Source organism: Sphingomonas sp., from assembly GCF_964263785.1.
Classification (GTDB): domain Bacteria; phylum Pseudomonadota; class Alphaproteobacteria; order Sphingomonadales; family Sphingomonadaceae; genus Sphingomonas.
In genome coordinates, this window is sequence record NZ_CAXVWL010000111.1 from 1 (window position 1) to 50329 (window position 50329).

Below are 50329 nucleotides of genomic sequence, written 5' to 3' on the forward strand. Positions count from 1 at the left end.
GGTGAACACCTCGAACCGTCGCACCCCACTAGAGCCGGCATCGGCATATGACATCAACACGGCTCCAAGCGTCCCGAACAGGACCTGGAGACTCGCCGTTTAGCCCGCCCCGTTCAACGTGGGGCCGAAGCTCCGCTTACGAAAAGCCAGCCCTACGATAACGCCGAAAACCGCTCCAGCAATCAACAGTGTCTCTACGCTCATTGCCAATCCTGCATCCGGTAGCGGAATGTCCGCAAGTGGGCATAAGCCGCCACATCGCTCTGTCCTACAACATCCCAGTTGTTCGAAGAAACCCGCGCTCGGCACCGGCCCGGTGTCCGCTCTTTCTCAGGCGTTTAGAAATGGTAATGCCGACAGCGATCGGCCGCCGCGATTTACCCCGTTAGCGGCAACTTCGACAACTTCGACAACTTCGACCAGCCGTCGCCTATGTTCGACGGTGTGACGTTCGTGTGACTTTCGACTCGTTCAAGAACCGCCTTCCCTTGCCGTAACCAGACCTTAGCCCCGCAACCCCGCCGCCACCCGTGCCTTCGCCTCCACCTCGGCCATCGTGCCGCCGGTGATCCAGCTGCCGCCGACGCAGAGGACCTTGTCGAACGCCAGCCACTCGGGCGTGGTCGCTTCGGTAATGCCGCCGGTGGGGCAGAAGCGGCACTGGTAGAAGGGGGCGGCGAGGGCTTTCAGCGCCTTCAGGCCGCCGCTGGTTTCCGCGGGGAAGAATTTGAATTGGGTCAGGCCCAGGTCGAGGCCGCGCATGATGTCGCCAGCGGTCGCGATGCCGGGGAGGTAGGGCACGCCCGACGATACGATCGCGTCGCTCAGGCGCTGCGACAGGCCGGGGGAGACGATGAATTCGGCGTCGGCCTTCATCACCGCCTCGAACTGGTCGGTGTCGACGACGGTGCCCGCGCCGACGATCGCGCCGGGAACCTTCTTCATCTCGGCGATCGCCTCCAGCGCGGCGGGGGTGCGCAGGGTTACCTCCAGCACGCGCAAGCCGCCCGCGACCAGCGCTTCGGCGAGCGGCTTCGCGGTCGCGGCGTCGTCGATCACCAGCACCGGAATGACCGCGCTGGTCCGCATGATCGTGGCAATATCGGTCATGGATGCTGAGTCCCGGTATGCTCTTGGGCAAAGGCGGCCGCTGCGCCGAACAGGCCGGGTTGCGGGTGAGTGATGAGCTTGACCGGCAGCCCGGCCATCAGCGACTGGAACCGCCCCTTGGCGACGAAGCGGTGGTCGAAGCCCGAGCGTAGCAGTTTGTCCTTAATCCTGAGGCCCAGCCCGCCCGCGATGACGACGCCCGTTGCGCCATGCGCGAGCGCGAGGTCGCCCGCCACTGCGCCGAGCGCCAGGCAGAAGCGGTCGAGCGCCGCCAGCGCGATCGAGTCGGTTCCCTCCAGCGCCTTGGTCCAGATCGTCCGGTCGTCGCGGCTAGGGACCGCGCGGCCTTCGAGCTCGGCAAGCGTTTCGTAGATCGCGACGATGGCCGGCCCAGCGCACAGACGCTCTGTGGAGACGCGGGTGAAGGTCTTGCGCAACCGCTTGACGATCGCGTCCTCAATGGCGTCGAGCGGGGCGTAGTCGACGTGCCCGCCCTCGGTTGACAGGACGTGATAGCGCTCAGGCGTCTTGAACACCTGCGCCACGCCCAGGCCGGTGCCGGGGCCGCATACCGTCGTCACGCCGAGCGCGGGGAGCGGCTCGTCGGGCCCGCAGAGGTGATCGAAGTCCTCGGGCGACAATTGCGCAACGGCATGGCCGACGGCGCCGAAATCGTTGATGATCGTGTAGGTCTCCGCGCCCAGCCGCTCGCCGATCAGCGACGGGCGGATAACCCAGGGATTGTTGGTCAGGCGGATGACGTCGCCGGTGATCGGCGACGCGACCGAAATTGCCGCGGCTTTGGGCAGGGGACCGGCTTGCGCTTCGCCGAACGCCTCCCACGCGGTCTGGAGCGACGCGTGCTCGGCGGTCTTGAGCGTCACCGGCTCGCCGAGCGAAACAACGCGCCCGTCCTCGACCTCCGCGATCGCGAAGCGGGCATGGGTGCCTCCGATATCGACGGCTACGACTTGCATGGGTCTCTCCTACAGCCCCGCCCCGGCCAGCACCGCCGACGCGCCCCGCTCGGCCTCGTCCGCCAATCCGCGGAACATCCCGAACAGCTCGCGCCCCATGCCCGACGCCGGCGGAGGCGCTTCGGCTTGCGGGCGCGCCGCCCATTCCGCCGCGTCGACCAGCGCCTCCAGCGTTCCCGCTACCGCGTCGACGCGGATCAGGTCCCCGTTGCGAATCCTGCCGATCGCGCCACCCAGCAACGCCTCGGGCGAGCAGTGGATGGCGCAGGGTACCTTGCCGCTGGCGCCCGACATGCGGCCATCGGTGACCAGCGCGACCTTGAACCCGCGGTTCTGGAGGACGCCGAGCGGTGGAGTGAGCTTGTGAAGCTCGGGCATGCCGTTGGCGCGCGGGCCCTGGAAGCGGACGACGACGACCACGTCGCGTTCGAGTTCGCCGGCCTTGAAGGCTTCGAGGACGTCGAGCTGGTCGGTGAAGACGCGGGCCGGAGCCTCGACGATCCAGCGGTCGCGTGTCACCGCGGACACCTTGATGCAGGCTCGCCCGATGTTGCCGGCCAGGATGCGCATGCCGCCGTCGGCGGAAAAGGGCGCGGCGACTGGGCGCAGGATCGTGTCGTCGCCGGTTTCGTCCGCTGCGGTCCAGCCGAGCTTGTCGTCCTTGATCGAGGGCGCGTAGCCGTAGGCGGACAGGTCACCGCCAGCGACGGTCCGAATGTCGGCGTGGAGATAGCCGCCGCCGATCAACTCGCGGATGACATAGGGCATGCCCCCCGCGGCCTCGAACGCGTTCACGTCGGCGGACCCGTTGGGGTAGACCCGCGCGATCAGCGGCACCGCGCGGCTGAGGCGGTCGCAATCCTCCCAGTCGATGACGATCCCCGCCGCACGCGCGATTGCGGGGATGTGGAGAAGGTGGTTGGTCGATCCGCCGGTTGCCAGCAGCCCGACCGCGGCATTGACGATCGCCTTCTCGTCGACGAGGTGCCCGAGCGGGCGATAGTCGTTCCCGCGCGCGCCGATCTTCGCCAGCGTGTGGACCGCGGCGCGCGTCAGTTCCTGGCGCAGCTTCGTGCCGGGATTGACGAAGGCGGCACCGGGCATGTGGAGGCCCATCACCTCCATCATCATCTGGTTGGTGTTGGCGGTGCCGTAGAAGGTGCACGTGCCCTTGGTGTGATAGGCCGCGATTTCGGCATCGAGCAGTTCCTCGCGCTCGGCCAGCCCCTCCGCATAGCGTTCGCGCACCGCGGCCTTGGCCTTGTTGGGCAATCCGGTCGGCATCGGGCCGCCGGGGATCAGCACCATCGGCAGGTGACCGAAGCGCAATGCACCCATCAAGAGGCCCGGGACGATCTTGTCGCAGATGCCGAGCAGCGCCGCGCCCTCGAACGTGCCGTGGGAGAGTGCGATGGCGGTGCTGAGCGCGATCGTGTCGCGGCTGAACAGCGACAGCTCCATTCCCGGATAGCCCTGGGTCACGCCGTCGCACATCGCGGGCACGCCGCCAGCGACTTGGCACGTGGCGCCCACCTCGCGCGCCCAGATCTTCATCAGCTCGGGGTACCGGTAATAGACCGCATGCGCCGAGAGCATGTCGTTGTACGCGGTGACGATGCCGATGTTCATTCCCGCGTCTGCCTTCATCGCGTCGCGGTCCTCGTCGGTCCCGGCGTAGGCGTGGGCGAGGTTGGCGCAGCCGAGGTTCGGGCGGCGGATCGTCTGTTCGCCTTCGCGTTCGATCAGCGAGAGGTACGCCGCCCGAGACGCCTTGGAGCGCTCGATGACCCGATCGGTGACCGCGGCGACCTCGGCGTGGATCACATCACGCGCTCCAGTGGATGTCGATCGGCAGTTCGACGTCGGCGAGCACCCGCCCGATCGGATAGGCCGACAGCGGCCCCTGCGCGATCGCCTTCTCGATCACGTCGCGCTTGGCCTGCCCGGTGACCGCGATCATCAGCGCGCGCGCGGTGACAATGCCCTGGCGGCTGAGCGACACCCGCGCGACCGGCGCATCCTTGGGCATCGGATCGGGCATGACGCCCAATGCGCGGCGTTCCTTGGGTCCGTCGAGCGCCTCGTCGAAGTCGGGTCCGGGGAAGATCGACGCGGTGTGGCCGTCGGCGCCCACCCCGAGCAGGCAGAGGTCGAGGGGCCAATGCAGGTCCTGCATCAGCGCATCCGCGGAACGCCCTGCGGCCTTGTAGTCGTCGGTCGCCTTGGGAACGATCGGCATCACCCGCGCGCCCTTAGGCAGGAATATCTTCGCCAGCGCGGTGACGTTCGACAGCGCGTCGCCGAGCGGCACGATGCGCTCGTCGGTCGGGATGATGGTCACCTTCTTCCAGTCGAGCTTGGCCTTAGCCAACTTCTCGTATGCGGGGAACGGGGTCTTGCCGCCTGCCAGCGCCACCACCGCGGAGCCGCGTGCGTCGATCGCGCTTTCGATGACGAATTGCACATCGCCGGCGATGGCCTCGGCCAGTTCGGCGGCATCGTCGTAATCCCACCATTCGATTTCGGTCATGTCGGTCTTTCTTCAAGCCCTCTCCCGCCTTCGCGGGAGAGGCAACGGAGACTTGGCAGCTTGCTGCCCAGTAGAAGTCGGTGAGGGTCTTCTTCTTGGCTCCGGCGCAGGCAGAAGCAAGAAGAAGACCCTCATCCAACCCTCTCCCGCAAAGGCGGAAGAGGGCTAGAAATCAATCGTCCTGCCACGTCACCCCGTCACGCTCGGTCAGTGCGATCGCGGCCGAGGGGCCCCAGGTGCCTGCGGCGTACGATTTCGGCTTCGATCCGTTCGCCGCCCAGCCGGCGCGGATCGCGTCGGTCCAGGCCCATTGCGCCTCCACCTCGTCGCGGCGGACGAACAGGGTCTGGTCGCCCTCGATCAGATCGAGCAACAGCCGCTCGTACGCGATCCGCCGCCGCGATCCCGCGAACTCGGCATCCATGCTGAGATTCAGCGGCACCTCGCGCAGGCGGATGCCGTCGCGATCGAGGCCGGGTTCCTTGGCCATTACCAGCAGCTGGACATATTCCTCTGGTTGGAGGCGGATCACCAGCATGTTGGGCTGCAACCGGCCGCCACGCCCGGTGAACATCGAATGCGGGACCGGCTTGAACTGGATCGCGATCTCCGAGCGGCGCGCGGCCATCCGCTTGCCCGTGCGAATGTAGAATGGCACGCCTTGCCAGCGCCAGTTGTCGACGTGCGCCTTGACCGCGACGAAGGTCTCGACGTTCGAATCCTTGCCGAGCTCTTCGTCGTAGCCCTTGACGATCTCGCCCTTCACCGCACCCGCGACATATTGGCCGATCACCGTCTGCTGCTGCACGTCGTCCGGGGTCATCCGGCGCAGCGCGCGGAACACCTTGGCTTTTTCATCGCGGATCGCGGTCTTGTCGTAGGTCGCGGGCGGCTCCATTGCGATCAGCGCGAGCAGCTGGAGCATGTGGTTGGTGACCATGTCGCGCAGCGCGCCCGCGCCCTCGTAATAGCCGGCGCGATCCTCCAGCCCGACGGTTTCGGAGATGGTGATCTGGACGTTGTCGATGCCTTGCGCGTTCCAGATGGGTTCGAAGAACGAGTTTCCGAAGCGCAAAGCGAGGATGTTTTGGACCGTCTCCTTGCCGAGGTAATGGTCGATGCGGAAGATCCGGTCCTCGGGGAACGCCGAAGCGACGGTGTCGTTGATCTCCTTCGACGAGGCCAGATCGTAGCCGAGCGGCTTCTCCAGACCGATGCGCACCGTCTCGCCCGCCAAGCCGACGGACTGCAGACCCTTCACCGCGGGCTCGAACAGCGACGGCGCGGTGGACAGGAAGATCGCGAGGCCGCCCGACACGTCGCCGACCTTCGCCGCGAGCGCCGCAAAGGTGTCGAGGTTCGACAAATCGGCCGCCTGAAAGACCAGCCGCTCCAGAAAGGTGCCCAGCGCCTCCTCGCCCTTGCGGTCTTCGGGAAGGAACTCGTCCAAGGCCGCCTGGGCAAGCGCGCGGTAGCTGGCGTCGTCGTTGTCCGATCGTGCGGAGGCGACGATCGTCAGCCCCTCAGGCAGCAGCCCGTCGGCATGGAGGCCGTAGAGCGACGGCAGCAGCATGCGCCGTGCGAGATCGCCTGTGGCGCCAAAGAGCAGAAGCTTGCCGACCGGTGTTCGTGCCATCGTATGCTCCGCGTTCAGAAGATGAGGCCGGCGGTGGCTGACAGCCCCGCCATGATATTGAGGTTTTGGACCGCGGCGCCAGCGGCGCCCTTGCCCAGATTATCGAGCGTCGCGACGAGGCGCGCGTGGCCCGACGCCGCATCGCCGCACGCGCGCAGCGTCATGCGATCGGTGCCGGCATTTTCCTCGATGACGACGGCGGCGACATCGCCCTCCGCGACCTTCACCAGCGCCTGTCCGGCATAGGCGTCTCGCAAGATTGTCTCCACGGCGGAAAGCGAGGGGCGGGCGGGCAGCGCCGACAGGTGAAGCGGCACTTCAACGAGCATGCCGCGGTAGGTGTCGGTCACTGCGGGCGCGAAGACGGGGGCGTGGGTGAGCCCGGCCAGCCGCTGCATCTCGGGCAAGTGCTTGTGGCGTCCACCATAAGCGTAAGCGCGGAAGGCAGGCGCATCGGCCTCGCCGAACTCCGCGATCATCGCCTTGCCGCCGCCCGAATAGCCGGATGCGGCATTGACCGTCACCGGCCAGTCCGCGGGCATCAGCCCTGCGCGGACCAGCGGGCGGACCAGCGCCAGGAAGCCGGTGGGGTAGCAGCCGGGATTGGCGACCCGCGGTGCCGTTGCAATCCGATCCGCCTGATCGGGTTCGAGTTCGGGAAAACCGTAGGTCCAGCCCTCTGCGACCCGGTGCGCGCTCGACGCATCCACGACGCGCGTTCGCGGATTGTCGATCAGAGCCACCGCTTCGCGCGCGGCCTCGTCGGGCAGGCACAGGATCACGAAATCGGCATCGTTCAGGGCCTCGCGCCGCGCCGCGGCATCCTTGCGGCGATCCTCGGCGAGTGCCACGACGGCGATGTCGGCACGGCCCGCGAGCCGTTCGCGGATTTCCAGCCCTGTCGTCCCCACGGCACCGTCGATGAAGACCGAGACGCTCATTGCGCCGCCACCAGGTCGTCGGCTGCGAGATACCCGACCAGCCCCGGTCCGGGCGCGATACCCCATGCCAGCGTGCCGGCAAATTCCAGCACCTCGAACCGGTCGCCACGCGCCAACGTCGCAACAACTTCCGAGGTGCGATCGCGTGCCAACCGCAGATCGGCCGGCGCGCTCAGACATCGCACCAGCGGTGCGGCATAATGCGGCGCGAATACGTAAGCAGCGAGGCGCACGTCCGCCAAATCCGGTCGGACGGCATTGACTCGGGGATCGAGCTCCACCGAAGGACCGCTTAGCGCAAAGCCCTCACGCGGCCGCAAAACGGGCGGCAGGGACGTCGCCGTCGCCGATAAACTGCCCGAATTCTTCAAGAAAGTCTGCCCCTTCGGTCGTCTTTGCAACGAAGATGTTGCGCTTGTCGCTATCGTCGCGCTGGCGGCGCAGATAGCCGAGCGCACCCAATCTGTTCAAGGCGCGCGTGACGACGGGTTTAGACACATTGAGTACACGCGCCAGCCCCCGTACCGTGTGTGGCCCGGGTTTAAGATAGACGACGAGGAGCAGCGCCATCTGGCGATTGGTCAGGTCGGGCTCGCCCGAGCGGACGTAATCGACCAGCGCGGTCATCCAGGCGGACAGGGTCTGGGCGTCGGCAGATGCCACGGATTTCGATCCATCGTTCAGCCCGGTAGCGGTACGTGCCGGTGATCGGGCGTCGTTTCGCAGTCATAACGCTGCGGCAACCCACGGGTTTCGCCAACGTTAAGACTTTCCTGAACGAAACGCCGGGAATGGGCCGCGGTTGATCGCCGCGAGCGCCTCGCCTATGTGCCGGGCTTCACGCTTTATCCGGATACCCTTGGCAACATGTTCGCCTTCCTGCTCGTCGTCCACGCCATCATCGCCGCCACGCTGGTCACGGTGATCCTCATGCAGAAGTCGGAAGGCGGCGGGCTGGGCATGGGCGGCAGCCCGTCGGGACTGATGTCGGCGCGCGGCGCGGCGGATTTCCTGACGCGGGCGACCGCGGTGCTCGCGAGCGTGTTCGTGGTGTTCTCGATCGTGCTCGCCTTCTACGCCGCGTCGCGCAGCGGCCCCGCGCCGCTCGACACCTCGCTCGCGCGGACGCCGCCACCGGCAGCGCAGAGCGCACCGGCGCCGGTCGCGCCGGCTCCGGCCGACAACGGCAGCGTTCCGCTCGCTCGCTGAAAACGCGTCGTTTCGTCACATCATCGGCATCCGCGGTTACCCGGACGCTTGTCGTTCGCCCCCATTAGACGCTAGGCGATTGCTCCCATGGCGCGGTACATCTTCATCACCGGCGGCGTGGTTTCGTCGCTGGGCAAAGGCCTTATGGCGGCGTCGCTCGCCGCGCTCTTGCAGGCACGCGGCTACAGCGTGCGCATCCGAAAATTCGATCCGTATCTGAACGTCGATCCGGGGACGATGAGCCCGTATCAGCACGGCGAGGTGTACGTCACCGATGATGGCGCCGAGACCGATCTCGACCTAGGCCATTACGAGCGTTTCACCGGGGTCGCGGCGCACCAGTCCGACAACGTTACCTCGGGCCGCATCTATCAGCAGATCATCCAGCGCGAGCGGCGCGGCGACTATCTTGGCGCGACCGTCCAGGTGATCCCGCACGTCACCGACGCGATCAAGGCGTTCGCGCGCGCCGACACCGAGGGTCTGGATTTCGTGCTGTGCGAGATCGGCGGCACGGTCGGCGATATTGAATCGCTGCCGTTCATCGAGGCGATTCGCCAGCTCAAGAACGAGGTCGGCCGCGGGCAGGCGGTCAGCATCCACGTGACGTTGGTCCCCTACATCGCCGCCGCCGGCGAGTTGAAGACGAAGCCGACCCAGCATTCGGTCCGCGAGCTTGCCGCTCTGGGCGTTGCGCCAGACGTTCTGGTGTGCCGCTGCGAACATCCGCTGCCGCCATCGGATCGCGCCAAGATCGCGCTGTTCTGCAACGTGCCCGCCGCCGCGGTCATCCCGGCGCTCGACGCCAAGAGCATCTACGCGGTGCCGCTGCAGTATCACGCCGAGGGGCTCGATTCGGAAGTGCTGCGCGCGTTCGGGATCGAACCGGGCGCGGCGCCCGACCTTTCGCGGTGGAGCCGGATCGTCGAGCGGCTGACCCATCCGGAAGGTGAGGTGACGATCGGCGTCGTCGGCAAGTATGTCGGGCTGCAGGACGCGTACAAGTCGCTGAACGAGGCACTTGTCCACGGCGGCATCGCCAACAAGGTGCGGGTCAACATCCGCTGGATCGACGCCGAATTGTTCGAAGGCGACGACCAGGCCGAGATCGCCGCGCATCTCGAACCCTGTCATGCGATCCTTGTTCCCGGCGCGTTCGGCGAGCGCGGCGCGGAAGGCAAGATCGCCAGCGTCCGCTTCGCACGCGAGCGGCGGGTGCCATATTTCGGCATCTGTTTCGGCATGCAGATGGCCTGCGTCGAAGGCGCGCGCGACCTTGCGGGTATCGCCGGGGCTTCGTCGACCGAGTTCGGGCCTACGCCCGAGCCGGTCGTCGGGCTCATCACCGAATGGATGGGGCGCGAGGGGCTGGAGAAGCGCGAGGAGCAGGGCGATCTCGGCGGGACGATGCGGCTGGGTGCGTATGACGCGAAGCTGGCGGGCAACAGCGTCGTCGCTTCGATCTATGGCAATACCGACATTTCGGAGCGTCATCGTCATCGTTACGAGGTGAACACCGGCTACCGCGAGGCGCTGGAGCAGGGCGGGCTGGTGTTCAGCGGCATGTCCCCCGACGGCATGTTGCCAGAGATCGTCGAGCGGCCGGATCACCCCTGGTTCGTCGGCGTCCAGTTCCACCCCGAGCTGAAGAGCAAGCCGTTCGACCCGCATCCCTTGTTTGCGAGCTTCGTCGAGGCTGCGGTGAAGCAGAGCCGGCTGGTCTGAGCCTATCACAGGTTAATCATAGATTATTCACCCGCCGCAGATAGTTACGACTCGCAAGGAAGCGGGAGTGTTACGTGTCTGGATGCGTGGGGTGCCGATCGGGCGCCGAGGATTTTGGGCTGGCGATGGCGTTCCAGCCGATCGTCGACTGCGAGATGGGGCGGGTGGTCGCGTATGAGGCGTTGGTTCGCGGAGCCAATGGCGAGGGTGCGGGCGAAGTCCTGAGCCGGGTCACGCCCGAGAACCGTTATGCCTTCGACCAGCAATGCCGGGTCGCCGCGATCGAGCAGGCGGTGGCCGCGGGGATCGTCGAGACCGGCGCGATGCTGTCGATCAATTTCCTCCCCAATGCGGTCTACTCGCCGCTCGCGTGCATTCAACTGACGCTCAAGACCGCGCGCGCGACCGGCTTTCCCACCGACCGCCTGATCTTCGAATTTACCGAAAACGAGCGGATGAGCGACACCGGGCATGTCGCGAACATCATCGATGCGTACCGCAAGATGGGGTTCGCGACCGCGCTCGACGATTTCGGCGCCGGGCATGCCGGGCTCGGGCTGCTGGCGCAGTTGCAGACCGACGTGGTCAAGCTGGACATGGAGCTGATCCGCGGCATCGACTCCAGCATGCCGCGGCGGATGATCGTCGACGGCGTGGTGCGGATGCTGGACACCATGGACATCACGATCATCGCCGAGGGGATCGAGACCGAGGGTGAATATGCCGCGCTCCGTGCCCTGGGCGTTCGCTATTTTCAGGGCTATTACTTCGCCCGACCGGCCTTGCGCGCCTTGCCAGGCGTTCCGCTCGCAGCCGTGACGGACCCGTTTCGCGCGGTCGCCTGACACGCGAAAAGCGCCCGGACCGTGTCGATCCGGGCGCCCCTCAGGCACCTTTCGGGGAGTTGTCGAAAGACGCCGAGCTCGATTACGCCGCCTGCTGCGCGGCGTCGATGTCGACCGCGGCGAGCGGCGCACCCGTCTTGATCGCGATCGTCTTCGGCTTCATCGCCTCGGGCACTTCGCGGACCAGTTCGATCACCAGCAGGCCGTCGTTCAGCCGCGCATCCTCGACGAACACGAAGTCGGCGAGCTCGAAGCGGCGCTCGAAGCTGCGGTTGGCGATGCCAAGGTGAAGGAAGTTCGGGTTGGTCCCGGTATCGTCCTTGCGGCCGGTGACGAGCAGCAGGTTCTGCTGCGCCGTGACGTCGATCTCATCGCGGCCGAACCCGGCCACCGCCAGCGTGATGCGATAGCGGTCGTCGGCGACGCGTTCGAGGTTGAAGGGGGGATAGTTCTCCGCCGACGCGCGCTGAGCGTTGGTTTCGAGCATGTCGAAGAGCCGGTCGAAGCCGATAGTCGAGCGGCGATAGGGGGTCAGGTCGAGTCGCATGGGTTCAAGTCCTCATCTGAGCGAGTTGATCATGTCGGTGCCCGGGATGTCCCGCGACACCGCCGCGGCCCCGAAGGCACCGCGTGGACAGGAGATAGGCGAGCGTACCCGGTCTTCAAGACCCTCGGCACCGTCCTCCGACAGGTCGGAAGGTGAGGCTAAGGTGAGGCCAACACGCATGTTCCGCGCGGCCGATACCGGTACTTGGACGCGCGCCTGTGCTGTGCCACGGACAGGCTGGAATACGGTTCAAAGAGCGTCCGCGACCCTGTTCACAGATCGTGCGTGTAGGACAGCACTTATCTACCGGGTCACGCCGCCGCCTTCGCCAGCCCCTTGGACAATTGCAGCGCGCCGTTCAGCCGCGCCTTGGCATCGCCCCAGGCGCGGGTGACGACCAGCTTGCCGTCGGGGCGCAGCTTGGCGATGTCTTTCAGACGCTCGACATAGGCCAGCACGCCTTCGATGTTGGGCGGCCGGTTGTCGTGGAAGGCGACGAGGACGCCCTTCTGGCCGACGTCGATCTTCGACACGCAAGCCTTGCGGGCGTTCAGCTTGATCTCGATGACGCGGATGAGGTTGTCGGTGGCGTCGGGCAGGGGGCCGAAGCGGTCGATCATCTCGGCGGCGAACGCCTCGATGTCGCGGCTCTCCTCCAGTTCGTTGAGGCGGCGGTAGAGGCCCATGCGCAGATCGAGATCGGGGACGTACTCCTCCGGTATCAGGATCGGCGCATCGACGGTGATCTGCGGCGAGAAGTCCTCGCGACGCTTGGCCGCGAGCCCCCCGGCCTTGGCGTCGAGGATCGCCTCCTCCAGCATCGACTGGTAGAGTTCGAAGCCGACTTCCTTGATGTGCCCCGATTGTTCGTCGCCGAGCAAATTGCCCGCGCCGCGGATGTCGAGGTCGTGGCTGGCGAGCTGGAAGCCCGCGCCGAGCGAATCGAGGTCGGACAGAACCTTCAGGCGCTTGGCCGCCGCTTCGGTCATCTGCCGCTCTGGCGGCGTAACCATGTAGCTGTAGGCGCGCGTCTTCGACCGACCGACCCGGCCGCGAAGCTGATAGAGCTGCGCCAGGCCGAAGCGGTCAGCGCGGTTGACGATCATCGTGTTGGCCGACGCGATGTCGATGCCGCTCTCGATGATTGTAGTCGATACCAGCACCTCGAACTTGCGGTCGTAGAATGCGCTCATCCGCTCCTCGACCTCGGTGGGCGCCATCTGCCCGTGCGCGACTACGTAGCGGATTTCGGGCACTTCGCGGGTGAGGAACTCCTCGACGTCAGGCAGGTCGGCGACGCGCGGGGTGACAAAGAAGCTTTGGCCGCCGCGGTAATGTTCGCGCAGCAGAGCCTCGCGCAGCACCACCGGGTCCCATGGCATCACGTAGGTGCGCACCGCCAGGCGATCGACCGGCGGGGTCTGGATCACCGACAGCTCGCGGATGCCGCTCATCGCCATCTGGAGGGTGCGCGGGATCGGGGTGGCAGTGAGCGTCAGCATGTGGACGTCGGCGCGTAGGGCCTTGAGCCGTTCCTTGTGGGTGACGCCGAACCGCTGCTCTTCGTCGACGATCACGAGGCCGAGTCGCTTGAAATCTATCGATTTCGCCAAGAGCGCGTGAGTGCCGATCACGACGTCGATGGTGCCCGCCGCCAGGCCTTCCTTGGTCGCCTTCGCCTCGGACGCGGTGACGAGGCGCGACAGGCGACCCATCTGCATCGGAAAGCCTTCGAAGCGCGCGGTGAAATTGTTGTAATGCTGGCGCGCGAGCAGCGTCGTCGGGCAGACCACCGCGACCTGCTTGCCCGCCATCGCCGCAACGAAGGCGGCACGCAGCGCGACTTCAGTCTTGCCGAAGCCGACGTCGCCGACGATGAGGCGGTCCATCGGCTTGCCCGCGCCGAGATCGCCCAGGACGTCGCCGATCGCGCGGTCCTGATCGTCGGTCTCCTCATAGGGGAAACGGTCGACAAAGCTGGGGTAGCCGCTGGCATCGGGCTCCATGACGTCGCCGGCGTGGAGCGCGCGCTCGGCGGCGGTCGCGATCAGGTCGCCCGCGATCTCGCGGATGCGCTCCTTCATCTTCGACTTGCGCCGCTGCCATGCCTCCCCGCCGAGGCGGTCGAGAGACGCGCCTTCTTCCCCCGAGCCGTAGCGCGAGAGGACGTCGATATTCTCGACCGGCACGTAGAGCTTGTCGCCGCCCGCGTAGGATAGCGCGACGCAGTCGTGCGGGCTCTTGCCGACGGGGATCGAGGTCAGCCCCTCGTAGCGACCGATGCCGTGTTCGGTGTGGACGACGAGGTCGCCCGGCGAGAGGGACGCGAGTTCGGCGAGGAAGGCGTCGGCGGACTTCTTGCGCTTGTTGCGGCGGACCAGGCGGTCGCCGAGCATGTCCTGTTCGGTGAGGACGGCGACGCCGGGGGCGTTGAAGCCGTGATCGAGGGGGAGGACAACGAGTGCGACGCCCGATACCGCGCCGCCCAGTGCCTCCTGCCACGTCTCGGCGGCGCGCGCGCCGGTGAGCCCGTGATCCTTGAGCAGCCCGCTCAGCCGTTCGCGAGATCCGGTCGAATAGCTGGCCAGCACGGGCTTGCGGCCCTGCTTGCGGAGCGCCGCGACGTGGTCGACGACCGCTTCGTAGACGTTGGTGCCGCCCGATCGTTCGGGGCCGAAATCGCGTGGGCCGTCGACGCCGAAATCGAGGACGGTCGCGCTTTCGGGTTCGTGGAAAGGGGTGGCGGTGTGGGCGCGCGCGACGGCGGTCTCCCATTCGCTCGCGTTCAGATAGAGCGCCTTGGCGGGGAGCGGGCGATAGCTGCCGGGCTGTGCGGCCTCGGCGCGTTTGCGGTTCTCGTAATAGTCGGCGATCGCCTCGAACCGGCCTTCTGCTCCGGCTGCGACTCCTGCGTCGCGGACGATGATGCTGTCGCCGAGGTGGTCGAACAGGGTGGCGAGCTTGTCCTCGAACAGCGGCAGCCAATGCTCCATCCCGGCCTGGCGGCGGCCTTCGGACACCGCCTGGTAGAGCGGATCGCCGGTCGCGGTGGCGCCAAAGGTCTCGCGGTAGCGGGTGCGAAAGCGCTTGATCGACTCCTCGTCGAGCAGCGCTTCCGAGGCTGGCAGCAGGACGAAGCCGTCGAGCCGCCCGGTGGTGCGCTGGTCGGCGGGATCGAAGGTGCGGACGCTCTCCACCTCGTCGCCGAAGAAGTCGAGCCGCAGCGCCTGCTCCTCGCCGCTTGGGAACAGGTCGACCAGGCTGCCGCGGACCGCATATTCGCCCTGATCGTGGACGGTGTCGGTGCGGACGTAGCCGTTCGCCTGGAGAAGTTGCGCCAGGCTGTCACGGTCGATCCGCTCGCCGGGTGCCAGGTGCGCGACGAGCTGGCGGATGCGGAACGAGGTGAGGACTCGCTGGGTCGCGGCGTTGGCGGTGGCGAGGACGAGCTGGGGCTTCGTGCGCTTGGCCTGCAATCGGTACAGCGCGGCGACACGTTCGGCCATGACCCGCAACGTCGGCGAGGCGCGGTCGTAGGGAAGGCAGTCCCAGGCGGGGAATTGCACCACCTCGACGTCGGGCGCGAAGAACGCGACCGTGGAGGCGATCGCGCGCATCTGCGCCTCGTCGGGGGCGAGGAACACTGCGCGGCCGGCCGCGCGCGTGAGGTCGCCGAGCAGCGAGGGCTGGAAGCCGGTGGGGACACCGGCGAGGGTGAGCGCGCGGGTGGCGGTGAGGATCGAGGAGAGTTCGGGCATTCCATCTTCTTCTCCCCTCCCTGCAAGGGAGGGGCTGGGGGTGGGTTCGGCGCGTAAGCGCCGACGTCAACGCTTGAGGCCGGCGTCGAACGCTCGCTGCGCTCGCAAACCACCCCCAGCCCTTCCCTTTCAGGGAGGGGAGCGTCAACGAGCAATAGGCACGAAATCCAGGGTTCGCATCGCGTGCATCGCCGCGCCGTCCCACTGCGGCGGGCACGGCTGCGATCCCATCGCCCAGGCCATGATATCGACGTCCTGTTCCTCCAGCAGCGCCTCGAACCAGTCGACCTGCGCCGCGTCCCAGCTGTCGCAATGCGCGTCGCAGAAGCCGCCGATCATCAAATCGGCCTCCTTGGTGCCGCGGTGCCACGCGCGGAAGCGCAGGCGTTTGAGGCGGGTCGCGTGATCCATGCGGAGCTTCCAATGACGAACGCCCCACGGACGCTGGCGGCGTGCGTGAGGTCTGATATGGCTTCCAGATAGTCATGCGCCCCGATATCCTCAATCCGTTGTTCGCCGATGTCACCGCGCTGAAAGGTGTCGGTGCGGCCCTCGCCAAGCCACTCGAGCGGCTGGGGCTGGCGCGGGTGGTCGACGTGGCGTTTCATCTGCCGACCGGGTGGATCGATCGGACGGCACGCGACGAGCTGTTCGCAAGCGATGTCGGACGGACGATCGCAATCACGCTGACTCCGGTCGATTACCGCACGAGCAGCGGGCGCGGGCCGACGCGGGTGCACGCGACCGATGCGAAGGGCAATTACGTCAGCCTCACCTATTTCGGGGGTAATTCGGGGTGGGTGAAGAAGCTGCTGCCGATCGGCGAACCGCGGCGGGTGTCGGGGCGGCTCGACCAATACGGGCAGGAATTGCAGATCGTCCACCCCGATCTGGGCGAGCCCGACGAAGAGTTCCGCGAGCGCGAGGGCGTCTACGCGCTGTCTGAAGGGTTGACCTCGCGGCGGATGGGGGCGCTCGCGGCGCAGGCGGTGGAGCGCGCGCCGGTGTTGCCGGAGTGGATCGATGCGGGGCTCAAGGCCAAGCGGGAGTGGCCCGATTGGCGCGAGGCGCTGGCGCGGGTGCATGCCGATCCCGCCGATGCGGTGGCGCGCGCTCGGCTGGGGTATGACGAAGTGTTCGCCAACCAGCTTGCGCTGACGCTCGTCCGCCAGTCGACGCGGGCGCGCAGGACGCGGGCGCTGACGGGTGACGGGCGGCTGCGCGACCTGCTCAAGCTGCCGTATTCGCTCACCGGTGCGCAGGCGCGGACGGTGCGCGAAATCGAGGGCGACCTGGCGCAGAGCGCGCCGATGCTACGGCTGCTCCAGGGCGATGTCGGATCGGGCAAGACATTGGTCGCGGCGATGGCGCTGCTGATCGCGGTCGAGGCGGGCGGGCAGGGGGCGATGCTGGCGCCGACCGAGATCCTCGCGCGCCAGCATTACGAGACGCTGCGCACGCTGCTCGCCGGGCTACCCGTCGAGGTCGCGGTGCTGACCGGGCGCGACAAGGGGCGGGTGCGCGAATCGACGCTGATGGCGCTGGCGGCGGGGGAGATCGACATCCTCGTCGGCACGCATGCGGTGTTTCAGGAGGCGGTGACGTACCGCGACCTGGCACTGGCGGTAGTCGACGAGCAGCACCGGTTCGGGGTGGCCGAGCGGATGATGCTCCAGGCTAAGGGCATCCGCCCGCCGCACCTGCTGGCGATGACCGCGACGCCGATTCCGCGCACCCTTACGCTGGCGCAATACGGCGAGATGGATGTCAGTCGTCTCGACGAGATGCCGCCGGGGCGGCAGCCGATCGAGACGCTGGTGATGTCGGAGGACAAGCTCGATGCGGTGGTCGATGCGCTCGGGCGGCATATCAGCGATTCGGGTCAGGCCTATTGGGTGTGTCCGCTGGTCGAGGAGAGCGAGAAGTCCGACCTGGCCGCCGCCGAGATGCGCGCGGAGACGCTGCGGCGGCGGTTCGGGGAGCGCGTCGGGCTGGTCCACGGGCGGATGAAGCCTGCCGAGAAGGATGCGGTGATGGCCGATTTCGCCGCCAACCGCGTCGCGGTGCTGGTCGCGACGACGGTGATCGAGGTCGGGGTCGACGTGCCGAATGCGACGCTGATCGTGATCGAGCATGCGGACCGCTTCGGGCTGGCGCAGCTTCACCAGTTGCGCGGGCGGGTCGGGCGCGGCGGCGGGCAGTCGCGGTGCCTGCTGCTGCGGGGCTCGGCGCTCAGCGAGACGTCGCGCGCGCGTCTCGCGTTGATGCGCGAGACCAACGATGGTTTCCGGATCGCCGAGGAGGACCTGCGCCTGCGCGGCGGTGGCGAGATGCTGGGGACGCGGCAGTCGGGGGAGGCGGCGTTCCGGCTGGTGCCGCCCGACCAGCTGGCCGACCTGCTGCAATGCGCGCAGGACGATGCGCGGCTGTTGGTCGATCGAGACGGTGGGCTGGAGGGACCGCGCGGGCAGGCGGCGCGAATCGCGCTGTACCTGTTCGACCGGGATACGGGGGTTCAGCTGCTGCGATCGGGGTGAACGTCAGCCGCGGGGGAGCGCCTGCAATAGCGCGTGATACTCGCCCAGTCCCAGGCGGCGTTGCAACTGGCAGCCAATCCGGCCACCCAATGCCCAACGGACTTCGGCGGCGACCCGGCCGATTAGGGGCAGCACTACGACGACGCCGTCGCCTGCGGCATAGTCTTCCTCGCAGCGCGCCATGAAGCCGCCGGGGGACACGTTCACCAGCGTCACCGGGCGCTCCACGGCGTCGGTGGTGAGCCGAGTGCGGTACAGCACGGCCTCGCGCGGCGCGCTGCGCTCGTCCGCGGCAAGCGGAGGGGCGGCGTTGGTCATCGGTCGTTCTCTCCAGGGTCCCGCCTGACGAACGACATAGGAAATCACGTCTGGATAAGGTGTTAACGCGGGCTCAGCCGGCGATCACCAATCCGTGCAGCTTCTTGCCCGACGACACGCGCACGTCGCCGCGTACCGCGATGGCATAGCTTTCGTCCGACACCTTCTCGCCGTCCACCCGCGCGCCACCGCCGGCGATCAGCCGCCGTGCCTCGCCCTTCGACTGGGCGAATCCCAGGCCGATCAGTGCATCGACGATGCCGACCTGACCGCCGGTGACCTTGAACCGCGGCAGCGATTCGCCCGCGCCGCCGTCCTCGAAGGTGCGTCTGGCGGTGTCCGCGGCCTGCTCGGCTGCGGCGGCGCCGCGACACATCGCGGTGGCTGCGTTGGCGAGGACGATCTTGGCGGCGTTGATCTCCGCGCCGCCCAGCGACTCGAGGCGCGCGATCTCGTCGAGCGGAACGTCGGTGAACAGCCGCAGGAACCGGCCGACATCGCGGTCGTCGGTGTTGCGCCAGAATTGCCAGTAATCGAAATGCGGCAGCTGATCCTCGTGCAGCCAGACCGCACCGGCCATGGTCTTGCCCATCTTGGCGCCGTCGGCGGTGGTGATGAGCGGGGTGGTCACCCCGAACACCTCGGTGCCGTCCATGCGGCGCGACAGTTCGATGCCGTTGACGATGTTCCCCCATTGATCCGATCCGCCCATCTGCAACCGGCACCCGGCGCGACGCGACAGTTCGAGGAAGTCGTAGGCCTGGAGGATCATGTAGTTGAATTCGAGGAAGCTGAGCGACTGCTCGCGGTCGAGCCGCAGCTTGACCGAATCGAACCCCAGCATCCGGTTAACCGAGAAATGCTGACCGACATCACGCAGGAACGGGATGTATTCGAGCGCGTCGAGCCACTCGGCGTTGTCCAGCATGACCGCGTCGCTGGGACCGTCTCCGAAGGTGAGGAAGCGTTCGAAGATGCGCTTGATCGAGGCGACATTGGCCCGGATGCCGTCCTCCGCCAGCAGCTTGCGCGCCTCGTCCTTAAAGCTGGGGTCGCCGATCTTGCCGGTGCCGCCGCCCATCAGGACGATCGGCTTGTGCCCGGTCTGCTGGAGGCGGCGGAGCAGCATGATCTGGACCAGGCTGCCGACATGGAGCGACGGTGCTGTCGGATCGAAGCCGATGTAGCCGGGGACGATCTGCGTGCTCGCGAGCGAATCGAGCGCGGCCGCGTCGGTCATCTGGTGGACGTAGCCGCGCGTCGTAAGGGTGCGCAGGAGATCGGACTGGTGGGTCATGGCGCAGCGCCTACGATACCCGCGGCAATTCCCGCAAGGGATCGACGGGCGCGCGGCCGCGGCGGAGCTCGAAATGGAGTTCGGGGCGGTCGGCAAAGCCGCTCTCGCCCGACAGGCCGATGGTCTCGCCGCGCCTGACGCTCTGCCCGCGACGGACGAGCAGGCGCGCGGCGTGGCCGTACACGCTGGTCCAGCCGTCGCCGTGCTTGATCATCACCAGCCCGCCGAGCGCGGGCACCCGGTCGCCGACATAGACGACGACGCCGTCGGCCGCGGCGCGGATCGGGGTTTGCAGCGGCACCGCGATCTTGATGCCGTCGCTCCGTTCGCCGCTGGCGCCCGCACCGAAGCGCTTCACGACGCGGCCGTCGACCGGCCAGGCGAATCCGCCCGCCAGCCGCGCGGGGGTGACGACCGGGGTGGTCGCGGGAAGCACCCGCCGCGCGGTGGGCGCGGGCCGAGCCGGCGCGGCGGAGGCGACCTGCGCGGGCTGTGCGCCGGTGAGGATGTCGTCGACGTCGAGGGTGAAGGCGGCGGCGCGTTCGGCGGCGCGGCTGCTGCCGGTGGCGGGGCCGGGGATGGCGAGGCGCTGGCCGACGCGCAGTTTATAGGGCTCCGCGAGCACATTGGCGGTGACGATGCGCGACCATTCGATGCCGTAGGCGCGCGCGATCGCGATGCCGGTCTGCCCTGCGCGAACGAAATGGTAACGGCCGCCGGGGATGCGCAGCCGCTGTCCGCTGCGCACCGCGAACGGCGGATCGAGTGCGTTGGCGCGCGCGATCGCATCGGTGCCTGCGCCGGTACGGTCGGCGATGCGGGTCAGCGTGTCGCCGGGTGCAACGACGTAGCTTCCCTCCGCAACGGTGCGGGCGTCGGCATCGACCGGCCGCGCTTCCCACGCGGGCGGCGGCGCGGAAAGCGCGACGACGGCGGGGCGAGTCTCGCCGCGATCCGCATAGGGGATCGGCCGGGTCGGCCCGGGATAGGAATCGTCGTCCGAGCGCGGCGGATACGCAAACCGCGGGTCACCCCGGTCGCCGGCGTAGGTGTCGCGTGGCGGTGGCCCGCGCTCGGCACGCTGCGGCGCTGCCTCGATGCTCGGGATGCAGGCGGAGAGCGCGAGCACCGCCACCGCCGGTCCGATCCGCCGCATGCCTACACTCCCTTGCCGAACGCCTCGGTCAGCATCGCCAGCCAACGCCGTGCGCCGGGCCGCCATCGTCTTGCAGCACCTGTCCCTCGACTCGCACATCGCTGGCGCCCCCGGTCCGCAGGATGTGCATCAGTGCGGCCCGAGCCGTTCGGCGCCGCCCAGGTACGCGCGCAAAGCATCGGGGACTGCGACCGAGCCGTCCTCCTGCTGGTAGTTCTCGACCACCGCGACCAAAGTCCGCCCGACCGCGAGCGCCGAGCCGTTGAGCGTATGGACGAACCGCGTCGCCTTCTCGCCCGCAGGCCGATAGCGCGCGTTCATCCGCCGGGCCTGGAAGTCGCCGCAGGTGGAGCAGCTCGAAATCTCGCGATATTGCGCCTGGCCGGGGAGCCACACCTCCAGATCGTAGGTGCGCCGCGCGGTGAAGCCCATGTCGCCCGCGCACAGCAGCATGCGGCGGTAGGGGAGGTCGAGCGCTTCCAAGATGCCCTCGGCCTGGGCGGTCATCCGCTCGTGCTCGGCGTCCGACGTGTCCGGCGTGACGATCGAGACCATCTCGACCTTGTCGAACTGGTGCTGGCGGATGAAGCCGCGGGTGTCGCGCCCGGCGGCCCCTGCTTCCGAGCGGAAGCAGGGGGTGAGCGCGGTGAAGCGCAGCGGCAGTTCGTCCTCGGAGAGGATCGATTCGCGGACGATGTTGGTCAGCGACACTTCCGCGGTCGGGATCAGCCAGCGGCCGTCGGTGGTGCGGAACAGGTCCTCGGCGAATTTTGGCAATTGCCCGGTGCCGAACACCGCCTCGTCGCGGACGAGGAGCGGCGGCTGGACAAGCTCGTAGCCGGCGTCGGCTCCGGTGAGCCGGTCGAGCATGAACTGGCCGAGCGCGCGGCTGAACCGGGCCATGGGGCCGCGCAGCAAGGTGAAGCGGGCGCCGGACATGGCCGCGCCGGTGTCGAAGTCGAGGCCGAGTGCGGGGCCGATCGCGTCGTGAGATTTCTCCGAAAACGTAAAATTCGGCAGTAGACCTCGCTTATGCACTTGGACGTTGTCTTGCTCGTTCGATCCTACGGGAACATCCTCAGCCGGTCGGTTAGGCAAGGACGCCAATACTTTACTTAGACTGCCCTCCGTTTCCGAAAGCGCTTGCTCAAACATCGCAAGCTTCTCTTTCGCTGCAGTTACTGACATGGGCAAGAACCGGAGTTTATCTTCAAGTTCTATAAGGTTTCGACTAACCACGATATGCTCTTCAACGCTATCAGCTTCTCGCTGAAGCTTGAACCAATTTTTCTGTAGGGATTTGGCCTCGCCAATCTCTTTCGACGTGTCGTTTCGCTCTTGGCGTATTTGCTCGATTTGGCTGATAGTGGTGCGGCGGAGCTCGTCCAACATAAGGATCGAACGAGATTGCGGTTCAAGCCCCCGGCGGGCGAGAGCTGCATCAAAGGCTTGCGGATCGTCGCGGATCAGACGGATGTCGTGCATGGCTTCGGGCTATGGCGGCGTGCACCGCGGCGAGCAACCCCCGCGGGAGCAGGGCGTTGGAGCTCCGACAGTCACAGGAGAATCCGTCATGCACGTCCCCCAAAACGCTTTCGTCCTGGTCGCCGACGGACGCAAGATGCTGTTCTTCCGCAACGAGGGCGACGCCGCTTATCCGAACCTGAAGGTCGAGGCGGCGGAGGAGCATCCGAACCCCAAGGACGGCGACCAGAAGACCGACGCGGCCGGGCGTTCATCGTCGACCCAGGCCGGATCGCATGCACCCGCGGGCGCATCGGGTGGCGACAACCATGCGGGCGGCGGCGGCGCGGGCTTTGCGCCCCAGCGCGGGACGATGGGCGAGACCGATTATCACCAGCAGGAGGAGGATCGCTTCGCTGCCGAGACCGCCGCGATGCTGAACAAGCGGGCGCTGGCGGGCGACTTCGAATCGCTGATCGTGGTGGCATCGCCCAAGACGCTGGGCGAGCTGCGCAAGCATTACGGCAAGGCGGTCAGCGCGCGGCTGACCGGCGAGCTGGCCAAGGACCTGACCGGGCATCCGGTGCCCGACATCGAGCGCGCGCTGCACGACGCCTGACGCCCGACGTACAAAGGGGCGACACGAAAACGGGCCCGCGCTGCGTGGCGCGGGCCCGTGTCATGCCTGCCTGGTCTTGGGAATCAGGCGACGGACTTCGTGAGGCGCCGGCGCGCGACCAGGGCGGCTGCGGCGGCCCCGAACAGCAGCATCATCGGCGGCGCGGGGACGGGGGCGGGCTGGCCGCCGCTCGATCCGGTGCTGCCGCTCGACGACCCCGAGGACGATCCGCTGCTCGACGACGAGCTGGAGGTCGACGACGATCCGCTGCTGCTGCCCGACGTGCTGCCCGACGCGCCCGACGATCCGTTCGAGCTGGAGCTGCTGCTGGAGCCGTTCGACGACCAGCCGCCCGACGAGCCCCAGCCGCCGCTCGACGACCAGCCCTGGCTGCTCGATCCGTAGCTGCTCGACCCGGTCGATCCGGTCGAGGTGCCCGGCTTGTCGGGCTTGCCCGGTTTGCCGCCGCCGTTCTGGTTCTCGTTCTGGTTCTGGTTTTCGTTCTGATTCTGATTCTGGTTCTGGTTCTGGTTCTGGTTCTGATTCTGGTTTTGGTTCTGGGAGTTCGAATTGGTGTTCGAATTGTCGATGCTGACGACACTGCCGCCGCCGCCACCCCCGCCGAAACCGCCGCCCAGCCCGCCGCCGAAGCCGAAGCCGCCGCCCAGGCCGCCGGTGCCGCCAATGACCACCGGCACGCCGCCGCCGCCGCTGACGAAGCCTTCGCTGCGGGGCAGGGGAACCGGCACCGCCTGGCTGGCGACGGTGACGACCGCTGGCGCGCATTTGGTCGTGGTCGTGGTGACGATCCGGCGGATGCGGGTCGTGCCGACCTGCGCGACCTGTCGCCGCACGACTCGCTTCACCACCGGGCGTACCGCCTGCTTGCTGTAGGCGACCCGCTTCGGGCTTTCGGCGACGTGGACCGCGCCTCCCCCGATCAGGGCACCGCCGCATGCGCACGCGCACAATTTCGCCAAGGCCATCCGCACCGACATCGCGTCACTTTCTCTTCACTGCCGCGGGTAGCGACAGGTCCGGGTCCAAGCCGCCCTCAAGGCCGCTAAACGATCAAAGTGACCAACAAAGTATTAAGTGCAACGGCATTAACCACGATACTCGCGAACGAACCGGCAAATCGGCGCGCGAGCTTTGCCGCCCGCTCCTTAACGTGCCGTTCTGGTACGGGAATGATGGATGTGCTTGCCGGGTTCGATGTTGGGCCGAACCATGCCGATGCTCTTGCCGCGGTGCAACAATCGTGCGCGAGCAAAGAAGAATCTTTCGTGCCGCATCGCTTGTCGCCAGAGGCGCGCACGACTATAGGCGCGGTCACCATCGGGGGTGAGGCCGGCGATGCAGGGGCGATGCCGGCCGTGGGGAGAGTGGCATGGCGACCGTATTCGATCGTATCGACGACACCGGCAGATTCAATCCGCATGCGGCGAACGATGCCGCAGAGGGGGCGGCAGAGGGGACGGACGAGGGCTATTGCCCAGGTGCCGACGAGCCGTTCATGAGCCTGCGCCAGCAGGCCTATTTCCGCCGCAAGCTGATCCAGTGGAAGGATGCGATCCTGCGCGAGGCGCAGGGCACGCTGTCGCAGCTTCAGGTGGATTCGCTACGCGAGGCCGACCTGAACGATCGCGCCTCGAGCGAGACCGACTGGTCGATCGAACTGCGCACCCGCGACCGCCAGCGCAAACTGGTGTCCAAGATCGAGGCGGCGCTGCGCCGAATTGACCAGGGCGAATACGGCTATTGCGACGTGACCGGCGAGCCGATCAGCCTGGCGCGGCTCGAAGCGCGGCCGATCGCGACGATGACGATCGAGGCGCAGGAGCGCCACGAGCGCCACGAGCGGGTGTCGCGCGACGATTGAGGGCGGCACGCGGTTAATCTTTTGGCGAGCCTTTGCGCCTAGCGTTCCGGTCTCAGGTTTCGCGCGCGGTGGGCGTGCGGGTGCGCACAGGGTCGGGCCATGGACAACATCAATCGGGACCGGCTGGCTCCCACCGAAGATGCCGGCGAGGCGCAATCGCGCAACCGCGACAGCTTGTTCCTGCTGGCCCGCATCCGGATCGGCGATGCCACCGCCTGGGCCGATGTGCGGGTGCGCAATCTGTCGCCGGGCGGGCTGATGGCCGAGCTCGAGCAATCGCTGGCGATCGGCTCACCGGTCGAGCTCGAGCTGCGCGGTGTCGGCCGCGTGTCGGGGCGGACGGCTTGGCAGGCGGAAGGCCGCACGGGCATAGCCTTCGACTCCACCATCGACCCGATGAAGGCGCGCAAGCCGGTCGGCACGGGTAAAGGCAGTCCGCCACCGGCCAAAGCTATCGCGCCCAGACGGTGAATCGCGCGAAAGGGCAAGAGCCGTTTGCGCAGGCGGCGGCAAACGGCCCCGCGGGTGTCAGAGGCTGGCGATCTCTTCCTTCAGCTTCAGCTTCTGCTTTTTCAGGTCGGCCAGAACCACCGGGTCCGGCATCGGGCGGTGGGTTTCGTCGGCGATCCGGCGGTCGAGACCGGCATGCTTGGTTTCCAGGGCTGCGTGGTGCGACGTCTGCATAGCGTGATCGGCTCCTGCATTCGGTTGGGGTGGCGATTGAACCACCGGCAGGGGGAAAAGTCTCTCCTGAAATCGCACGGCTGCGACGATCCGACCGGTGGCGGCGACGATTCGGTTTTGTGGGGCGGGTTTGCTAAGGGCTCGATCCGAGCAGATGGGGGACGCGCACTTGGACGGATCGGGCGACACGGCGGCCATCGCGCTGCGGCTCGACATCCTGCGCACCGAGCACCGCGACCTGGACGTCGCGATCGTGGCGCTGGCGAGCGGGACGGTGACCGACCAGCTCCAGTTCGCGCGGCTGAAGAAGCGCAAGTTGCGGCTGCGCGACGAGATCGCGATGCTGGAGGACCAGCTGATCCCCGACATCATCGCCTGACATCGCCCGGTTCCGGGACGGCGCCTGCCGATAGGCGCTGGCGAGCGGGACGGGGTTATGCCAGCGTTGCCCGATGAATGGCAGCGCTCACGAATCACGAATGCAGCGGCGGCTCGTCGACTCGCTCTATGTCGAGGCGATGGTGCTGGCCGACGAAGCGCGTGCCTATTTCGACGAAGCGGGCCGCGCCGAGCGCGAGGCACTCGACCCGCTGACCCGCGTGACGTTTTCTTGCGAATCGCTCAAGGTGACGACGCGGCTGATGCACATCATCGCCTGGCTGCTGACCCAGCGCGCGGTGTCCGCGGGCGAGCTGCGCCCGCGCGACGCGCTCGATCCGTCGCGGCGGCTGGGGGATGCGCCGGTGACCGACGCGCCGGTGCTCGCCGCGCTGCCCGCGCGCGCGCAGGCCATGATCGCCGCCAGCGCCGATCTCCACCGCCGCATCGCGAAGCTCGACCTGGCGCAGGAGCAACCCGCCGACACGCTGCCGAGCCCGGCGCGTTCGATGCAGCAACGGCTGGCGCTGGCGTTCTAGCGGGGCGGATTGAGTATTGAGGGAGTGCGACCAAATGCGTCGAACTCAGGCCGCCAAAACCCGCGCCTTCGCGCGCGCATATTCTTCCGCCATCCGGTCGACCCGCGCCGCGACCGATTCGACCGCGACCACGGCGCCGATGCCCTGGCCCGAGCCCCAGATGTCCTTCCATGCCTTGGGCTTGGCGGAATTGCCGCCGCCGAAGTCCATCGTCTTGAGGTCGCCTTCGGGGAGGTTGTCGGGGTCCATCCCCGCCTGCACGATCGAGGCGCGCAGATAGTTGCCGTGGACGCCGGTGAAGAGGTTGGAATAGACGATGTCCGCGGCCTTTCCATCGACGATGCCCTGCTTGTAGGCCGCGTCGGCGTTGGCTTCGTCGGTCGCGATGAAGGGGGAGCCGATGTAGGCGAAGTCCGCGCCTATCGCTTGGCACCCCAGCACCGCGTCGCCGGTGGCGATCGAGCCCGACAGCGCCAGCGGCCCGTCGAACCATTGCCGGATTTCCTGCACGAGCGCGAAGGGCGACAGCCGCCCGGCATGCCCGCCCGCGCCCGCGGCGACCGCGATCAGGCCGTCGGCGCCCTTTTCCACCGCCTTGCGCGCGAAGCGATCGTCGATGACGTCGTGCATCGTGATGCCGCCCCAGGCGTGGACCGCGGTGTTCAGATCCTCGCGCGCGCCGAGCGAGGTGATGACGATCGGCACCTGCCACTTGGCGCAGACCGCAAGGTCGTGATCGAGCCGGTCGTTCGACTTGTGGACGATCTGGTTGACCGCGAACGGCGCCGCGAGGGCATCGGGATGCGCGCGGTTGTGCGCGGCCAATTCCTCGGTGATCCGGTGCAGCCATTCGTCGAGCAGCGCCGCGGGCCGTGCGTTGAGCGCGGGGAAGGACCCGACGATCCCCGCCTTGCACTGGGCGATCACCAGTTCCGGCCCGGAGATGATGAACAGCGGCGATCCGATAACGGGAAGCCGCAGCTTTGCGAGGATGGCAGGGACGGTCATGTGGGTTTCTTAGCGCAACCGACCTTGCTGTCCAGCGAGGTGTTTTCGCCTGATGCGGCGGCGTGTTGCGAACGATTCTCACGTCCCCGCGCCCTTGCCCGTGCCCGCACCCAAGCCTAAAGCGGCCCCCATCCGTTCGCATCTGCGAGAAGCCTGTTGGTCGACCTGTCGCAATATCTGCCGATCCTGCTGTTCCTGGGCGTGGCGCTGCTGCTGTCGAGCGCGTTCGTGTTCCTGCCGATGGCGGTCGCGCGGCTGACCGGCGCGCACAAGCCGACCGCGGAGAAGCTGAGCGAGTACGAATGCGGCTTTCCCGCGTTCGAGGATCCGCGCAGCCAGTTCGACGTGCGCTTCTATCTTGTCGCGATCCTGTTCATCGTCTTCGATCTGGAAGCGGCGTTCCTATATCCTTGGGCGGTCAGCGTTTTCTCGCTCGGCTGGACCGCCTGGATCAGTATGATGATCTTCATCGGCGAGCTCGCGCTCGGCCTGGTATACGCATGGAAGAAGGGAGCGTTGGATTGGGAGTAGACCTTCACTCCGGTCCGGTCGAGCTCGATCGTTCGGCGGCGGCGACGTCGCTGGTGCCGCCCGATCAGGGGGTCTTCGACAGCCTGAACGGCGAGCTGACCGACAAGGGCTTTCTGGTCACCTCGACCGAGGATTTGTTCACCTGGGCGCGGACGGGCTCGCTGTGGTGGATGACGTTCGGGCTCGCGTGCTGCGCGGTGGAGATGATCCACGTCAACATGCCGCGTTACGATCTGGAGCGCTTCGGCGCGACGCCACGTGCTTCGCCGCGGCAGTCGGACGTGATGATCGTCGCGGGGACCTTGTGCAACAAGATGGCCCCGGCGCTGCGGCGGGTCTACGACCAGATGTCCGAGCCCAAATACGTGATCTCGATGGGGTCGTGCGCCAACGGCGGCGGCTATTATCATTACAGCTATTCGGTGGTGCGCGGGTGCGACCGGATCGTGCCGGTCGACATCTACGTCCCCGGCTGCCCGCCGACCGCCGAGGCTCTGCTGTACGGGATCATGCAGCTGCAGCGGAAGATCCGGCGCTCCGGGAGCATCGAGCGATGAGGGCACCCGCGCCCGCATATGCCGCGGACCTGAACGGCGAGACGATCGAGGTCGCGCGAGCGACGCTCGGAGGTGCGCTGGTCGAGGCTTTCGACCTGGTGGGCGAGGTCTCGTTCCATGTCGAACGCAATGCGATCATCGACGTACTCCGGGCGCTCCGCGATACGCCGGGCCTCGAATACCAGCAGCTGATGGAGATCGCGGGCGTCGACTATCCCGATCGCGGCGCCGAGCGGTTCGAGGTGGTCTATTGCCTCCTGTCGCTGACCCGCAACCACCGGGTCCGCGTCCATGTGCAGACCGACGATGTCCAGCCGGTGCCGTCGGTCACGGGGCTGTGGCCGGTCGCGGGGTGGCTGGAGCGCGAGGTGTACGACATGTACGGCGTGCTGTTCAGCGGCAACGCCGACCTTCGCCGCATCCTGACCGATTACGGCTTTCGCGGGCATCCGCAGCGCAAGGACTTCCCCCTCTCGGGCTTCGTCGAGCTGCGCTATTCCGAGGAGGAGAAGCGGGTCGTCTATCAGCCGGTGCAGTTGGCGCAGGATTTCCGGGTGTTCGACTTCACGTCGCCGTGGGAGGGCGCGGCATATTTGCTGCCGGGCGACGAGAAGGCGGGGATGCCGCAGGAGAAGGGCGCCCAAACGCCGCTGAGCGCGGACGCGATCGTCAAGGTCGATGCGGCGAAGTCGCCAGCGGCTCCGGCCAGGGCGCCGAGCCAGCCGTACGGCAAGACTGCCGAGGGCACGGGTGAGACCGGCGCGGGCAAGAGCGGCCCCGACGGTGGACCCAAGCCCGCCGATCCCGATGTCGTGCCAAGCAAAGGCGGAGGGCAGAACCAGTGACCGATTATGTCGATCAGGTGCTGGAACGCACCGACGCCGAAGACCCCACCGAGGGCGACGTCACCATCCAGAACTACACGATCAACTTCGGGCCTCAGCACCCCGCCGCGCACGGCGTGCTGCGGCTCGTCATGGAGCTCGACGGCGAGATCGTCGAGCGGGTCGATCCGCACGTCGGGCTGCTCCACCGCGGCACCGAGAAGCTGATCGAGCACAAGACGTACATGCAGGCGCTGCCGTATTTCGACCGGCTCGATTACTGCTCGCCCTTGTGCATGGAGCATAGCTTCGTGCTGGCGATCGAGAAGCTGCTCGACATCGAAGTGCCGATCCGCGCGCAATACCTCCGGGTGTTCTTCGCCGAGCTGACGCGTATCTCGAACCACATGCTGAACCTCGGCAGCCACGTCATGGACGTCGGCGCGATGACGCCGAACCTGTGGCTGTTCGAGATCCGCGAGGATTGCTACGGCTTCTTCGAGCGCATGTCGGGTGCGCGGATGCACCACAATTACTTCCGCCCGGGCGGGGTGCATCAGGATGTGCCGCTGAAGCTGCTGACCGACATCGCCGACTGGCTCGACACGCGGCTGCCGCGGCTGTTCGAGGATGCGATCAGCCTCGTTGCGGACAACCGCATTTTCAAGCAGCGCAACGTCGACATCGCGACGGTCAGCCGCGACGACGCGATCGCCTGGGGCTTCTCCGGGCCGATGATCCGCGCGGCGGGCATCCCTTGGGACTTGCGCAAGTCGCAGCCGTACGACGTCTACGCCAAGATGGACTTCGACGTGCCGGTGGGGACGCGCGGCGATTGCTACGACCGGTTCATGGTGCGGGTCGAGGAGGTGCGTCAGTCGGCGCGGATCATGAAGCAGTGCCTGCGCGACATGCCCGAGGGACCGATCGCGTCGCTCGACCGAAAGGTGGTGCCGCCCAAACGCGCCGAGATGAAGCAGTCGATGGAGGCGCTGATCCATCACTTCAAACTCTATACCGAGGGCTTCCACGTCCCCGCGGGCGACGTCTATGTCGCGACCGAAAGCCCCAAGGGCGAGTTCGGCGTGTATCTGGTCGCGGATGGCAGCAACAAGCCTTACCGCTGCAAGATCAGGCCGACCGCGTTCAGTCATCTGCAGGCGTTCGACTTCATGGCGAAGGGGCATATGCTGGCGGATACGACGGCTATTCTGGGCGCGATGGATATCGTGTTCGGGGAGTGTGACCGGTGAGCTATCGGGGCGGTTACGCATCATCAGGCGCGAAGGTGATTGTGCTGCTCGTTTGCGCGGTTTTGATGGTTGGGTTTCTCAGCGGCGTTCTCGGGAGCAGCTTCGGCATTTTCGCTGGCATTCTCAGCTTCTGGGCGCTGGGCGCGATCGCGTTAGCCGGGCTCGTCGGGTATGCGGTGATCCTCTTATTGCGGCGGGTCGGCCAGGATCAGGAAGCTCATCGTGGCTGACGCAGTTCACATCCCCGACGAGGCCGAGACGCGCGCGCGCTGGGGTGGCTTTCACTGGTCCGACGAGAACCAGCGCAAGGCGAACGAGATCCTGTCGCGCTATCCCAAGGGGCGCGAGCAGTCGGCGTCGATCCCGTTCCTCGACCTCGCCCAGCGGCAGGTCGGTGCGGAGACGAACACGCAAGGCTGGCTGCCGGTGCCCGTCATCGAGTTCGTCGCGCGCGCGATCGGCGTGCCGTACATGCGCGTGTACGAGGTCGCGACCTTCTACACGATGTTCAACCTGGCGCCGGTCGGGCGCTTTCACGTCCAGGTATGCGGGACGACGCCGTGCCTGCTGCGCGGCTCCGACGACGTGCTGGCGGCGTGCAAGAACCGCGGGCTGGTGAAGGGCGGGACGACCCCCGACGGCGTGTTCACGCTGAGCGAGGTCGAGTGCCTGGGCGCCTGCGCCAACGCGCCGATGGTCCAGATCAACGACGACAATTACGAGGACCTCGACTACGATCGCATGCTTGGCGTTCTGGACGCGCTGGCGAATGGCGAGCGGCCCGAGCCGGGATCGACGATCGGACGACGGGCGAGCTGCCCAGAAGGCGGGCCGACGTCGCTCAAAGAGATGGTCGACGCCAACCACGATTACCGGGGGGAGTGGTGATGGCTGACGAAAACGAGTTCATCGTCGGGCTTCTCAAGACGATCCAGAGCAACATTGCCGAACTTGGTCGACGTATGGATCGGATGGATGCTCGCTTAACGGCGATCGAAGACCGTATGGAGCGCATCGAGAAGCGGCAAACCGCCATGCAGCACTTTCACCAGCATGTGCTTATCGAATTGACCGGTGTAAACGAACGGCTCGACAACATGACCGCGCAGTTGCTCAGCTTCGACCGACGCATAAGCACACTCGAGGCGCGCGCCTGATGCTCAGCGACAAGGACCGCATCTTCACCAATGTCTACGGATTTCAGTCGTGGAATCTGGACGCGGCGCGTGCGCGAGGAGACTGGGACGACACCAGGGCTCTGATGCTGCGCGGGCAGGACGCGATCATCGACGTCGTCAAGGCGAGCGGCCTGCGCGGGCGCGGCGGGGCGGGGTTTCCGACCGGCACCAAATGGTCGTTCATGCCCAAGGAACCCAAGCCCGACCGGCCGAACTTCCTGGTCATCAACGCCGACGAGTCCGAGCCCGGCAGCTGCAAGGACCGGGAGATCATCCGCCACGATCCGCACAAGCTGATCGAAGGCGCGCTGGTCGCGGGCTTCGCGATGCGCGCGCGGGCGGCCTACATCTACATCCGCGGCGAATATATCCGCGAGGCGGAGGTGCTCTTTGCCGCGGTCGCCGAGGCGTATGACGCGGGGCTGATCGGCAAGAACGCCTGCGGTTCGGGCTACGACTTCGACGTGTTCGTCCACCGCGGCGCGGGCGCGTACATCTGCGGCGAAGAGACCGCGATGCTGGAATCGCTGGAGGGCAAGAAGGGCCAGCCGCGCCTCAAGCCGCCGTTTCCGGCGGGGGCGGGACTGTACGGCTGCCCGACGACGGTCAACAACGTCGAATCGATCGCGGTCGCGCCGACGATCCTGCGGCGTGGGGCGGAGTGGTTCGCGAGCTTCGGCGCGGAGAACAATCGCGGCACCAAGCTCTTCCAGATCAGCGGGCACGTGAACAAGCCGTGCGTGGTCGAGGAGGCGATGAGCATCCCGTTCCGCCAGCTGATCGAGGAACATTGCGGCGGCATTCGCGGTGGCTGGGACAATCTGCTCGCGGTGATCCCGGGCGGGTCGTCGGTGCCGCTAGTTCCCGCGGCCGAGATCATGGACGTGCCGATGGACTTCGACGGGCTGAAGGCGGTCGGCTCGGGTCTCGGCACCGCGGCGGTGATCGTGATGGACAAGTCCACCGACATCGTCCGCGCGATCAGCCGGATCAGCTATTTCTACAAGCACGAGAGCTGCGGCCAGTGCACGCCCTGCCGCGAGGGGACTGGCTGGATGTGGCGCGTCATGGAACGGATGCGCACCGGCGACGCCGAGATCGGCGAAATCGACATGCTCCAGCAGGTGACCAAGCAGGTCGAGGGCCACTCGATCTGCGCGCTTGGCGATGCCGCGGCGTGGCCAATTCAGGGGCTGATCAAGCATTTCCGCCCGGAGATGGAGCGGCGGATCGTCGAGCGTAGCGGCGGCGATCTGGCGCCGATGCAGGAGGCGGCGGAATAATGGGCTTGATCTTTCAACATATCCGCTTGGCAAATGCCGCGCGTGGCGACCTCGAAGAGCTGGATGCAAACGCCTTGGTCGACTCTGGCGCGGCCGACCTCTGCATTCCCGAGCTCGTCGCAAAGCAGCTGCGCTTGGAGAAGGTCGAAGAGCGGATGATCACGGTAGCGGACGGACGCCAGATCGTGGTTGATTATGTCGGGCCGGTGCGCGTGGAAGTTTTCGGCCGCACGGCGTTCACCGGCGCGATGGTGACGGGAAATCAGGTGTTGCTCGGTGCTATTCCAATGGAAGGCATGGACGTGCTCATTGATCCACGACGACAGCAGCTAATCCCAAATCCCGTTCATCCGAACATACCGGGCGCGATGGCGGTTGGCGTGCGGCCCGCCCGCAAGGACGAAGAGTAATGCCCAAGCTCAAAGTCGACGGCATCGAGGTCGAGGTGCCGCAGGGTGCCACCGTGCTCCAGGCGTGCGAGATCGCGGGGAAGGAAATCCCGCGGTTCTGCTATCACGAGCGGCTCAGCATTGCGGGCAATTGCCGGATGTGCCTGGTCGAGGTGAAGCCCGGGCCGCCCAAGCCGCAGGCGTCGTGCGCGCTACCCGCAGCGCACAATCAGGAGGTGTTCACCACCACGCCGATGGTCAAGCATGCGCGCGAGGGGATGATGGAGTTCCTGCTCATCAACCACCCGCTCGACTGCCCGATTTGCGACCAGGGCGGCGAGTGCGACCTGCAGGATCAGTCGATCGCTTATGGTCGCGGCCGCTCGCGCTACGACGAGCCCAAGCGCGCGGTGACCGAGAAGTACATGGGGCCGATCGTCAAGACGATCATGACCCGCTGCATCCAATGCACCCGCTGCATCCGCTTCGCCGAGGAGGTGTCGGGCGTCGAGGAGATCGGCGCGATCTTCCGCGGCGAGAACATGCAGATCACGTCGTATCTGGAAAAGGCGGTGACCAGCGAACTGAGCGGCAACGTCGTCGACCTCTGCCCGGTCGGCGCACTGACATCGAAGCCATACGCGTTCGAGGCTCGGCCTTGGGAGCTGAAAAAGACGCTGACGATCGACGTCATGGATGCGGTCGGCACCAACATTCGGCTCGACAGTCGCGGGCGGCAGGTGCTGCGTTGCGTGCCGCGGATCAACGAGGACGTGAACGAGGTGTGGGCGACCGACAAGCCGCGCCACGCGATCGACGGGCTGGTGCGGCGGCGACTCGACAGGCCGTACATCCGGCGTGGCGGCAAGCTGGTCGCGGCAACCTGGGACGAGGCTTTTGCGGCCATTGCCGCGGTAGACGCGGGCGACAGCGTCGCGGTGGTCGCGGGCGATCTGGTCGACTGCGAGACGATGTACGCGGCCAAGGTGCTGGCGCGATCGATGGGGTCTTCGTTGTTGGAGGGCCGCCAGACCGGGATGGACTACGACACGTCGAGCCTCGCTGCGGTGAATTTCAACACCACCATCGCCGGCGTCGAGCACGCGGACGCGATCCTGCTGGTCGGCACCAATCTGCGCTGGGAAGCGCCGCTGGTGAACACGCGGGTGCGCAAGGCGATCAAGAAGGGTGCGAAGGTTTTCGCGATCGGCGCGGAGACCGACCTGACCTACAAGGTCGATTGGCTCGGCGGCGATCTGTCGCTGATGGGCTCGCTGCCTGACCACGTGAGCGAGGCGTTCGGCAAGGCCGAGCGGCCGGCGGTGATCGTCGGCGGCGGGGCGCTGAAGGGCGGCCACGGCGCTTCGCTCAAGCTGGCGAGCACGCTCAACCTCGTGCGTGATGGCTGGAACGGCTATAATGTGCTGCACATGGCGGCGGCGCGAACGGGCGGGCTGATGCTCGGCTACGCGCAGAAGGGCGGCATTGCGGACGTGACGGGGGCGAAGCTGACCTTCTTCCTTGGCGCGGACGAGGCGGATTATACGCGCTTCGCCGGGTTCAAGGTCTATGTCGGCCACCACGGCGACTTCGGTGCGAGCCATGCCGATGTGGTGCTGCCCGGAGCGGCCTATTCCGAGAAGTCGGGAACTTGGGTCAATCTGGAGGGCCGGGTCCAGCGCGGCGAGCGCGCGGTGTTCCCGCCGGGTGACGCGCGCGAGGATTGGACGATCTTTCGCGCGTTGTCGGAGGTACTGGGCCAAACCTTGCCGTTCGACAGTCTCGCGGGGCTGCGCGAGGCGATGTATGGTGAGGTTCCCGCGTTGCGCCACGAGGGGCTGGTCAGCTTCGACTGGAACCCTCCCTCACTCGATGCGACCGCGAGCGGCACGATCGAGGGCTATCCGATCAAGGACTTCTATCTCACCAACGCGATCTGCCGCGCATCGCCGACGATGCAGCGATGTTCGGCGGAATTGGTCCACGGCGAAGATTTCGCGGAGGCGGCGGAGTGAACCATCCATTCGTCGCCCCAGCGCAGGCTGGGGTCTCGTGCGGCAAGCGCGCGCTCTGTAACTGCAAGACCCCAGCCTTCGCTGGGGTGACGGGTCTGGGGCGATGACCGACTTCTTCAATCATACGCTGGGTTTCAGCTACGGGGCGGCGTGGTTCACCGCGACGATCGTCGGCATCCTCGTCATTGCGTTGCCGCTGATGCTGGCGGTAGCGATGATCATCTATGCCGATCGCAAGATCTGGGCGGCGATGGCGCTCAGGCGCGGGCCCAACGTCGTCGGGCCGTTCGGGCTGCTCCAGTCGTTCGCGGACGGGCTGAAGGTCTTCCTCCAGGAAACGATCATACCGAGCGCCGCGAACCGTGCGCTATTCCTGATCGCGCCGATCATCACCTTCACCGTCGCGCTGATCGTGTGGGCGGTGGTGCCGTTTCAGGCCGGGGTGGTGCTCGCCGACATCAACGTCGGGCTGCTGTACGTGCTCGCGGCGTCGAGCCTCGGGGTGTACGGGATCATCCTGGCGGGGTGGGCTTCGAACTCGAAATACCCCTTCTACTCGGCACTGCGTGCGGCCGCGCAGATGGTGAGCTACGAGGTCGCGATCGGGTTCATCCTGATCTCGGTTGTGATGTGGTCGGGGACGTTCAACCTGTCGGGCATCGTGATGGCGCAGCAGAACACGCTCGGCATCCGCCTCAACGGCTTTGTCGTGAACCCGCTGCTGTTCCCGATGGCGGTGATGTTCTTCATCTCCTCGCTCGCCGAGACGCAGCGCGCGCCGTTCGACCTGACCGAGGCGGAGAGCGAGCTCGTCGCGGGATACCAGACCGAATACAGCTCGATGAGCTTCGCGCTCTACTGGCTGGGCGAATACGCCAACGTCATCTTGATGTGCGTCCTCAACGCGACGCTGTTCTGGGGCGGGTGGCTGCCGCCGGTCGACTGGGCACCGCTGTACGTCGTGCCGGGCATCCTGTGGCTGTTCGCCAAGATGCTGTTCTTCTTCTTCCTGTTCAGCTGGGTGAAGGCGACGGTGCCGCGCTATCGCTACGACCAGTTGATGCGGCTGGGGTGGAAGGTGTTCCTGCCGGTGTCGCTGTTCTGGGTGTTCCTGGTGTCGGGCGTGCTGATGTTCGTGCGGGTGGGCATACCATCGTGATCGGAGTCATGTTCATAGCGTTGGCAGCCGCCGGCGCGATGGAACAGCCTCGACGTCTTTTTCCCGACGAGGGGCAGGACAGAATTTTGATGTGCGTTATGCATCCGAGCGAAGACCGTGACTCGGTAACTACTGCTCGGTTAACAGTGCTTCTACCCGTTATTGAGGAAGGTCACTCTAGACCTATATCGAGCGATATTTTGCTTAGGACACGGGGAGTTTCCCTGCTCGATCCTTCCAACGTGATGGGCGGGCTAAACGCTAGAATGGTGATAAACGCACCGGGTTTGTTTACTATTGCGGTGGGCGACCCTGACCAGGAATTTATCGTACTTGGGGTTGATCCAAAAGTGCCGCAGGGCAACGGCTTCTTCGCGGTGGTAGGGTCAAAGGGCTCCGATAAATGGCTAGGTTCTTGTACGCCAAGAGCGGGAAGCGGCGTACGCGCAGAGTTTGAGGCAATGAAATGAGCCCCGCACAGCTGATAAAATCATTCACGCTCTGGGAGTTCGTGAAGGCGCATGCCCTCACGCTCAAATACTTTTTCAAGCCCAAGGCGACGATCAACTACCCGTACGAGCGTAACCCGGTCAGCCCGCGGTTTCGCGGGGAGCATGCGTTACGGCGCTATCCCAACGGCGAGGAGCGGTGCATCGCGTGCAAGCTGTGCGAGGCGGTGTGTCCTGCGCAGGCGATCACGATCGAGGCCGAGCCGCGCGACGACGGCAGCCGTCGGACCACGCGCTACGACATCGACATGACCAAGTGCATCTATTGCGGTTTGTGTGCAGAGGCGTGCCCGGTCGATGCTGTCGTCGAGGGGCCGAACTACGAATTCTCGACCGAGACGCGCGAGGAGCTGATCTACGACAAGGCCAAGCTGCTCGACAATGGCGACCGCTGGGAAAGCGCGATTGCCGCGAACCTTGCCGCCGATGCGCCATACCGCTAGGCGCGCGGGCATGATTCTGACCAGCATGTACCTCCCCGGAACGGGGAGGGGGACCAGCCGCAGGCTGGTGGAGGGGCAGCCAAGCAGTGCTGTCGCTCGTGGCTGCCCCTCCACCACCGCTTCGCGGCGGTCCCCCTCCCTGTTCCGGGGAGGCACCGTATGGTGATCCAGGCCATCGCCTTCTACCTCTTCGCGGTTGTCGTCATCGTCTCGGCGGCGATGACGATCTCGTCGCGCAATCCGGTGCATTCCGTCATGTGGCTGATCCTGGCGTTCTTCAACGCCGCGGGGCTGATGGTGCTGGTCGGCGCCGAGTTCATCGCGATGCTGCTCGTCATCGTCTATGTCGGTGCGGTCGCGGTGCTGTTCCTGTTCGTGGTTATGATGCTGGACGTCGATTTCGCGACGATGCGCGCGGGCGTGGCGCGATATTTCGGGATCGGTCTGGCGCTCGCTGTGGCGCTGGCGGCGGAAGTGATGGTCGCGATCGGCGCGTGGCGGTTGGGCGGCGTGGCGCTGGCGCGACGGGCGGCACCGATCGACCCGGGGGTGTCCAACATCCGCGCGATCGGCGACCTGCTCTACACGCGCTACCTGTTCATCTTCGAGGCGGCGGGGCTGGTGTTGCTCGTGGCGATGATCGGCGCGATCGTGCTGACCCATCGCGAGCGTAGCGGCTCGCGCTACCAGAACATCCCGCGCCAGAACGCCCGCCGGCCTCAGGATGCGACGCGCAACGTGAACCAGCCTGTCGGGGTGGGTGTCGAGCTATGATCGGCCTCGTCCATTACCTCGTCGTTGCGGCGATCCTGTTCGTGATGGGGGTGCTCGGCATCTTCCTGAACCGCAAGAATCTGATCGTCATCCTGATGGCGATCGAGCTGATCCTGCTCGCGGTGAACATCAATTTCGTCGCCTTCTCGGCCTATCTCAACGACCTGGTCGGTCAGGTGTTCGCGATGTTCGTGCTGACCGTCGCGGCGGGCGAGGCGGCGATCGGGCTGGCGATCCTGGTCATCTATTTCCGCGGGCGCGGCACGATCGCGGTCGACGACGTCAACCGGATGAAGGGGTGATCGGTTGATTCTCGCAATTGTCTTCCTGCCGCTCCTGGCCGCTGCGATCGCGGGGCTGGGCAACAAGGCACTGGGCGTGGTGCCCGCGAAGGTACTGACTACCGCGGCGCTGTTCGCTTCGTGCGCCTTGTCGTGGCCGGTGTTCATCGGCTTCCTGCAGGGCACGAGTGTCGCGCACGTCACCCCGGTGCTCCACTGGATCGCCAGCGGCGACATGGACGTGTCGTGGGCGCTCCGCGTCGACGCGCTAACCGCCGTGATGCTGGTCGTGATCACCAGCGTATCGGCGCTCGTCCATCTCTACTCGTGGGGATACATGGACGAAGATCCCGATCAGCCGCGGTTCTTCGCGTATCTGTCGCTGTTCACCTTCGCGATGCTGATGCTGGTGACCGCAGATAACCTCGTCCAGATGTTCTTCGGCTGGGAAGGCGTCGGCCTCGCCAGCTACCTGCTGATCGGCTTCTGGTTCAGGAAGCCGTCCGCCAACGCGGCGGCGATCAAGGCTTTCGTCGTCAACCGCGTCGGCGACCTTGGGTTCATGCTCGGCATCTTCGGGACGTTCCTGGTGTTCGGCACCGTCTCGATCCCCGCAATCCTCGCCGCCGCGCCCAGCATGGCGGGGTCGACGATCGGCTTCCTGGGTTTTCGCGCCGACACGATGACCGTCCTGTGCCTGCTGCTGTTCGTCGGTGCGATGGGCAAGTCGGCGCAGCTGGGGCTTCACACCTGGCTGCCCGACGCGATGGAGGGGCCGACGCCGGTCTCCGCGCTGATCCACGCCGCGACGATGGTGACCGCGGGTGTGTTCATGGTGTGCCGTCTGTCCCCGATGTTCGAGACGTCACCGGCGGCGCTCCACGTCGTCACCTTCGTCGGCGCGGCGACCTGCCTGTTCGCGGCGACGTGCGGGTTGGTGCAGACCGACATCAAGCGCGTGATCGCCTATTCGACCTGTTCTCAGCTCGGCTACATGTTCTTCGCCGCGGGCGTCGGCGCGTATGGCGCGGCGATGTTCCATTTGTTCACGCACGCGTTCTTCAAGGCGCTGCTGTTCCTTGGCGCAGGCTCGGTGATCCACGCGATGCACCACGAGCAGGACATGCGCTACTACGGAGGCTTGCGTAAAAGCATCCCCGTCACCTTCTGGACGATGATGGCGGGAACGCTCGCGATCACCGGGGTCGGCATCCCGGCGGTATTCGGCAATACGCTGGCGATCGGCTTCGCCGGCTTCCATTCGAAGGACGCGATCATCGAGGCGGGCTGGGCCGCGGGCGAGCCCGGCGTGTGGTTCGTCGGCGTGCTCGTCGCGCTGCTGACCAGTTTCTATTCGTGGCGGCTGATGTTTCTGACCTTCTGGGGCACCCCGCGCTGGGCCGCGTCCGAGCATATCCAGCATGCGCATCATGATGCGCACGGGCACGACGACCACGATGCTCACGACGCGAAGGCGGCCGAGGCGCATCACGGCGATGCGGCACACGAGGCGGCCGGCGGTGAGCCCGACGAGCATGGCCCCGCGCAGCACGACCTGCCCGCAGGGACTGGCGGCTACCATCCGCACGAGAGCCCGCTCTCGATGACGGTGCCGTTGCTGCTGCTGTCGCTCGGCGCGGTCGCGGCGGGGTTCGCGTTTCACGGCTTCTTCATCGAGCCGACCGCGGGCGAAGAGTTCTGGCGCGGCGCGATCGCGTTCCGGGAACATCTGATGCACGCGATGCATGAGGTGCCGCTGCTGATAAAGCTGTCGGCGACGATCGCGATGCTGCTGGGGCTGGGGACGGCCTGGTATGCGTACATCCGAGCGCCGCAATTCCCGAGCGTGCTCGCGGACCACTTCCGCATCCTCTATCGCTTCCTGCTCCACAAATGGTATTTCGACGAACTCTACGAACTGATCTTCGTCCGCCCCGCCTTCGCGATCGGCCGATTGCTGTGGCACCGCGGCGACGAGAAGACGATCGACCGCTTCGGCCCGAACGGCTCGGCCTGGCTGGTCCAGGCGGGTAGTCGAGCGGCGGTGAAGCTCCAGAGCGGATATGTGTACACCTATGCCTTCGTCATGCTGATCGGGCTGACCGCCGCGCTTACCTGGGCGATCTCGCGGTGATGGATTATCCCATTCTGACCCTGATGCTGGGCGTTCCCGCGCTTGCCGCGGTCGCGTGCCTGTTCGTTGATGCGACCAATGCGCGGTGGATGGCGCTGGGTGCGACGCTGGTCGACCTCGTGCTCGGCATCGTCCTGTGGGCGACCTACGACATCGGCGGCGCGCAGTGGCAGTTCGTCGAGCATGGGCCGCGTCTAGGTTTCTTCGCCTGGGACCTCGGCATCGACGGCTTCGCGCTGATGCTGATCATGCTCAGCGTGTTCCTGATGCCGATCTGCATCGGGGCCAGCTGGCGCGCGATCGAGAAGCGGGTGCCGGAGTATATGGCGGCGTTCCTGCTGACCGAGGTGTTGATGATCGGCACCTTCGCGGCGCAGGATCTGTTTCTGTTCTATCTGTTCTTCGAGGCCGGCCTCATTCCGATGTACCTTATCATCGGCATCTGGGGCGGCGCGAACCGCATCTACGCGAGCTACAAGTTCTTCCTGTACACGCTGCTGGGCTCGCTGCTGATGCTGATCGCGATGCTGTACATGGTGGGGCAGGCGGGCACGTCGAGCATTCCGGCGTTGCAGGCGTTCGACTTTCCGGCGCATGCGCAGACATGGCTGTGGCTGGCGTTCTTTGCCTCCTTCGCGGTCAAGATGCCGATGTGGCCAGTCCACACCTGGCTCCCCGACGCGCACGTCCAGGCGCCGACCGCGGGATCGGTGATCCTGGCGGGCGTGCTGCTGAAGCTCGGCGGCTACGGCTTCCTGCGGTTCAGCCTGCCGATGTTCCCGGAGGCGAGCGGGCAGCTGACGTGGCTGATCTTCGCGCTGTCGGCGGTCGCGGTGATCTACACCTCGCTCGTGGCGCTGGTGCAGGCCGACATGAAGAAGCTGATCGCCTATTCGAGCGTGGCGCACATGGCGATCGTCACCATCGGCCTGTTCGCGTTCAACCGGCAGGGCATCGAGGGCGCGATGATCATGATGCTCTCGCATGGCCTGGTTTCGGGCGCGTTGTTCCTGTGCGTCGGCGTCATCTACGATCGGCTGCATACGCGCGAGATCGCGCGCTACGGCGGGCTGGCGATCACGATGCCGCGCTATGCCGTGTTGTTCCTGTTCTTCACGATGGCGTCGATCGGGCTGCCGGGGACCAGCGGCTTCGTCGCCGAATTCCTGTCGCTGATGGGCACGTACCAGGTCTCGACGTGGATCGCGCTGCTATGCACGACCAGCATCATCCTGGGCGCCGCCTACATGCTCTATCTGTATCGCCGCGTCGTGTTCGGCGAGGTGAAATCCGAAGAGGTCCGGGCGATGACCGATGCGAACGCGCGCGAAGTCTGGTTGCTCGCCCCGATCGCGGCGGTCGTGCTGTGGATGGGCGTGTATCCCGAGAGCTTCCTCGCGCCGATGCGCAAGGATGTGGGCGTGCTGCTGTCGCGGATCGACCGCGCCGCGCCGGGCAGCGATTCCCATCCGACCGTCGGACGCGCGCCCGCGCTTCACGTCGCCGCGCCGCAGGAGGCTCACCGATGAGCTACGCCGCCAACCTTGCGATGACGCTCCCGGAACTGATCCTGAGCGTCTCCGCGATCGTCCTGATGCTCGTCGCCGCGTGGGGCGGGCAGGGGTCGACCCGCGCGGTGTCGATCGCCTCGGTGTTCGTGCTGGCGGGCGCGTGCGTCGCGCTCGCCGGGCCGGCGTCCTACGGCGGCGACGCGTTCGACGGGCTGTACCGCGCCGACGCTTTCGCGGCGTTCGCCAAGGTGCTGATCTACATCGCGACGGCGATCTCGTTGATCCTCGCTCCGGGGTTTTTCCAGCGCACCACCGGGGACGACCTCAAGCCCGAATATCCCGTGCTGTTGCTCCTGTCGGCATGCGGCATGGGCATCATGGTGTCGGCCAGCGACATGCTGACGCTTTATGTCGGGCTCGAGCTTCAGAGCCTGGCGGCGTACGTCCTCGCCAGCTTCATGCGTCGTGATCAGCGTTCGGCGGAAGCGGGGCTGAAGTATTTCGTCCTGGGCGCGCTCGCCAGCGGCATCCTGCTCTACGGCATCAGCCTGGTCTACGGCTTCTCGGGCACGACCGGGTTCGACGGCATTGCCGAGGCCTATGCCGGCACGCGCTCGCTGGGCCTCCTGTTCGGGCTGGTGTTCGTATTCGCAGGGTTGGCGTTCAAGATCGCCGCCGTCCCGTTCCATATGTGGACCCCCGACGTCTACGAAGGTGCGCCGACCCCGGTGACCGCCTTCTTCGCCTCGGCGCCGAAGGTCGCGGCGATGGCGCTGGCGGTGCGGGTGGCGGTCGAGGCGATGGGGCCCGCGACGGGACAGTGGCAGCAGATCGTGATTTTCGCCGCGCTCGCCTCGATCATCCTCGGTGCGGTCGGGGCGATCGGGCAGGTCAACGTCAAGCGGCTGCTCGCCTATTCGTCGATCAACAACGTCGGTTTCGCGCTGATCGGGCTCGCAACGGGGACTCAGGCGGGGGTGGCGAGCGTGCTCGTCTACATGACGATCTACATCGCGATGACGCTCGGCAGCTTCCTGGTGGTGCTCCGCATGCGGGACGAGAATGGCCAGCCGGTCGAGACGCTGGACAGCCTGGCGGGGCTGTCGCGCACCCGTCCCGGGCTTGCCGCGGCGATGGCGATGTTCATGTTCAGCCTTGCGGGCATCCCGCCGCTGTTCGGCTTCTACGCCAAGTTCGCGGTGTTCCAGGCGGCGGTCGCGGCGGGGCTGTTTCCGCTCGCTGCGATCGGCATCGCGGCGTCGACGATCGGGGCGTATTATTACCTGCGTGTCGTCAAGACGATGTACTTCGACGATCCCGCGCCTGCGTTCGGGAAGAGCGGCGATGTGGTCGAAGGCGGGGTGCTGGTCGCCGCGGCGGTATTCATTTCGCCACTCGGCTACCTCGCGATCCCGTTGCTGAGCGCCTGGACCGGCGCGGCCGCGAAGGCGCTGTTCTGACGCTGATTCGAACGGTCGCGGAGACAGGGTCGACCAACGCCGACATGCTGGTTGCGGCGAAGGCCGGGGCGGCGGAAGGGACGTGGTTGCGGGCGGAGCGGCAGAGTGCGGGCAGGGGGCGGCTCGGGCGCGCGTGGATGTCGCCTGCGGGCAATCTGTACGCGAGCACGCTGGTGCGGTTGCGCGCGACCGATCCGCAGGCTGCGACGCTGGCGCTGGTGGCGGGGGTGGCGGTCGAAGAGGCCGTTTCCGTGTTCATAGCTGCGGCGAGCGCGCCCGAAGACTTCCTTCGTCACCCCGGACCTGTTCCGGGGTCCAGCGCGCGGCAGGCGACGCGGTCGGAGACTTCATCCGCATCGCCTGCGGAGCCCTGGACCCCGGAACAGGTCCGGGGTGACGGAAGGAATAACGGCGGCGTCACCCTCAAGTGGCCGAACGACCTGCTGCTGAACGGCGAGAAACTCAGCGGCATCCTCCTCGAACGCGCCGACCACGCCGTCATCATCGGCATCGGCGCGAACCTGGCGCACCACCCCGACCTGCCCGACCGCCCCGCGACAAGCCTCGCCGCACACGGCGTCGACGTCACCCCCGCCGCGTTCCTCGACACGCTGGTCGAAACTTTCGCCCGCTGGCTCGCGCGCTGGCGCGGCGAGGGGCTCGCTCCCATCCGCACGCGCTGGCTCGAACGCGCGCACCCGGTGGGCACGGCGCTCACCGCGCGGCTGCCCGACGGCAGCGCGCTCAACGGTCTGTTCGACGGCCTCGACGGGGACGGCGCACTGATCTTACGCTTGGGCGGCGGCGAGCGGCGTGTCATTCACGCCGCCGACGTTTTTCTACTCTAACCAAGGTCAAGCCGCATGCTGCTCGCGATCGACGCCGGCAATACCAATGTCGTCTTCGCGGTGTTGGAAGGCCGCACCATCAAGGCGCGCTGGCGGATCGCGACCGACCCCAGGCGGACCGCGGACGAATATGCCGTCTGGCTCACGCAGTTGCTCGCGATCGAGGGGTACGAACGTGACCAGGTCGGCGCGGTCGTCATCGCCACCGTCGTGCCCCGCGCGCTCCACAATTTGCAGGTGCTGAGCAGCAAATATTTCAAGACCGAAGCGCTGATCGCGGGCAAGGCGCCGCTCGACTGGACGATGGCGATCGACGTCGCCGAGCCGCAATCGCTGGGCGCCGACCGCGCGGTCAACACGATCGCCGCGCACGAGCTCCACGACGGCGACCTGATCGTCATCGACTTCGGCACCGCAACCACGCTCGACCTCAGCGATTTCTCGGGCGCGTACAAAGGCGGCATCATAGCGCCCGGCATCAACCTGTCGCTCGACGCACTCGTCACTGCGGCGGCCAAGCTGCCGCGCATCGCGATCGAAGCGCCCGCGTCGACCACCGTTATCGGCCGCAACACCGTCGATCAGATGCATATCGGCATCTTCTGGGGCTATCTCTCGATGATCGAGGGGCTGGTCGCACGCATGAAGGCCGAGGTCGGGCGCCCGGTCAAGGTGATCGCCACCGGCGGCCTGGCGACGCTGTTCGAGCGCCACACGACCGTGTTCGACCATATCGAGCCCGACCTGACGATCCAGGGGCTGGCGATCATGTGCGAACGCGCCCATATAGACGTGTAACGGTCGCGCCGCTTCCGGCCTGCTGACCGACGATTTCCTACTCGAAAGACGATATGACTCCCAAGAACGAACTCCTTTTCTGCGCGCTCGGCGGCTCCGGCGAAATCGGCATGAACGTCAATCTGTACGGCTGTAACGGCAAATGGGTGATGGTCGATTGCGGCATCACCTTCGCCGATCCCGCCTACCCCGGCATCGACGTCATCCTGCCAGACCTGTCCTTCATCGAGGAGCGCCTCGACGACCTCGTCGGCATCGTCCTGACCCACGGCCACGAGGACCATATCGGCGCGCTGCCCTACCTCGCCGAGGACCTCGGCGTGCCGCTCTACGCGACCGCGTTCACCGCCGGGCTGATCCGCGGCAAGCTCGACGAGGAAGGCATCGCCGACCGCGTCAAGATCAAGCTGGTCGAGGCGGGCAAGCCGTTCAAGGTCGGGCCATTCGGCTTCACCTTCGTCGAGCTGTCGCATTCGATTCCCGAGCCCAACGCGCTGCTGATCGACACGCCGGTCGGCCGGGTGTTCCACACCGGCGACTGGAAGCTCGACGCGACCCCGGTGATCGGCAACCCCGCCAGTCCCGAGCAGCTCGCCGCCATCGGTGACGCGGGGGTAGACGTGCTGGTGTGCGATTCGACCAACGTCTTCAACGCCGAAGCCTCGGGCTCCGAAAGCAGCGTCCGCCAGGGCCTCGCCGAGGTGATCGGCCGTGCCAAGGGCCGGGTGCTCGTCACCAGCTTCGCGTCCAACGCCGCGCGCCTCGTGACGCTGGGCGAGGTCGCCAAGGAGACCGGCCGCAAACTGTGCGTCACCGGGCGCTCGCTCGACCGCATCCTGAAGGTCGGCCGCGCCTGCGGCTATTTCAAGAATTTCCCCGAGACGGTCGATCCCGAGACCGCGATGCGCTTGCCGCGCAACAAGGTGCTGATCGTCGCCACCGGCGGGCAGGGCGAGCCCCGCGCCGCGCTGGCCCGCGTCGCCGAGGGTAGCCACACGATCACGCTAGAGGCAGGCGACAGCGTCGTCTTCTCGTCCAAGCAGATCCCCGGCAACGAGGTCGCGATCGGGCGCATCCAGAACACGCTGGCGGCGCGGGGTGTCAACATGATCACCGAGCGCCAGGCGCACGTCCACGTCTCGGGCCACCCGGGCCGCCCCGAACTGGCGCAGATGTACAAGTGGATGCGCCCCAAGCTGCTCGTCCCGGTCCACGGCGAGATGCGCCACATGATGGAGCATGCGCGCTTCGGGCTGGAGCAGGGAATCGCGCAGACGCTGGTCCAGTCCGACGGCGACATCGTCCGGATGCTGCCCGGACCCGCCAAGAAGGTCGGCAACGCGACCGTCGGCCGGCTGGTGCTCGATGGCGACGTGATCCTGCCCGCGGACGGGTCGACGATCAACGAGCGGCGGCGTCTGGCGCTCAACGGCCAGATCTCGGTTGCGGTAGCGCTCGGCAAGGGCGGTCGCGCGATCGGACGGCCGCAGGTGCGGGTGCAGGGCGTGCCCGTCGAGGACGAGCGCGACGCCTTCATCGCCGAAGCCGCGGATGCCGCGGAAAAGGCGCTTGGCGGCAACAAGCGTGGGCCCGATCGCCTGCGCGAGGACATCCGGCTGGCGGTGCGCAAGGTCGCGACCCGCTGGACGGGCAAGAAGCCGATCGTCGATGTTCTGGTGATCGAGGGTTAGGGCGGTGCGCTGGACCTCGGCGCTCGCGATCTACATCCTGTTCTGGTCGTTCTCGGTGTTCCTCGTCCTGCCCTTCGGAGTCAGGACGACGCGCGAGAGCGGCGGCGACTATGTGCCCGGTCAGGCCGAGAGCGCGCCGCACGAGTTCCGCGCGGGGCGCATCGCGCGACGCGTGACGGTGGTCGCGACGGTGCTGTTCGTGCTGTACCTGCTGAACTACACGTACGGCTGGATCACGCCGCAGACGGTGGACCTGTTCGACCGCGGCAACATGGTGACGCGGTGAGCTGATTTACCGCCCTCACCCTTCCGCGGCTTCGCCGCTCCCCCCCTCTCCCACGGGGAGAGGGAAGAGGCGCGAAGCGCCGATAGGGTGAGTGGCGCTTAGCTCCGGTAATCCGCGTTGATCGCGATATACCCATGCGTCAGGTCGCACGTCCACACCGTTGCCGACCCTTTACCGAGCCCCAGGTCGACCCCGATCTCGATCTCGCGCTCCTTCAGGTGCGCGGCGACGGGCCCCTCGTCATACCCTTCGACCGCCAGACCGTCGCGCGCCACCTGCACGTCGCCGAAGCGGATCGCGAGCCGGTCGCGTTCGGCGGGCTCCCCGGCCTTGCCGACCGCCATGACAATGCGCCCCCAATTGGCGTCCTCGCCAGCGATCGCGGTCTTGACCAGCGGCGAATTGGCGATGCTCATCGCGATCCGGTGCGCGCTGCGGTCGCTTTCCGCGCCCTCGACCGCGATCTCGATCAGCTTGCTCGCCCCCTCGCCATCGCGGACGACGAGCAGCGCGAGCTGGTGGCACAGATCGTTCAGCGCCGCACGGAACGCGTCGGCCCCCACGCTATCGTCATCGACCAGCGGCGCATTGCCAGCCTTTCCCGTGGCGAACGCCAGCACCGTGTCGCTGGTCGAGGTGTCGCCATCGACCGTGATGCACGAGAAGGTCGTTGCGTTGGCGGCGGTCAGCGCCCGTTGGAAGAAGGCGGCATCCACCGCGGCGTCGGTGAAGACGAAGCCGAGCATCGTCGCCATGTCGGGCGCGATCATCCCCGATCCCTTGACGATGCCGTTCAGCGTCACCGCCCGCCCATCGACGATCGCCGACGTGGTCGCACCCTTGGCAAAGGTGTCGGTGGTCATGATCGTCGCCGCGGCGTCCTCCCACCCGCACGGCTCGGCCGTGAAGGCGGCATCGAGCCCCGCTTCGGCCTTGTCGACCGGCAACGGCACGCCGATCACGCCTGTCGACGCGACGAACACGTCCGAAGGCTGGCACCCCAGATGCCCCGCCACCCGCGCCGCGATCGCCTCGACGGCCGCACGCCCGCGTCCGCCGGTGAACGCGTTCGAGTTGCCCGCGTTGACGACAAGCGCGCGCGCGGTTCCCAACGTCAACGCCGCGCGACACCATTCGACCTCGGGCGAAGGGCAGCGGCTCCGGGTCAGCACCCCCGCAACAGTCGTCGCAGGGTCAAGCGTGACGAAGGTGAGGTCGCACCGATCCCAAGTCTTGTAGCGCGCGCGGGCGATGCGGAGTTCGACCCCGGCAACCGGCGGCAACGCGGGAAAGGGTAGGGCAAGAGGAGAGCGTTCCATCGTACAGCGATAGGGTCATTCCGGTCGCAAAACCAGGCCGAACCCTTGACCCGCGGCTACCTCTGCGCCAACTTCAGCTGATGCCTACCCGTGCCAAAATCGCGGACATCGAAGCGGAGGGTTTGGCTGAGGTCGAGCGCCGCGCGGCCAAGCGGCGAGCCGCGATTGGGATGTTCAAGCACCTCGTCGGCGATCGGAACATAAACATCCAGCATATCAAGGCCGACGACCGCTGGGACGAGCATTACGGGCGCAAGTTTGCCGATCTTTGTTGATACCCAGGCGATCGTCTGGGCGGTAACCGGCAATTCCAGACTGAGCCGTGCGGCGCGCGAGGCGCTTACGGATGGCGGCGAGGACATCTTCGTCAGCGCGGTCACCGCCTATGAGTTCGTCGACTTGAACCGACGCGGACGGTTCGAGGTAGATCTGCCGTTCAGGCTGGTACTCGAGCAACTGGAGGCGAAGGTGCTTGACTATCCGTCATCCGCCTGGACCATCGCGGAGACACTTCCGCCGATCCACTTCGACCAAGTGGACCGGATGCTGATCGCTCACGCGATCCACGCCCGTGTGACACTGGTCACCGCTGATACGAAGATGCGCAGCTATCCGGTGCTCAGCATCTGGTGACGGTGGACGTTTCCGCGCCGCGCTCCTATGTCGCGAGCGTAATGAGGGTGTTGCTGTTCCTGTCCGTGCTGCTTTCCGCGCTTACCGGCGTCGGAGCAAGCGCTCGCGCGCCCGGCGTTGCGCAGGCGGTCGCTGGGCGGAGCGTGCAGGCGTTGGCAGTCGTACCCGCCAAGCACGCGGCTCAGGCGCGCCAACCCGCCGATCTCCCCGGGTTGCGTGCAGTCGCATCGATTTCCGCGACCCCGCTCGCTGTCGGTACGGCGGAGCCGCTTTGGGCGAACCGTAGGCGCGAATAGCCACCGCGGCTTTTCCGACCCTTCCTTCGGCCGCATCCGGTGCGCGATGCCGCCGCACTCCCGTTATATCAGGAATCCTCCATGCTCGGTGGTCTCGCCAAGTCGATCTTCGGGTCGTCGAACGATCGTTACGTCAAGTCGCTCAACCCCATTCTCGCAAAGATCGCGTCGTTCGAGCCGACGCTCCAAGCGATGTCCGACGAGGATCTCGCGCAGCAGACCGTCCGCTTCCGCGCGCGGCTGGCGGAAGGCGAGAAGCTCGACGACTTGCTTCCCGAAGCCTTCGCCACGGTGCGCGAGGCCGCCGCCCGCGTGCTCGGACAGCGGCATTACGACGTCCAGATGGTCGGCGGCATCGTCCTCCACCGCGGCGAGATCGCCGAGATGCGCACCGGCGAGGGCAAGACGCTGGTCGCCACGCTCGCCACCTATCTCAACGCGCTGCCGGGTGAGGGCGTCCACGTCGTCACCGTCAACGACTATCTCGCGGCGCGCGACGCGGAGTGGATGGGGCGCGTGTACCGCTTCCTGGGCCTTACCGTCGGGGTCATCATCCCCAACCTGACCGACGAGCAGCGACGCGAGGCCTATGGGTCGGACATCACCTACGGCACCAACAACGAATTCGGCTTCGATTACCTGCGCGACAACATGAAGTACGAGCGCACCAGCATGGTCCAACGCCCGTTCGCGATGTCGATCGTCGACGAGGTCGATTCGGTGCTGATCGACGAGGCGCGCACGCCGCTGATCATTTCCGGCCCGACCGACGACAAGTCCGACCTGTACCGCTCGGTCGACCTGATCGTCCGTCAGCTGGCTGCGGAGGATTACGAGAAGGACGAGAAGCAGAAGTCGATCATCCTGACCGAGGACGGCACCGAGAAGGTCGAGCGTCTGCTAGAGGCGGCGGGGCTGCTCGAGGGTGCGAACCTGTACGATTTCGAGAACACGCAGGTGGTGCACCACACCAATCAGGCGCTGCGTGCGAACATGA

Annotated in this window: 52 protein-coding genes and 1 pseudogene; 34 read left to right on the plus strand and 19 right to left on the minus strand. The window is 66.6% G+C overall.

Annotated elements, in window-relative coordinates; genetic code table 11:
- Positions 1 to 504 precede the first annotated feature (504 nt).
- The 8 genes from eda to ACE5C1_RS14460 form a co-directional block, all read right to left on the minus strand.
- Positions 505 to 1110, minus strand: coding sequence for a bifunctional 4-hydroxy-2-oxoglutarate aldolase/2-dehydro-3-deoxy-phosphogluconate aldolase (gene eda / locus ACE5C1_RS14425; RefSeq protein ID WP_374944768.1), 606 nt, complete (start codon positions 1108 to 1110; stop codon positions 505 to 507).
- Positions 1107 to 2087, minus strand: coding sequence for a glucokinase (gene glk / locus ACE5C1_RS14430; RefSeq protein ID WP_374944769.1), 981 nt, complete (start codon positions 2085 to 2087; stop codon positions 1107 to 1109). The genes eda and glk overlap by 4 nt, the downstream gene beginning before the upstream one ends.
- A gap of 9 nt (positions 2088 to 2096) precedes the next feature.
- The gene (gene edd / locus ACE5C1_RS14435) at positions 2097 to 3908 is read right to left on the minus strand and encodes a phosphogluconate dehydratase (protein WP_374944815.1); all 1812 of its coding nucleotides are present in this window, start codon (positions 3906 to 3908) and stop codon (positions 2097 to 2099) included.
- Between the two features lie 4 nt (positions 3909 to 3912).
- Positions 3913 to 4617, minus strand: a complete 705-nt coding sequence (pgl, locus tag ACE5C1_RS14440) for a 6-phosphogluconolactonase (RefSeq protein ID WP_374944770.1) — start codon at positions 4615 to 4617, stop codon at positions 3913 to 3915.
- Positions 4618 to 4789: 172 nt separating this feature from the next.
- On the minus strand, positions 4790 to 6253 hold the full coding sequence (zwf, locus tag ACE5C1_RS14445; protein WP_374944771.1) for a glucose-6-phosphate dehydrogenase: 1464 nt from the start codon (positions 6251 to 6253) through the stop codon (positions 4790 to 4792).
- 14 nt (positions 6254 to 6267) lie between these two features.
- Positions 6268 to 7194, minus strand: a complete 927-nt coding sequence (gene argC / locus ACE5C1_RS14450; RefSeq protein ID WP_374944772.1) for an N-acetyl-gamma-glutamyl-phosphate reductase — start codon at positions 7192 to 7194, stop codon at positions 6268 to 6270.
- Positions 7191 to 7427, minus strand: coding sequence for an SH3 domain-containing protein (locus ACE5C1_RS14455; RefSeq protein ID WP_374944773.1), 237 nt, complete (start codon positions 7425 to 7427; stop codon positions 7191 to 7193). Before ACE5C1_RS14455 ends, argC begins: the two co-directional genes overlap by 4 nt.
- A 73-nt stretch (positions 7428 to 7500) precedes the next feature.
- Positions 7501 to 7821: a MarR family transcriptional regulator gene (locus tag ACE5C1_RS14460; RefSeq protein ID WP_374944816.1), complete on the minus strand. Its 321-nt coding sequence runs from the start codon at positions 7819 to 7821 to the stop codon at positions 7501 to 7503.
- Between the two features lie 240 nt (positions 7822 to 8061).
- Between ACE5C1_RS14460 and secG the strand changes: the two genes are divergently transcribed.
- The 3 genes from secG (at position 8062) to ACE5C1_RS14475 (ending at position 10973) form a co-directional block, all read left to right on the plus strand.
- Positions 8062 to 8403 carry a preprotein translocase subunit SecG gene (secG, locus tag ACE5C1_RS14465; RefSeq protein ID WP_374944774.1) on the plus strand — a complete coding sequence of 114 codons (342 nt, stop codon included), beginning with the start codon at positions 8062 to 8064 and terminating at the stop codon, positions 8401 to 8403.
- A gap of 87 nt (positions 8404 to 8490) precedes the next feature.
- Positions 8491 to 10128 carry a CTP synthase gene (locus ACE5C1_RS14470; protein WP_374944775.1) on the plus strand — a complete coding sequence of 546 codons (1638 nt, stop codon included), beginning with the start codon at positions 8491 to 8493 and terminating at the stop codon, positions 10126 to 10128.
- Between the two features lie 125 nt (positions 10129 to 10253).
- Positions 10254 to 10973, plus strand: a complete 720-nt coding sequence (locus ACE5C1_RS14475) for an EAL domain-containing protein (RefSeq protein ID WP_374944817.1) — start codon at positions 10254 to 10256, stop codon at positions 10971 to 10973.
- A gap of 82 nt (positions 10974 to 11055) precedes the next feature.
- Here the strand turns inward: ACE5C1_RS14475 and ACE5C1_RS14480 are convergent, their stop codons facing one another.
- The 3 genes from ACE5C1_RS14480 to ACE5C1_RS14490 form a co-directional block, all read right to left on the minus strand.
- Positions 11056 to 11520 (minus strand): Hsp20 family protein, encoded by a 465-nt coding sequence (locus tag ACE5C1_RS14480; RefSeq protein WP_374944776.1) that lies wholly within the window; start codon positions 11518 to 11520, stop codon positions 11056 to 11058.
- Positions 11521 to 11831: 311 nt separating this feature from the next.
- Positions 11832 to 15278 carry a transcription-repair coupling factor gene (gene mfd / locus ACE5C1_RS14485; RefSeq protein ID WP_374944777.1) on the minus strand — a complete coding sequence of 1149 codons (3447 nt, stop codon included), beginning with the start codon at positions 15276 to 15278 and terminating at the stop codon, positions 11832 to 11834.
- Between the two features lie 144 nt (positions 15279 to 15422).
- Entirely contained in the window at positions 15423 to 15689 is a 267-nt protein-coding gene (locus ACE5C1_RS14490) for a succinate dehydrogenase assembly factor 2 (protein WP_374944778.1), read from the minus strand.
- A 74-nt stretch (positions 15690 to 15763) separates the two neighbouring features.
- Between ACE5C1_RS14490 and recG the strand changes: the two genes are divergently transcribed.
- The gene (recG, locus tag ACE5C1_RS14495; protein ID WP_374944779.1) at positions 15764 to 17815 is read left to right on the plus strand and encodes an ATP-dependent DNA helicase RecG; all 2052 of its coding nucleotides are present in this window, start codon (positions 15764 to 15766) and stop codon (positions 17813 to 17815) included.
- 3 nt (positions 17816 to 17818) lie between these two features.
- On the opposite strand, the gene ACE5C1_RS14500 is transcribed toward recG, so the two are convergent.
- The 4 genes from ACE5C1_RS14500 to serS all read right to left on the minus strand — a co-directional run bounded on the left by ACE5C1_RS14500 (position 17819) and on the right by serS (position 22071).
- Positions 17819 to 18133, minus strand: a complete 315-nt coding sequence (locus ACE5C1_RS14500) for a PilZ domain-containing protein (RefSeq protein ID WP_374944780.1) — start codon at positions 18131 to 18133, stop codon at positions 17819 to 17821.
- Between the two features lie 73 nt (positions 18134 to 18206).
- Positions 18207 to 19430, minus strand: a complete 1224-nt coding sequence (gene tyrS, locus ACE5C1_RS14505; protein WP_374944781.1) for a tyrosine--tRNA ligase — start codon at positions 19428 to 19430, stop codon at positions 18207 to 18209.
- 10 nt (positions 19431 to 19440) lie between these two features.
- Positions 19441 to 20586: a peptidoglycan DD-metalloendopeptidase family protein gene (locus ACE5C1_RS14510; protein WP_374944782.1), complete on the minus strand. Its 1146-nt coding sequence runs from the start codon at positions 20584 to 20586 to the stop codon at positions 19441 to 19443.
- 129 nt (positions 20587 to 20715) lie between these two features.
- Complete coding sequence (gene serS / locus ACE5C1_RS14515; RefSeq protein WP_374944783.1) at positions 20716 to 22071, minus strand: serine--tRNA ligase; 1356 nt, start codon at positions 22069 to 22071, stop codon at positions 20716 to 20718.
- Between the two features lie 88 nt (positions 22072 to 22159).
- On the opposite strand from serS, the gene ACE5C1_RS14520 reads away from it, so the two are divergent.
- A complete protein-coding gene (locus ACE5C1_RS14520; RefSeq protein ID WP_374944784.1) occupies positions 22160 to 22669 on the plus strand; it encodes a host attachment family protein in 510 nt (169 codons plus the stop codon).
- An 83-nt stretch (positions 22670 to 22752) separates the two neighbouring features.
- Here the strand turns inward: ACE5C1_RS14520 and ACE5C1_RS14525 are convergent, their stop codons facing one another.
- Positions 22753 to 23655, minus strand: a complete 903-nt coding sequence (locus tag ACE5C1_RS14525) for a hypothetical protein (protein WP_374944785.1) — start codon at positions 23653 to 23655, stop codon at positions 22753 to 22755.
- A gap of 404 nt (positions 23656 to 24059) precedes the next feature.
- On the opposite strand from ACE5C1_RS14525, the gene dksA reads away from it, so the two are divergent.
- Entirely contained in the window at positions 24060 to 24551 is a 492-nt protein-coding gene (gene dksA, locus ACE5C1_RS14530) for an RNA polymerase-binding protein DksA (protein WP_374944786.1), read from the plus strand.
- A 99-nt stretch (positions 24552 to 24650) separates the two neighbouring features.
- Complete coding sequence (locus tag ACE5C1_RS14535; RefSeq protein WP_374944787.1) at positions 24651 to 25022, plus strand: PilZ domain-containing protein; 372 nt, start codon at positions 24651 to 24653, stop codon at positions 25020 to 25022.
- A gap of 57 nt (positions 25023 to 25079) precedes the next feature.
- On the opposite strand, the gene ACE5C1_RS14540 is transcribed toward ACE5C1_RS14535, so the two are convergent.
- Positions 25080 to 25235, minus strand: a complete 156-nt coding sequence (locus ACE5C1_RS14540) for a DUF465 domain-containing protein (protein WP_374944788.1) — start codon at positions 25233 to 25235, stop codon at positions 25080 to 25082.
- A gap of 154 nt (positions 25236 to 25389) precedes the next feature.
- On the opposite strand from ACE5C1_RS14540, the gene ACE5C1_RS14545 reads away from it, so the two are divergent.
- Both ACE5C1_RS14545 and ACE5C1_RS14550 read left to right on the plus strand, forming a co-directional pair.
- Positions 25390 to 25614 carry a YdcH family protein gene (locus tag ACE5C1_RS14545; protein ID WP_374944789.1) on the plus strand — a complete coding sequence of 75 codons (225 nt, stop codon included), beginning with the start codon at positions 25390 to 25392 and terminating at the stop codon, positions 25612 to 25614.
- A gap of 100 nt (positions 25615 to 25714) precedes the next feature.
- Complete coding sequence (locus ACE5C1_RS14550) at positions 25715 to 26152, plus strand: DUF1465 family protein (RefSeq protein WP_374944790.1); 438 nt, start codon at positions 25715 to 25717, stop codon at positions 26150 to 26152.
- A 45-nt stretch (positions 26153 to 26197) separates the two neighbouring features.
- Here ACE5C1_RS14550 and ACE5C1_RS14555 read toward each other — a convergent pair whose 3' ends face one another.
- Positions 26198 to 27160 (minus strand): NAD(P)H-dependent flavin oxidoreductase, encoded by a 963-nt coding sequence (locus ACE5C1_RS14555; RefSeq protein ID WP_374944791.1) that lies wholly within the window; start codon positions 27158 to 27160, stop codon positions 26198 to 26200.
- Between the two features lie 156 nt (positions 27161 to 27316).
- Here ACE5C1_RS14555 and ndhC point away from each other — a divergent pair, with 156 nt between their 5' ends.
- The 22 genes from ndhC (at position 27317) to ACE5C1_RS14665 (ending at position 47084) form a co-directional block, all read left to right on the plus strand.
- Positions 27317 to 27691, plus strand: coding sequence for an NADH-quinone oxidoreductase subunit A (ndhC, locus tag ACE5C1_RS14560; RefSeq protein WP_374944792.1), 375 nt, complete (start codon positions 27317 to 27319; stop codon positions 27689 to 27691).
- Positions 27661 to 28248 carry a NuoB/complex I 20 kDa subunit family protein gene (locus ACE5C1_RS14565; protein WP_374944793.1) on the plus strand — a complete coding sequence of 196 codons (588 nt, stop codon included), beginning with the start codon at positions 27661 to 27663 and terminating at the stop codon, positions 28246 to 28248. Before ndhC ends, ACE5C1_RS14565 begins: the two co-directional genes overlap by 31 nt.
- The gene (locus tag ACE5C1_RS14570; protein ID WP_374944794.1) at positions 28245 to 29093 is read left to right on the plus strand and encodes an NADH-quinone oxidoreductase subunit C; all 849 of its coding nucleotides are present in this window, start codon (positions 28245 to 28247) and stop codon (positions 29091 to 29093) included. The genes ACE5C1_RS14565 and ACE5C1_RS14570 overlap by 4 nt, the downstream gene beginning before the upstream one ends.
- A 17-nt stretch (positions 29094 to 29110) precedes the next feature.
- Positions 29111 to 30325, plus strand: coding sequence for an NADH-quinone oxidoreductase subunit D (locus ACE5C1_RS14575; RefSeq protein WP_374944818.1), 1215 nt, complete (start codon positions 29111 to 29113; stop codon positions 30323 to 30325).
- The gene (locus ACE5C1_RS14580; RefSeq protein WP_374944795.1) at positions 30322 to 30555 is read left to right on the plus strand and encodes a hypothetical protein; all 234 of its coding nucleotides are present in this window, start codon (positions 30322 to 30324) and stop codon (positions 30553 to 30555) included. Before ACE5C1_RS14575 ends, ACE5C1_RS14580 begins: the two co-directional genes overlap by 4 nt.
- Complete coding sequence (locus tag ACE5C1_RS14585) at positions 30548 to 31213, plus strand: complex I 24 kDa subunit family protein (RefSeq protein WP_374944796.1); 666 nt, start codon at positions 30548 to 30550, stop codon at positions 31211 to 31213. The genes ACE5C1_RS14580 and ACE5C1_RS14585 overlap by 8 nt, the downstream gene beginning before the upstream one ends.
- Positions 31213 to 31482, plus strand: coding sequence for a hypothetical protein (locus ACE5C1_RS14590; protein ID WP_374944797.1), 270 nt, complete (start codon positions 31213 to 31215; stop codon positions 31480 to 31482). Before ACE5C1_RS14585 ends, ACE5C1_RS14590 begins: the two co-directional genes overlap by 1 nt.
- The gene (gene nuoF, locus ACE5C1_RS14595; protein ID WP_374944798.1) at positions 31482 to 32786 is read left to right on the plus strand and encodes an NADH-quinone oxidoreductase subunit NuoF; all 1305 of its coding nucleotides are present in this window, start codon (positions 31482 to 31484) and stop codon (positions 32784 to 32786) included. Before ACE5C1_RS14590 ends, nuoF begins: the two co-directional genes overlap by 1 nt.
- Positions 32786 to 33196, plus strand: coding sequence for a clan AA aspartic protease (locus ACE5C1_RS14600; RefSeq protein WP_374944799.1), 411 nt, complete (start codon positions 32786 to 32788; stop codon positions 33194 to 33196). The genes nuoF and ACE5C1_RS14600 overlap by 1 nt, the downstream gene beginning before the upstream one ends.
- Positions 33196 to 35190, plus strand: coding sequence for an NADH-quinone oxidoreductase subunit NuoG (nuoG, locus tag ACE5C1_RS14605; RefSeq protein WP_374944800.1), 1995 nt, complete (start codon positions 33196 to 33198; stop codon positions 35188 to 35190). Before ACE5C1_RS14600 ends, nuoG begins: the two co-directional genes overlap by 1 nt.
- A 103-nt stretch (positions 35191 to 35293) precedes the next feature.
- A complete protein-coding gene (gene nuoH / locus ACE5C1_RS14610; protein WP_374944801.1) occupies positions 35294 to 36349 on the plus strand; it encodes an NADH-quinone oxidoreductase subunit NuoH in 1056 nt (351 codons plus the stop codon).
- Between the two features lie 8 nt (positions 36350 to 36357).
- Positions 36358 to 36819, plus strand: a complete 462-nt coding sequence (locus tag ACE5C1_RS14615) for a hypothetical protein (protein ID WP_374944802.1) — start codon at positions 36358 to 36360, stop codon at positions 36817 to 36819.
- On the plus strand, positions 36816 to 37301 hold the full coding sequence (gene nuoI / locus ACE5C1_RS14620) for an NADH-quinone oxidoreductase subunit NuoI (RefSeq protein WP_374944803.1): 486 nt from the start codon (positions 36816 to 36818) through the stop codon (positions 37299 to 37301). The genes ACE5C1_RS14615 and nuoI overlap by 4 nt, the downstream gene beginning before the upstream one ends.
- A 162-nt stretch (positions 37302 to 37463) precedes the next feature.
- Positions 37464 to 38075 carry an NADH-quinone oxidoreductase subunit J gene (locus tag ACE5C1_RS14625; protein ID WP_374944819.1) on the plus strand — a complete coding sequence of 204 codons (612 nt, stop codon included), beginning with the start codon at positions 37464 to 37466 and terminating at the stop codon, positions 38073 to 38075.
- Positions 38072 to 38377, plus strand: coding sequence for an NADH-quinone oxidoreductase subunit NuoK (nuoK, locus tag ACE5C1_RS14630; RefSeq protein WP_374944804.1), 306 nt, complete (start codon positions 38072 to 38074; stop codon positions 38375 to 38377). Before ACE5C1_RS14625 ends, nuoK begins: the two co-directional genes overlap by 4 nt.
- A gap of 4 nt (positions 38378 to 38381) precedes the next feature.
- On the plus strand, positions 38382 to 40490 hold the full coding sequence (gene nuoL / locus ACE5C1_RS14635) for an NADH-quinone oxidoreductase subunit L (protein ID WP_374944805.1): 2109 nt from the start codon (positions 38382 to 38384) through the stop codon (positions 40488 to 40490).
- A complete protein-coding gene (locus tag ACE5C1_RS14640) occupies positions 40490 to 42019 on the plus strand; it encodes an NADH-quinone oxidoreductase subunit M (RefSeq protein ID WP_374944806.1) in 1530 nt (509 codons plus the stop codon). The genes nuoL and ACE5C1_RS14640 overlap by 1 nt, the downstream gene beginning before the upstream one ends.
- The gene (gene nuoN / locus ACE5C1_RS14645; protein ID WP_374944807.1) at positions 42016 to 43461 is read left to right on the plus strand and encodes an NADH-quinone oxidoreductase subunit NuoN; all 1446 of its coding nucleotides are present in this window, start codon (positions 42016 to 42018) and stop codon (positions 43459 to 43461) included. Before ACE5C1_RS14640 ends, nuoN begins: the two co-directional genes overlap by 4 nt.
- Before the next feature lie 44 nt (positions 43462 to 43505).
- Positions 43506 to 44309 (plus strand): biotin--[acetyl-CoA-carboxylase] ligase, encoded by an 804-nt coding sequence (locus ACE5C1_RS14650; protein WP_374944808.1) that lies wholly within the window; start codon positions 43506 to 43508, stop codon positions 44307 to 44309.
- 15 nt (positions 44310 to 44324) lie between these two features.
- Positions 44325 to 45107, plus strand: a complete 783-nt coding sequence (locus ACE5C1_RS14655) for a type III pantothenate kinase (RefSeq protein ID WP_374944809.1) — start codon at positions 44325 to 44327, stop codon at positions 45105 to 45107.
- A 53-nt stretch (positions 45108 to 45160) separates the two neighbouring features.
- On the plus strand, positions 45161 to 46798 hold the full coding sequence (locus ACE5C1_RS14660; protein ID WP_374944810.1) for a ribonuclease J: 1638 nt from the start codon (positions 45161 to 45163) through the stop codon (positions 46796 to 46798).
- A 4-nt stretch (positions 46799 to 46802) separates the two neighbouring features.
- Positions 46803 to 47084 (plus strand): DUF1467 family protein, encoded by a 282-nt coding sequence (locus ACE5C1_RS14665; RefSeq protein WP_374944811.1) that lies wholly within the window; start codon positions 46803 to 46805, stop codon positions 47082 to 47084.
- Positions 47085 to 47182: 98 nt separating this feature from the next.
- On the opposite strand, the gene argJ is transcribed toward ACE5C1_RS14665, so the two are convergent.
- On the minus strand, positions 47183 to 48403 hold the full coding sequence (gene argJ, locus ACE5C1_RS14670; protein ID WP_374944812.1) for a bifunctional glutamate N-acetyltransferase/amino-acid acetyltransferase ArgJ: 1221 nt from the start codon (positions 48401 to 48403) through the stop codon (positions 47183 to 47185).
- An 80-nt stretch (positions 48404 to 48483) separates the two neighbouring features.
- Between argJ and ACE5C1_RS14675 the strand changes: the two genes are divergently transcribed.
- The 3 genes and pseudogenes from ACE5C1_RS14675 to ACE5C1_RS14685 form a co-directional block, all read left to right on the plus strand.
- A complete protein-coding gene (locus ACE5C1_RS14675; RefSeq protein WP_374944813.1) occupies positions 48484 to 48678 on the plus strand; it encodes a hypothetical protein in 195 nt (64 codons plus the stop codon).
- Positions 48662 to 49036 carry a type II toxin-antitoxin system VapC family toxin gene (locus tag ACE5C1_RS14680; protein WP_374944814.1) on the plus strand — a complete coding sequence of 125 codons (375 nt, stop codon included), beginning with the start codon at positions 48662 to 48664 and terminating at the stop codon, positions 49034 to 49036. Before ACE5C1_RS14675 ends, ACE5C1_RS14680 begins: the two co-directional genes overlap by 17 nt.
- A gap of 377 nt (positions 49037 to 49413) precedes the next feature.
- A pseudogene (locus ACE5C1_RS14685) lies at positions 49414 to 50329 on the plus strand (preprotein translocase subunit SecA); the annotation flags it as partial.

Excerpts from the sequence above, each read along its gene's own strand:
- eda (WP_374944768.1), bottom strand. The coding sequence starts at position 1,110 with ATGACCGATATTGCCACGATCATGCGGACCAGCGCGGTCATTCCGGTG.
- glk (WP_374944769.1), bottom strand. The coding sequence starts at position 2,087 with ATGCAAGTCGTAGCCGTCGATATCGGAGGCACCCATGCCCGCTTCGCG.
- pgl (WP_374944770.1), bottom strand. The coding sequence starts at position 4,617 with ATGACCGAAATCGAATGGTGGGATTACGACGATGCCGCCGAACTGGCC.
- zwf (WP_374944771.1), bottom strand. The coding sequence starts at position 6,253 with ATGGCACGAACACCGGTCGGCAAGCTTCTGCTCTTTGGCGCCACAGGC.
- argC (WP_374944772.1), bottom strand. The coding sequence starts at position 7,194 with ATGAGCGTCTCGGTCTTCATCGACGGTGCCGTGGGGACGACAGGGCTG.
- ACE5C1_RS14460 (WP_374944816.1), bottom strand. The coding sequence starts at position 7,821 with ATGACCGCGCTGGTCGATTACGTCCGCTCGGGCGAGCCCGACCTGACC.
- secG (WP_374944774.1), top strand. The coding sequence starts at position 8,062 with ATGTTCGCCTTCCTGCTCGTCGTCCACGCCATCATCGCCGCCACGCTG.
- ACE5C1_RS14470 (WP_374944775.1), top strand. The coding sequence starts at position 8,491 with ATGGCGCGGTACATCTTCATCACCGGCGGCGTGGTTTCGTCGCTGGGC.
- ACE5C1_RS14475 (WP_374944817.1), top strand. The coding sequence starts at position 10,254 with ATGGCGTTCCAGCCGATCGTCGACTGCGAGATGGGGCGGGTGGTCGCG.
- ACE5C1_RS14480 (WP_374944776.1), bottom strand. The coding sequence starts at position 11,520 with ATGCGACTCGACCTGACCCCCTATCGCCGCTCGACTATCGGCTTCGAC.
- mfd (WP_374944777.1), bottom strand. The coding sequence starts at position 15,278 with ATGCCCGAACTCTCCTCGATCCTCACCGCCACCCGCGCGCTCACCCTC.
- ACE5C1_RS14490 (WP_374944778.1), bottom strand. The coding sequence starts at position 15,689 with ATGGATCACGCGACCCGCCTCAAACGCCTGCGCTTCCGCGCGTGGCAC.
- recG (WP_374944779.1), top strand. The coding sequence starts at position 15,764 with ATGCGCCCCGATATCCTCAATCCGTTGTTCGCCGATGTCACCGCGCTG.
- ACE5C1_RS14500 (WP_374944780.1), bottom strand. The coding sequence starts at position 18,133 with ATGACCAACGCCGCCCCTCCGCTTGCCGCGGACGAGCGCAGCGCGCCG.
- tyrS (WP_374944781.1), bottom strand. The coding sequence starts at position 19,430 with ATGACCCACCAGTCCGATCTCCTGCGCACCCTTACGACGCGCGGCTAC.
- ACE5C1_RS14510 (WP_374944782.1), bottom strand. The coding sequence starts at position 20,586 with ATGCGGCGGATCGGACCGGCGGTGGCGGTGCTCGCGCTCTCCGCCTGC.
- serS (WP_374944783.1), bottom strand. The coding sequence starts at position 22,071 with ATGCACGACATCCGTCTGATCCGCGACGATCCGCAAGCCTTTGATGCA.
- ACE5C1_RS14520 (WP_374944784.1), top strand. The coding sequence starts at position 22,160 with ATGCACGTCCCCCAAAACGCTTTCGTCCTGGTCGCCGACGGACGCAAG.
- ACE5C1_RS14525 (WP_374944785.1), bottom strand. The coding sequence starts at position 23,655 with ATGGCCTTGGCGAAATTGTGCGCGTGCGCATGCGGCGGTGCCCTGATC.
- dksA (WP_374944786.1), top strand. The coding sequence starts at position 24,060 with ATGGCGACCGTATTCGATCGTATCGACGACACCGGCAGATTCAATCCG.
- ACE5C1_RS14535 (WP_374944787.1), top strand. The coding sequence starts at position 24,651 with ATGGACAACATCAATCGGGACCGGCTGGCTCCCACCGAAGATGCCGGC.
- ACE5C1_RS14540 (WP_374944788.1), bottom strand. The coding sequence starts at position 25,235 with ATGCAGACGTCGCACCACGCAGCCCTGGAAACCAAGCATGCCGGTCTC.
- ACE5C1_RS14545 (WP_374944789.1), top strand. The coding sequence starts at position 25,390 with ATGGGGGACGCGCACTTGGACGGATCGGGCGACACGGCGGCCATCGCG.
- ACE5C1_RS14550 (WP_374944790.1), top strand. The coding sequence starts at position 25,715 with ATGCAGCGGCGGCTCGTCGACTCGCTCTATGTCGAGGCGATGGTGCTG.
- ACE5C1_RS14555 (WP_374944791.1), bottom strand. The coding sequence starts at position 27,160 with ATGACCGTCCCTGCCATCCTCGCAAAGCTGCGGCTTCCCGTTATCGGA.
- ACE5C1_RS14565 (WP_374944793.1), top strand. The coding sequence starts at position 27,661 with ATGGAAGAAGGGAGCGTTGGATTGGGAGTAGACCTTCACTCCGGTCCG.
- ACE5C1_RS14570 (WP_374944794.1), top strand. The coding sequence starts at position 28,245 with ATGAGGGCACCCGCGCCCGCATATGCCGCGGACCTGAACGGCGAGACG.
- ACE5C1_RS14590 (WP_374944797.1), top strand. The coding sequence starts at position 31,213 with ATGGCTGACGAAAACGAGTTCATCGTCGGGCTTCTCAAGACGATCCAG.
- nuoF (WP_374944798.1), top strand. The coding sequence starts at position 31,482 with ATGCTCAGCGACAAGGACCGCATCTTCACCAATGTCTACGGATTTCAG.
- ACE5C1_RS14600 (WP_374944799.1), top strand. The coding sequence starts at position 32,786 with ATGGGCTTGATCTTTCAACATATCCGCTTGGCAAATGCCGCGCGTGGC.
- nuoG (WP_374944800.1), top strand. The coding sequence starts at position 33,196 with ATGCCCAAGCTCAAAGTCGACGGCATCGAGGTCGAGGTGCCGCAGGGT.
- nuoH (WP_374944801.1), top strand. The coding sequence starts at position 35,294 with ATGACCGACTTCTTCAATCATACGCTGGGTTTCAGCTACGGGGCGGCG.
- ACE5C1_RS14615 (WP_374944802.1), top strand. The coding sequence starts at position 36,358 with ATGTTCATAGCGTTGGCAGCCGCCGGCGCGATGGAACAGCCTCGACGT.
- nuoI (WP_374944803.1), top strand. The coding sequence starts at position 36,816 with ATGAGCCCCGCACAGCTGATAAAATCATTCACGCTCTGGGAGTTCGTG.
- nuoK (WP_374944804.1), top strand. The coding sequence starts at position 38,072 with ATGATCGGCCTCGTCCATTACCTCGTCGTTGCGGCGATCCTGTTCGTG.
- ACE5C1_RS14640 (WP_374944806.1), top strand. The coding sequence starts at position 40,490 with ATGGATTATCCCATTCTGACCCTGATGCTGGGCGTTCCCGCGCTTGCC.
- nuoN (WP_374944807.1), top strand. The coding sequence starts at position 42,016 with ATGAGCTACGCCGCCAACCTTGCGATGACGCTCCCGGAACTGATCCTG.
- ACE5C1_RS14650 (WP_374944808.1), top strand. The coding sequence starts at position 43,506 with ATGCTGGTTGCGGCGAAGGCCGGGGCGGCGGAAGGGACGTGGTTGCGG.
- ACE5C1_RS14655 (WP_374944809.1), top strand. The coding sequence starts at position 44,325 with ATGCTGCTCGCGATCGACGCCGGCAATACCAATGTCGTCTTCGCGGTG.
- ACE5C1_RS14660 (WP_374944810.1), top strand. The coding sequence starts at position 45,161 with ATGACTCCCAAGAACGAACTCCTTTTCTGCGCGCTCGGCGGCTCCGGC.
- argJ (WP_374944812.1), bottom strand. The coding sequence starts at position 48,403 with ATGGAACGCTCTCCTCTTGCCCTACCCTTTCCCGCGTTGCCGCCGGTT.
- ACE5C1_RS14675 (WP_374944813.1), top strand. The coding sequence starts at position 48,484 with ATGCCTACCCGTGCCAAAATCGCGGACATCGAAGCGGAGGGTTTGGCT.